At 70.2% G+C, this 56080-nt stretch carries 55 protein-coding genes (2 of these 55 running past the window's edge); 35 read left to right on the top strand and 20 right to left on the bottom strand.

The window, feature by feature from the left end; genetic code table 11:
• Window positions 1–212, bottom strand: partial view of a TetR/AcrR family transcriptional regulator gene (locus tag AB0I66_RS05985; RefSeq protein WP_363206450.1) — the beginning only. 400 nt of this gene lie to the left of the window's left edge; only the first 212 of its 612 coding nucleotides appear in the window; it begins with the start codon at window positions 210–212; its stop codon lies beyond the left edge, outside the window.
• Window positions 213–405: 193 nt separating this feature from the next.
• Here AB0I66_RS05985 and AB0I66_RS05980 point away from each other — a divergent pair, with 193 nt between their 5' ends.
• Window positions 406–1389, top strand: a complete 984-nt coding sequence (locus tag AB0I66_RS05980; protein ID WP_363206449.1) for a chlorophyllase — start codon at window positions 406–408, stop codon at window positions 1387–1389.
• Between the two features lie 49 nt (window positions 1390–1438).
• On the opposite strand, the gene AB0I66_RS05975 is transcribed toward AB0I66_RS05980, so the two are convergent.
• Entirely contained in the window at window positions 1439–2011 is a 573-nt protein-coding gene (locus tag AB0I66_RS05975; protein WP_363206448.1) for a dihydrofolate reductase family protein, read from the bottom strand.
• A gap of 633 nt (window positions 2012–2644) precedes the next feature.
• On the opposite strand from AB0I66_RS05975, the gene AB0I66_RS05970 reads away from it, so the two are divergent.
• Window positions 2645–3847 carry a hypothetical protein gene (locus tag AB0I66_RS05970; RefSeq protein WP_363206703.1) on the top strand — a complete coding sequence of 401 codons (1203 nt, stop codon included), beginning with the start codon at window positions 2645–2647 and terminating at the stop codon, window positions 3845–3847.
• A 33-nt stretch (window positions 3848–3880) separates the two neighbouring features.
• Here AB0I66_RS05970 and rox read toward each other — a convergent pair whose 3' ends face one another.
• On the bottom strand, window positions 3881–5311 hold the full coding sequence (gene rox, locus AB0I66_RS05965; protein WP_363206447.1) for a rifampin monooxygenase: 1431 nt from the start codon (window positions 5309–5311) through the stop codon (window positions 3881–3883).
• A gap of 205 nt (window positions 5312–5516) precedes the next feature.
• Between rox and AB0I66_RS05960 the strand changes: the two genes are divergently transcribed.
• Both AB0I66_RS05960 and AB0I66_RS05955 read left to right on the top strand, forming a co-directional pair.
• Window positions 5517–6701, top strand: a complete 1185-nt coding sequence (locus AB0I66_RS05960; RefSeq protein WP_363206446.1) for an acyl-CoA dehydrogenase family protein — start codon at window positions 5517–5519, stop codon at window positions 6699–6701.
• Window positions 6702–6785: 84 nt separating this feature from the next.
• The gene (locus AB0I66_RS05955; protein WP_363206445.1) at window positions 6786–7523 is read left to right on the top strand and encodes a thioredoxin domain-containing protein; all 738 of its coding nucleotides are present in this window, start codon (window positions 6786–6788) and stop codon (window positions 7521–7523) included.
• 55 nt (window positions 7524–7578) lie between these two features.
• Here the strand turns inward: AB0I66_RS05955 and AB0I66_RS05950 are convergent, their stop codons facing one another.
• The gene (locus tag AB0I66_RS05950) at window positions 7579–8214 is read right to left on the bottom strand and encodes a glyoxalase (protein ID WP_363206444.1); all 636 of its coding nucleotides are present in this window, start codon (window positions 8212–8214) and stop codon (window positions 7579–7581) included.
• A 105-nt stretch (window positions 8215–8319) separates the two neighbouring features.
• Here AB0I66_RS05950 and AB0I66_RS05945 point away from each other — a divergent pair, with 105 nt between their 5' ends.
• Window positions 8320–8667: a hypothetical protein gene (locus tag AB0I66_RS05945; RefSeq protein WP_363206443.1), complete on the top strand. Its 348-nt coding sequence runs from the start codon at window positions 8320–8322 to the stop codon at window positions 8665–8667.
• 85 nt (window positions 8668–8752) lie between these two features.
• The gene (locus tag AB0I66_RS05940) at window positions 8753–9310 is read left to right on the top strand and encodes a TerB family tellurite resistance protein (RefSeq protein ID WP_363206442.1); all 558 of its coding nucleotides are present in this window, start codon (window positions 8753–8755) and stop codon (window positions 9308–9310) included.
• A gap of 74 nt (window positions 9311–9384) precedes the next feature.
• On the opposite strand, the gene AB0I66_RS05935 is transcribed toward AB0I66_RS05940, so the two are convergent.
• On the bottom strand, window positions 9385–10356 hold the full coding sequence (locus AB0I66_RS05935) for an XRE family transcriptional regulator (protein ID WP_363206441.1): 972 nt from the start codon (window positions 10354–10356) through the stop codon (window positions 9385–9387).
• 538 nt (window positions 10357–10894) lie between these two features.
• Here AB0I66_RS05935 and AB0I66_RS05930 point away from each other — a divergent pair.
• The 8 genes from AB0I66_RS05930 (at window position 10895) to AB0I66_RS05895 (ending at window position 19168) form a co-directional block, all read left to right on the top strand.
• Entirely contained in the window at window positions 10895–12091 is a 1197-nt protein-coding gene (locus AB0I66_RS05930) for a S1 family peptidase (RefSeq protein WP_363206440.1), read from the top strand.
• A gap of 183 nt (window positions 12092–12274) precedes the next feature.
• Window positions 12275–13405, top strand: a complete 1131-nt coding sequence (locus AB0I66_RS05925; RefSeq protein ID WP_363206439.1) for an LLM class flavin-dependent oxidoreductase — start codon at window positions 12275–12277, stop codon at window positions 13403–13405.
• Window positions 13405–14409 (top strand): alpha/beta hydrolase, encoded by a 1005-nt coding sequence (locus AB0I66_RS05920; RefSeq protein WP_363206438.1) that lies wholly within the window; start codon window positions 13405–13407, stop codon window positions 14407–14409. Before AB0I66_RS05925 ends, AB0I66_RS05920 begins: the two co-directional genes overlap by 1 nt.
• 81 nt (window positions 14410–14490) lie before the next feature.
• Window positions 14491–15906, top strand: coding sequence for a DUF6421 family protein (locus tag AB0I66_RS05915; RefSeq protein ID WP_363206437.1), 1416 nt, complete (start codon window positions 14491–14493; stop codon window positions 15904–15906).
• Between the two features lie 26 nt (window positions 15907–15932).
• Window positions 15933–16673, top strand: a complete 741-nt coding sequence (locus tag AB0I66_RS05910) for an SDR family oxidoreductase (RefSeq protein WP_363206436.1) — start codon at window positions 15933–15935, stop codon at window positions 16671–16673.
• Window positions 16670–17740, top strand: a complete 1071-nt coding sequence (locus tag AB0I66_RS05905; RefSeq protein WP_363206435.1) for a low specificity L-threonine aldolase — start codon at window positions 16670–16672, stop codon at window positions 17738–17740. Before AB0I66_RS05910 ends, AB0I66_RS05905 begins: the two co-directional genes overlap by 4 nt.
• Before the next feature lie 96 nt (window positions 17741–17836).
• Window positions 17837–18433 carry a transglutaminase family protein gene (locus AB0I66_RS05900; RefSeq protein ID WP_363206434.1) on the top strand — a complete coding sequence of 199 codons (597 nt, stop codon included), beginning with the start codon at window positions 17837–17839 and terminating at the stop codon, window positions 18431–18433.
• Between the two features lie 27 nt (window positions 18434–18460).
• A complete protein-coding gene (locus AB0I66_RS05895) occupies window positions 18461–19168 on the top strand; it encodes a phenylalanine--tRNA ligase beta subunit-related protein (protein ID WP_363206433.1) in 708 nt (235 codons plus the stop codon).
• A 5-nt stretch (window positions 19169–19173) separates the two neighbouring features.
• Here AB0I66_RS05895 and AB0I66_RS05890 read toward each other — a convergent pair whose 3' ends face one another.
• Window positions 19174–19902: a lysophospholipid acyltransferase family protein gene (locus AB0I66_RS05890; protein ID WP_363206432.1), complete on the bottom strand. Its 729-nt coding sequence runs from the start codon at window positions 19900–19902 to the stop codon at window positions 19174–19176.
• 200 nt (window positions 19903–20102) lie between these two features.
• Here AB0I66_RS05890 and AB0I66_RS05885 point away from each other — a divergent pair, with 200 nt between their 5' ends.
• From AB0I66_RS05885 to AB0I66_RS05870, 4 genes are all read left to right on the top strand, one after another.
• Window positions 20103–20465 (top strand): thioredoxin family protein, encoded by a 363-nt coding sequence (locus AB0I66_RS05885; protein WP_363206431.1) that lies wholly within the window; start codon window positions 20103–20105, stop codon window positions 20463–20465.
• A 226-nt stretch (window positions 20466–20691) separates the two neighbouring features.
• Window positions 20692–21201 carry a flavin reductase family protein gene (locus AB0I66_RS05880; protein WP_363206430.1) on the top strand — a complete coding sequence of 170 codons (510 nt, stop codon included), beginning with the start codon at window positions 20692–20694 and terminating at the stop codon, window positions 21199–21201.
• Window positions 21202–21431: 230 nt separating this feature from the next.
• The gene (locus tag AB0I66_RS05875; RefSeq protein WP_363206429.1) at window positions 21432–22217 is read left to right on the top strand and encodes an electron transfer flavoprotein subunit beta/FixA family protein; all 786 of its coding nucleotides are present in this window, start codon (window positions 21432–21434) and stop codon (window positions 22215–22217) included.
• A 79-nt stretch (window positions 22218–22296) separates the two neighbouring features.
• Window positions 22297–23259 carry an electron transfer flavoprotein subunit alpha/FixB family protein gene (locus tag AB0I66_RS05870; protein WP_363206428.1) on the top strand — a complete coding sequence of 321 codons (963 nt, stop codon included), beginning with the start codon at window positions 22297–22299 and terminating at the stop codon, window positions 23257–23259.
• A gap of 58 nt (window positions 23260–23317) precedes the next feature.
• Here the strand turns inward: AB0I66_RS05870 and AB0I66_RS05865 are convergent, their stop codons facing one another.
• A complete protein-coding gene (locus AB0I66_RS05865; protein WP_363206427.1) occupies window positions 23318–24214 on the bottom strand; it encodes an endonuclease/exonuclease/phosphatase family protein in 897 nt (298 codons plus the stop codon).
• 220 nt (window positions 24215–24434) lie between these two features.
• On the opposite strand from AB0I66_RS05865, the gene AB0I66_RS05860 reads away from it, so the two are divergent.
• Entirely contained in the window at window positions 24435–25727 is a 1293-nt protein-coding gene (locus tag AB0I66_RS05860; RefSeq protein WP_363206426.1) for an aldolase/citrate lyase family protein, read from the top strand.
• A gap of 75 nt (window positions 25728–25802) precedes the next feature.
• Window positions 25803–27497: a serine/threonine-protein kinase gene (locus AB0I66_RS05855; protein WP_363206425.1), complete on the top strand. Its 1695-nt coding sequence runs from the start codon at window positions 25803–25805 to the stop codon at window positions 27495–27497.
• 28 nt (window positions 27498–27525) lie between these two features.
• Here AB0I66_RS05855 and AB0I66_RS05850 read toward each other — a convergent pair whose 3' ends face one another.
• Entirely contained in the window at window positions 27526–28512 is a 987-nt protein-coding gene (locus AB0I66_RS05850; protein ID WP_363206702.1) for a LacI family DNA-binding transcriptional regulator, read from the bottom strand.
• Between the two features lie 235 nt (window positions 28513–28747).
• Here AB0I66_RS05850 and AB0I66_RS05845 point away from each other — a divergent pair, with 235 nt between their 5' ends.
• Window positions 28748–29713 carry an ROK family protein gene (locus tag AB0I66_RS05845; protein WP_363206424.1) on the top strand — a complete coding sequence of 322 codons (966 nt, stop codon included), beginning with the start codon at window positions 28748–28750 and terminating at the stop codon, window positions 29711–29713.
• A gap of 99 nt (window positions 29714–29812) precedes the next feature.
• Here AB0I66_RS05845 and AB0I66_RS05840 read toward each other — a convergent pair whose 3' ends face one another.
• A complete protein-coding gene (locus AB0I66_RS05840) occupies window positions 29813–31861 on the bottom strand; it encodes an NPCBM/NEW2 domain-containing protein (protein ID WP_363206423.1) in 2049 nt (682 codons plus the stop codon).
• A gap of 266 nt (window positions 31862–32127) precedes the next feature.
• On the opposite strand from AB0I66_RS05840, the gene AB0I66_RS05835 reads away from it, so the two are divergent.
• The 4 genes from AB0I66_RS05835 to AB0I66_RS05820 all read left to right on the top strand — a co-directional run bounded on the left by AB0I66_RS05835 (window position 32128) and on the right by AB0I66_RS05820 (window position 35561).
• Window positions 32128–33396, top strand: a complete 1269-nt coding sequence (locus AB0I66_RS05835) for an ABC transporter substrate-binding protein (RefSeq protein WP_363206422.1) — start codon at window positions 32128–32130, stop codon at window positions 33394–33396.
• A gap of 34 nt (window positions 33397–33430) precedes the next feature.
• Window positions 33431–34345, top strand: a complete 915-nt coding sequence (locus AB0I66_RS05830; RefSeq protein WP_363206701.1) for a sugar ABC transporter permease — start codon at window positions 33431–33433, stop codon at window positions 34343–34345.
• Window positions 34342–35271 (top strand): carbohydrate ABC transporter permease, encoded by a 930-nt coding sequence (locus AB0I66_RS05825; protein WP_363206421.1) that lies wholly within the window; start codon window positions 34342–34344, stop codon window positions 35269–35271. Before AB0I66_RS05830 ends, AB0I66_RS05825 begins: the two co-directional genes overlap by 4 nt.
• A 113-nt stretch (window positions 35272–35384) precedes the next feature.
• Window positions 35385–35561, top strand: a complete 177-nt coding sequence (locus AB0I66_RS05820) for a hypothetical protein (protein WP_363206420.1) — start codon at window positions 35385–35387, stop codon at window positions 35559–35561.
• Between the two features lie 116 nt (window positions 35562–35677).
• On the opposite strand, the gene AB0I66_RS05815 is transcribed toward AB0I66_RS05820, so the two are convergent.
• Window positions 35678–36076: an STAS domain-containing protein gene (locus AB0I66_RS05815; protein ID WP_363206419.1), complete on the bottom strand. Its 399-nt coding sequence runs from the start codon at window positions 36074–36076 to the stop codon at window positions 35678–35680.
• Between the two features lie 282 nt (window positions 36077–36358).
• Between AB0I66_RS05815 and AB0I66_RS05810 the strand changes: the two genes are divergently transcribed.
• Entirely contained in the window at window positions 36359–37402 is a 1044-nt protein-coding gene (locus AB0I66_RS05810) for an NUDIX domain-containing protein (protein ID WP_363206418.1), read from the top strand.
• Window positions 37403–37427: 25 nt separating this feature from the next.
• On the opposite strand, the gene AB0I66_RS05805 is transcribed toward AB0I66_RS05810, so the two are convergent.
• Window positions 37428–38789 carry a dipeptidase gene (locus AB0I66_RS05805; RefSeq protein WP_363206417.1) on the bottom strand — a complete coding sequence of 454 codons (1362 nt, stop codon included), beginning with the start codon at window positions 38787–38789 and terminating at the stop codon, window positions 37428–37430.
• Window positions 38790–38924: 135 nt separating this feature from the next.
• On the opposite strand from AB0I66_RS05805, the gene AB0I66_RS05800 reads away from it, so the two are divergent.
• Window positions 38925–40127, top strand: a complete 1203-nt coding sequence (locus AB0I66_RS05800; RefSeq protein WP_363206416.1) for a geranylgeranyl reductase family protein — start codon at window positions 38925–38927, stop codon at window positions 40125–40127.
• 31 nt (window positions 40128–40158) lie between these two features.
• Here AB0I66_RS05800 and AB0I66_RS05795 read toward each other — a convergent pair whose 3' ends face one another.
• A complete protein-coding gene (locus AB0I66_RS05795; protein WP_363206415.1) occupies window positions 40159–40650 on the bottom strand; it encodes a nitroreductase family deazaflavin-dependent oxidoreductase in 492 nt (163 codons plus the stop codon).
• 174 nt (window positions 40651–40824) lie between these two features.
• Between AB0I66_RS05795 and AB0I66_RS05790 the strand changes: the two genes are divergently transcribed.
• The 3 genes from AB0I66_RS05790 to AB0I66_RS05780 all read left to right on the top strand — a co-directional run bounded on the left by AB0I66_RS05790 (window position 40825) and on the right by AB0I66_RS05780 (window position 43622).
• Window positions 40825–41523 (top strand): TetR/AcrR family transcriptional regulator, encoded by a 699-nt coding sequence (locus AB0I66_RS05790; RefSeq protein WP_363206414.1) that lies wholly within the window; start codon window positions 40825–40827, stop codon window positions 41521–41523.
• Window positions 41524–41694: 171 nt separating this feature from the next.
• The gene (locus tag AB0I66_RS05785) at window positions 41695–42960 is read left to right on the top strand and encodes a sensor histidine kinase (protein WP_363206413.1); all 1266 of its coding nucleotides are present in this window, start codon (window positions 41695–41697) and stop codon (window positions 42958–42960) included.
• Window positions 42957–43622, top strand: coding sequence for a response regulator transcription factor (locus AB0I66_RS05780; RefSeq protein WP_363206412.1), 666 nt, complete (start codon window positions 42957–42959; stop codon window positions 43620–43622). The genes AB0I66_RS05785 and AB0I66_RS05780 overlap by 4 nt, the downstream gene beginning before the upstream one ends.
• On the opposite strand, the gene AB0I66_RS05775 is transcribed toward AB0I66_RS05780, so the two are convergent.
• A complete protein-coding gene (locus AB0I66_RS05775; RefSeq protein WP_363206411.1) occupies window positions 43583–43858 on the bottom strand; it encodes a DUF6332 family protein in 276 nt (91 codons plus the stop codon). The two genes, AB0I66_RS05780 and AB0I66_RS05775, sit on opposite strands and share 40 nt — an antisense overlap.
• A 76-nt stretch (window positions 43859–43934) precedes the next feature.
• On the bottom strand, window positions 43935–45449 hold the full coding sequence (locus tag AB0I66_RS05770) for an MFS transporter (protein WP_363206410.1): 1515 nt from the start codon (window positions 45447–45449) through the stop codon (window positions 43935–43937).
• Window positions 45450–45538: 89 nt separating this feature from the next.
• Here AB0I66_RS05770 and AB0I66_RS05765 point away from each other — a divergent pair, with 89 nt between their 5' ends.
• On the top strand, window positions 45539–45985 hold the full coding sequence (locus AB0I66_RS05765) for a MarR family transcriptional regulator (protein ID WP_363206409.1): 447 nt from the start codon (window positions 45539–45541) through the stop codon (window positions 45983–45985).
• A gap of 49 nt (window positions 45986–46034) precedes the next feature.
• Here AB0I66_RS05765 and AB0I66_RS05760 read toward each other — a convergent pair whose 3' ends face one another.
• Window positions 46035–46769 carry a maleylpyruvate isomerase family mycothiol-dependent enzyme gene (locus AB0I66_RS05760; protein ID WP_363206408.1) on the bottom strand — a complete coding sequence of 245 codons (735 nt, stop codon included), beginning with the start codon at window positions 46767–46769 and terminating at the stop codon, window positions 46035–46037.
• A 167-nt stretch (window positions 46770–46936) separates the two neighbouring features.
• Window positions 46937–48130, bottom strand: coding sequence for an MFS transporter (locus AB0I66_RS05755; RefSeq protein ID WP_363206407.1), 1194 nt, complete (start codon window positions 48128–48130; stop codon window positions 46937–46939).
• Between the two features lie 430 nt (window positions 48131–48560).
• Between AB0I66_RS05755 and AB0I66_RS05750 the strand changes: the two genes are divergently transcribed.
• Entirely contained in the window at window positions 48561–49793 is a 1233-nt protein-coding gene (locus AB0I66_RS05750; RefSeq protein ID WP_160503373.1) for an ROK family protein, read from the top strand.
• A gap of 16 nt (window positions 49794–49809) precedes the next feature.
• Here AB0I66_RS05750 and AB0I66_RS05745 read toward each other — a convergent pair whose 3' ends face one another.
• From AB0I66_RS05745 to AB0I66_RS05730, 4 genes are all read right to left on the bottom strand, one after another.
• The gene (locus AB0I66_RS05745) at window positions 49810–51072 is read right to left on the bottom strand and encodes an MFS transporter (protein ID WP_363206406.1); all 1263 of its coding nucleotides are present in this window, start codon (window positions 51070–51072) and stop codon (window positions 49810–49812) included.
• 247 nt (window positions 51073–51319) lie between these two features.
• Window positions 51320–51916 (bottom strand): TetR/AcrR family transcriptional regulator, encoded by a 597-nt coding sequence (locus AB0I66_RS05740; RefSeq protein WP_363206405.1) that lies wholly within the window; start codon window positions 51914–51916, stop codon window positions 51320–51322.
• A gap of 92 nt (window positions 51917–52008) precedes the next feature.
• On the bottom strand, window positions 52009–52602 hold the full coding sequence (locus AB0I66_RS05735; protein WP_363206404.1) for a DUF4865 family protein: 594 nt from the start codon (window positions 52600–52602) through the stop codon (window positions 52009–52011).
• Between the two features lie 78 nt (window positions 52603–52680).
• Window positions 52681–53253 (bottom strand): TetR/AcrR family transcriptional regulator, encoded by a 573-nt coding sequence (locus AB0I66_RS05730; RefSeq protein ID WP_363206403.1) that lies wholly within the window; start codon window positions 53251–53253, stop codon window positions 52681–52683.
• 257 nt (window positions 53254–53510) lie between these two features.
• Here AB0I66_RS05730 and AB0I66_RS05725 point away from each other — a divergent pair, with 257 nt between their 5' ends.
• The 3 genes in view from AB0I66_RS05725 to AB0I66_RS05715 are tightly spaced (at most 17 nt apart) and all read left to right on the top strand, a layout consistent with a single transcriptional unit that may run on beyond the window.
• Window positions 53511–53810 (top strand): SHOCT domain-containing protein, encoded by a 300-nt coding sequence (locus AB0I66_RS05725; RefSeq protein ID WP_363206402.1) that lies wholly within the window; start codon window positions 53511–53513, stop codon window positions 53808–53810.
• A complete protein-coding gene (locus AB0I66_RS05720; RefSeq protein ID WP_363206401.1) occupies window positions 53807–54637 on the top strand; it encodes an ABC transporter ATP-binding protein in 831 nt (276 codons plus the stop codon). The genes AB0I66_RS05725 and AB0I66_RS05720 overlap by 4 nt, the downstream gene beginning before the upstream one ends.
• Window positions 54638–54654: 17 nt before the next feature.
• Window positions 54655–56080, top strand: the 5' portion of a protein-coding gene (locus AB0I66_RS05715) for an FtsX-like permease family protein (protein WP_363206700.1). Its footprint extends 1145 nt past the window's final position; only the first 1426 of its 2571 coding nucleotides appear in the window; its start codon is at window positions 54655–54657; its stop codon lies beyond the right edge, outside the window.

The raw sequence follows: 56080 nt of genomic DNA, 5'->3' as shown, positions 1-56080 counted from the left end.
AGATCCGACCGGGCCGGGAAGTGGCGGTAGATCGTCCCCACCCCGACGCCCGCCCTGGCCGCGATCTCGCGGATCGGCGCGTCGACACCGGAGGTCACGAACACCGCGGCGGCGGCGGCGAGGAGCGTCTGTTCGTTGCGCTGCGCGTCGGCCCGCTTGCTTCGGGGTGCGCTCCGGGCCGGTACCTCACCGGAGTTGCTTGCGGCGGGCATCGCGCTCTCCTTCCCGTGATCCGGGGATCGTTGACAAAGCGGAACGCTGTTCCGTATCGTCGAACTGTAAGCGGAACGGCGTTCCGATTGCAGCATATCCGACGCCGGACGCTTCTGGCCGTCTGCCTCCCCGCCTCCCTGACCGCCGACCCGCACGGGCCGGCACGGAGGCCACCGAAGGGAACCCCGCACCATGAGCGCATCGCATTCCACAGCCGCTACAGCTGGGAGCGACGCAGCCGACATCCTCGGCTCGCCCAGCCCCGTGCTCTCCGTCAGCCCCGTGGTCCTTCCGGCCCCCGACCGGGCCGTAGACCTGGAGGTCCGGGTCTCCGCCCCCGTGACCGGGAGCGACCTGCCGGTCATCCTCGTCTCGCACGGCCAGGGCTTCTCGAACCACCTCTCCTCGCTGAACGGCTACGCCCCGCTCGCCAACTTCTGGGCGGCGCACGGCTTTGTCGTCATCCAGCCCACCCACCTGAGCTCACGGACGCTGAGCCTGGACCCCGACACCCCGGGCGCGCCCCTGTTCTGGCGCTCGCGCGCCGAGGACATGAAGCGCGTCCTCGACCAGCTCGACGTCATCGAGTCCGCCGTCCCGCAGCTCCAGGGGCGCGTCAATCGCGACAAGGTCGCGGTGGCCGGGCACTCGATGGGAGGGCACACCGCGAGCCTCCTCCTCGGCGCCCGGCTCACCGACCCGGAGGACGGGACGGACGTGGACCTGTCCGACCCGCGCGTCAAGGCGGGCGTCCTGCTCGGCGCCCCCGGCAGGGGCGGTGACGCCCTCACCGACGAGGTGGCCAATAGCTACCCCTTCTTCTCGACCACGGACTTCTCCGGGATGGCGACACCGACGCTCGTGGTCGCGGGCGACAAGGACGACTCCGCCCATCTGACGGTGGCGGGCCCGGACTGGCACGCCGATCCGTACACCCTCGCGCCGGGTCCCAAGGCCCTGCTCACCCTGTTCGGGGCGGAGCACGGGTTCGGCGGGATCTCCGGATACGACGTCGCCGAGACCACGGACGAGAACCCCGCGCGCGTGTCCGCGGTCCAGCGCCTCACCTGCGCCTATCTCCGCAGCGAGCTCCGCCCCGGGGACTCCGCCTGGCAGACGGAGCGCGAAGCGCCGGCGGCCGGCCCCGACCCGATCGGACACATCGTGTCCAAGTGAGGCCGAGGCGGGCGGCGGTCGGGGAGGGCGGCGGTCGGGGTGCGCGGCCTCAGCGGACGACGTCGAAGACGTTCTTCTGCAGGCCGTTGGCGTAGACCTCGTGCTCCACGAGCCGCAGCTTCTGGGCGTCCTTGTCCGTGGCGCTGAACAGGCGCTTGCCCGCGCCGAGCAGCAGCGGAAAGACGAGCAGGTGGTAGCGGTCGATCAGACCGGCGTCGGAGAGGTTCCGGTTCAGGGTGGCGCTGCCGTGCATGATGATCGGGCCACCCTCGGTCTTCTTCAGGGCGGCCACATCGTCCAGCGAGCGCAGGATCGTGGTCTCGCCCCAGCCCGACACCAGGTCACCCTCGGCGAGGCTGGTGGAGACGACGTACTTCGGCATCGCCTTGTAGTCCGCGAACTCCTCCATGCCCGGCCACACGGGGCTGAACGCCTCATAGCTGACCCGGCCGAACAGCATCGCCGTGGCCTCCTGCTGCTCCCGGCCCTTGATCTCGTACGCCTCGGGCAGGAACTCCACGTCCTTGAAGGTCCACCCGGAGTTCCGGTACCCGGGCTCGCCGCCCGGCGCCTCCACGACACCGTCGAGAGAGACGAAAGCGGTGCTGATCAACGTACGCATCTGAGGCACTCCTGAAGTTCCGGTCATGGTCGCCGCTTCATCATCGCGGTCACGGGGATTACGGGGGTACTGACCGCGGCTCCCGCAAAAAGTAATCGGCAGCAAGGTCAGGCCAAGGTCAGGCCAAGGCCGGGGCAAGGTCATTTCGGAGGGTGGAAAGGCGTTGTCCGCTTCTGCCTGCTCGTTCTACCCTGTCGCCGAGGCCGGCCCCAAGCCCCCGGACCGGCCCGACCGCTCGGCAACTCAGGCTGCCGGGTCCGTACTTCCTTGCAGCGGACGCATGGACACCGGCTCGTCCCGCCGGCCGTCGCGTCAGGGGGCCACTCCCGCGGTCCCCGGACGCCGGCCGGTGCGGACACCCGCTCCTGGGGTACCAGGGGGAGCCTGCCCCCAGGAGCGCCGCGGCCGCCGCCGCCGAAACCGGCGGCGGCCGCAGGCTCCGGCAACACCACTCGCTGCCCGGAGCACACGCTCTTTACCCGCCTCGCATGGCCCGACACCCTCACGGTCACAGATCCCGGGACCAAGTGCGCGCCCGTTTTGGGGGATTCGGCGTGGTAAAGGGTGAACACCGCTGCCGCCCCCGAGGTGAGCAGCGGATACGGTGCTCTGGTGACTGATGGGGAGGGGACGGTGCCCGGGACCGCGCTGCTGATTGCGGCGGCGCCGGTCGGCAAGGCCCGTATGGTGGATGCGGCTTCCGTGCTGCCCGTGCTCGCCGCGGTGTCTCCGGCGGTGCTCGCCGGTACCGCGACCGCGAGTGTCGTGGAGCTCGCGGACCCGCTTGATCCGCAGACCGTGCTGACCCGGCTGCGCGCGGCCGCGATGGCGCCGGGGCCTTTGACGGTGTACCTGGTCGGGCAACTGCACCTCGATCGCCGTCAGCGACAGCAGCATGTCGCCCTGGCGCGGACCACGGCGGCGACGGTGCGCTACACCGGCTTCCCCTGGCACTGGATCGCCCAGGAGCTGCGGCTGCGCCCGCCCGGCAGCACGACCGTCGTCGCCGATCTGCATGCCGACGCCGACAGTTGGCAGCAGCTGGCGCAGCGCCCGCTGGAGGTGGGTGCGGGCGTGGCGCTGTACGGGCGCGTCGCACCGCCGCCCGGCCGACGCGCCGTCGCGGTGCCCTCGTACATGAAGGCGCTGGCGACGGTCCTGCGCAGTGGGCACCGGCCGCCGCTGGCGGACCTGCATCAGCATGTCGCGGCCCAGACGGCGGAGGAGGGCGCGGCCGGCGTCATGCTGCTCAGTGCCGATCCCGCCCTCGTGGCCTTCCCCGCCGGCGCCCCCGGAGCCATGCGCGACCGTGCGCCGGTGCCCGCCCACCACGTGACGGTGCCCGCCCAACAGCAGGCGCCCGTTTCCGTACCCGCTTCCGTACCCTCCGGCGCGCCGGAGGGACCCGGTGCGGACCCGCACGCGGCGATCACCAGGGCCGTGGAGGCGGGACGGCACGGCGAGGCGGCCTCCATGGCCGCCGCCTGGGAGCGGGAGGCACTGCGTACGCACGGGCCCTCATCGCCCGAGGTGGTGCACTGGATGGAGGTCCGCGGACATCTGGCGATCTTCGCCAAGGACCCGGGTCGCAGCTGCGAGATCTGGCTCGCCGTGGTCTCCACCCGGCTCACCGCGGGCCAGGCCCCCGACGCCCCTGACGTCGAGGCCGCCGCGGACCTGGCCCACCATCAGTGGGAACAGGTCCGCGACCCCGACACCGTCCGCGAACTCGGCCCGGCCCTGGTCGCGTTGCGGCGCCGCGTGCCGGGCCGGCAGCGCGGCACGGTGAACCTCGTCCAGCAACGCCTCGTGCAGTTCCACACGCAGGTCGGCTGAGAACCGGACACCGGACCGGTTCCTCGCGTACGTCTACGCCGTTGTCGGGGCGCCGAACCACTTGGGCAGCAGGTCGAGCAGTTCCTGCTGGTCCTCACCGACCCACGCCACATGACCGTCTGGCCGCAACAGCACGGCGGGCGCGTCCAGTTCCTCGGTGACGTCGACGACGTGATCGACCCGGTCGGCCCACCCTGCGACCGAGAGCCGGCCGGTCTGGTCGAGCAGCAGCCCCCGGCCCTCGTGCATCAGCCCGTACAGATGCCCCTGCTTCAACTCCACGTCCCGCAGGCGCCGCCCGAGGAGCTCATGGCCCTCGCCGAAGTCGTAGCTGACGTCGACCGCGGTGATCATCCCGGTCACGTACCGGTTCACCTCCTCGAAGTCCATCAGCTTGGCGAACAGCTCCCGCAGCGCCGTCGCACCCGGATCGGACCCGAGCATCGCGATCTGCGCGCGGGTGTTGTCGAGGACGCGGGCGCCCACCGGATGCCGTTCCGTGTGGTAGGTGTCGAGAAGTCCCTCCGGCGCCCAGCCGTCGACCGCGGCGGCCAGCTTCCAGCCGAGGTTGAACGCGTCCTGCACGCCGAGGTTGAGCCCCTGCCCGCCGGTCGGCGGGTGGATGTGCGCCGCGTCGCCCGCCAGCAGCACCCGGCCGACCCGGTAGCGCTCGGCCTGCCGGGTGGCGTCGCCGAACCGGGAGAGCCAACGCGGCGAGTGCACCCCGAAGTCGGTCCCCGCGTGGGCCCGCAGCTGCTGCTTGAAGTCGTCCAGGGTCGGCTCGGCCGAGCGGTCCTCGGTCACCCCGTCGGCCGGGACGACGACGCGGTACACCCCGTTCTCGCCGCGGCTGAGGCCGAATCGCAGCTGGGTCTTGTGTACTTCGGCGGTGGCGGCGTCGATGGTCGCTTGATCCGCGGTCACCTCCATCTCGCCGAGGAGGGTCTCGACCGAGGCGGGCACGCCGGGGAAGTCGACGCCGAGCAGCTTGCGCACGGCACTTCGGCCGCCGTCGCATCCGACGAGGTAGCGCGAGCGCAGGTGGGTGCCGTCCGCGAGTTCGGCACGCACCCCGTCCTCGTCCTGGCTGAGCCCGACCACCTCGCAGCCGCGCCGGATGTCGGTGCCGAGTTCGACCGCGCGCTCGTGGAGCAGCCGCTCGGTGACGGGCTGCGGAGTGGCCACCCCGAACGGGTGCGCCGTGTCCAGCTTCTCCGGCCACGGCTTGATGATGCCGCCGAACAAACCACCGACCTGGAACTTCTCATTGACCGCGAGGAACCGGTCAAGCAGGCCACGCTGGTCCATCACCTCGACGCTGCGCGCGTGCAGGCCCTGCCCGCGGGACTGCTGGGTGGGCTCCGCCGTCTTCTCCAGGACGACCGTGTGCACACCGTGCAGCCGGAGCTCGCTCGCCAGCATCAAACCGGTCGGTCCGCCGCCGACCACGATCACGTCAATCATTGTTCTCATTTCGCTGGGATTCCGGCTGAGATCGATGATTCTGCGCCACGACCTGGGTCTTGCCGCAAGGCCCCCCATGCGCTATATCTTGAGCATGGCAAGGAGTTCGCACACTCCTTGCCTTTGTCGTGCGACCGCCGTGCAACCGTCGTGCGACGCGCGCGCTCCGGTACGGGCTCGGCTTGTCGATGAGGAGCGTCCCGGCATGAGCACTCTCGACATCCTTTCCGAGGACGAGCAATTCGTCGTCAGAACGGTTCGGGACTTCGTGGACCGCGAAGTACGGCCGGTCGTGCGGGAGTTGGAGCACGCCGACACCTACCCCGAAGTTCTGATCGAGCAAATGAAGAGCCTCGGCATCTTCGGCCTCGCCATTCCCGAGGAATTCGGCGGCACGCCGGTCTCCATGCCCTGCTACGTCCTCGTCACCGAGGAACTCGCCCGCGGCTGGATGAGCCTGGCCGGCGCGACGGGCGGCCACACCGTGGTCGCGAAGCTGCTGCTCCACTTCGGTACGGAGGAACAGCGGCGCCGCCACCTGCCGAAGATGGCCACCGGGGAGACCCGGGCCACCATGGCGCTCACCGAGCCGGGAGGCGGCTCGGACCTCCAGGCCATGCGCACCTCCGCCCGCAAGGACGCGGGCACCGGTCCCGATGCGGGTGGATACGTCATCAACGGGTCGAAGACCTGGATCACCAACTCCCGCCGGTCCGGGCTCATCGCCCTGCTGTGCAAGACCGATCCGACCGCCGAACCCGCCCACAAGGGGATCTCCATCCTGCTCGTCGAGCACGGCCCCGGCCTGACGGTCGCGCGCGACCTGCCCAAGCTCGGCTACAAGGGCGTGGAGAGCTGCGAGTTGTCGTTCGACGACTACCGGGCGCCGTCCGACGCCGTGCTCGGCGGGGTCGAGGGCAAGGGCTTCGCACAGATGATGAAGGGCCTGGAGACCGGGCGGCTCCAGGTGGCGGCGCGCGCACTGGGGGTGGGCCGGGCCGCGTTCGAGGACTCCCTCGCCTACGCCCAGGAGCGCGAGACCTTCGGCGAGCCGATCTGGAGACACCAGTCGATCGGCAACTACCTCGCCGACATGGCCACGTTCCTCACCGCCGCCCGCCAGCTCACCCTGTACGCCGCCCGGGAGGCGGAGGCGGGCCGCCGCGTGGACATGGAGGCAGGCATGGCCAAGCTCTTCGCCTCCGAGACGGCCATGCAGATCGCGCTCAACGCCGTACGCATCCACGGCGGATACGGCTACTCCACCGAGTTCGACGTGGAGCGCTACTTCCGCGACGCCCCGCTGATGATCGTCGGCGAGGGCACGAACGAGATCCAACGCAACGTGATCGCACGCCAGTTGACAAAGCGGGGCGGCCTCGAAGCGTGAGCGGACGCGCGCCCCCTTCTCCCCGGTGCCATTCGTGACCTTGAGCGCATAGTGTCTGCGCGATCAAGGGGAGGGAATTCGCAGGTGAGAAACGCAAGAAGGCCGGCCGTCACGACCGCGTTGGCGATCGCCGTCGTGGTGGTCACGGGCTGCGCACCGCAGACGCAGTCAAAGGGTGCGGACGCCCACGCTGCCGGAGGCACCGGAAGACCGGGCCCGGCGCCCTACGCGGGTGTCGGGGAACTACCGGAGAAGCTGGCCGCGGACGGCACGACGATCGTGGTGGGGGATCCGGCCGCGGCGACCAAGGTTCAGCTGTACGAGGACCCGCGCTGCCCGGTCGTGGAGGAGTTCGAGGCGACGGGTGCCCCGGCGCTGCGAGAGATGACACTGCGCCGCGAGGCCAGGACCGAGTACACCCTCGCGTCCTTCAGGGACGACCGCGTGGGCGGCGACGGTTCGAAGAAGGCGGTCAACGCCCTGCGTGCGGCGCTGGCGGAGGGCAAGTTCACCGAGTACCACGCCGTGCTGTTCGAGAACATGACCGAGAACGAACTCGCCGGGGGCTACACCACGGCGTCCTTGCTGGAACTCGCCGGGCAAGTCGAGGGGCTGAGGGGCAAGCCCTTCGACTCGGCGGTGCGAACGATGAAGTACGGGGACTTCGTCGCCGCGTCGGAGAAGGCGTACGAGAAGGCGGGTGGCGACGATCCGCGGGGGCCCGGCACACCCACGGTCGCCATCAACGGCTCCCAGGTCACGGGCGACCTGTACGGCTCGCTGTTCGACAAGGAGCTCTTCGACCTGCTCCTGACGCTGTGACCCCGTGACGCTGTGACCCCGTGATCCTGTGATCCTGTGACCGGTGACGAGCGCGTCACGCGGAGGGGGTGCGCTGTACCGGCGCCGCGGTCTCCCAGGCGTATCCGTCCAGGTCGACGAACGGGCCGTCGCCGCCGTTGATCATGAGGCGGTGCGATCCGGTGCCGTCGGGGGACACGCCGAGGTCCTTGGCCAGGGCGCGGCGCCGGTACAGCGCCAGCTTGAAGGCGCCGGACGCGGCCTCGAACTCGCAGTACATGCGGCCGAAGCTCTTGGCCATGGTGAGGCCCTGCTCGACGTAGAACTGCTTGCTCGCGGCCATGTCCGCGACGCCCAGCAGAAGCACCATCTCGTCGATCCGCCGGGTGACGGGTCCGGTGTCCTTCTTGGCCGAGGTCGCGACCTTCCAGATCGTGCCGTCCGGGGCCTGTACGACGCCGCCGTAACCCCAGAGCGACTTCGAGACAGGCTTCAGGGAGGTGGCGCCCGCGGCGAGGGCGGCGTCGACGAGGCTCTTGACGTCGCCCGGCTGGGACACCGTGAGGGCGAGAGTGAACCCCCGGAACCCGGTGCTGGCCTCTTCGGAGGCCCGCAGGCGCAGCTGCGAGTCCAGGCCGAAGGCCGTGGTGTAGAAGCGGTGCGCGGCGGTGGTGTCGGCCACGTCGAGGGTGACGGATGCGATGTTTGCCATGTCCATCACGCTAGAGAGTCCAGGGCAACCAACGCTTCTCCATTCCTGACCGGTCCGGCGCGCTGCGATGATGGCGGCCCCGACGATCCCGAGAGGGCATGCCCCGTGCCGACGCCTGCCGACTTCCTGGCACTGGCCCGTACCGAGAGCGACAGCTCCGTCCTGCACCGGCTCGTGAGATGCCCCTACCCCTTCGTCTGGCAGGCGGTGGCCGCCAACCCCCACACCCCGCCCGCGGCGCTTCTGGAGCTGACCACGGCCCGCGACAGCACCTGGAACGACAACAGGCTCCTCCGCCTCCTGGCGGAGCATCCGCGCTCGGACCGCGAGGAAATCGGGGCGGACGAGGTGCAGTCGCTCGGCGCCCTGCGCGGGGCTTCCGCGCGCTTGCGCGGTCTGTTGGCCCGGCGGTTGGGCTCTCGTGTTCGAATGGCTTTCCCCAGGTGTCCGTGACGGAACTTCGGGGGCCGGGGAGGCGTTGGCAGGGTGACGCGTGGAACGCGCGCGGACGAGCTAACAGGTAGCCGAGGTGGCACGGATGGCGATGTGGGACCGGATCAAGGACCAGGCCAAGGGTCTGCAGCAGCAGTCGCAGGGGGGACGCAGCAGCACCGGCGGTCACGGACGGCCGGGTTCGGGATCGGGGTCGGGCGGCTCCAAGGCGCAGCTCGTGGGCGTGCTCAAGTCCCAGCTCGCCTCCCTCAAGACGGAGCTCAAGAGCGGTTCCTACCGCGACGCGAGCATGGCCATGTGCGCCCTGGTCGCCGCCGCTGACGGCTCGGTCGACCCGGCCGAGCGCCGACACGTGGAGTCGCTGATCCTGCAGAACGACGTGTTGAAGAACTTCCCGCCAGAGCAGTTGCAGCAGCGGTTCAACAAGCACGTCGACCAGCTGTCGTTCAACTTCCAGCAGGGCAAGACGGAGGTCATGCAGGAGATCGCCAAGGCGGCGAAGAAGCCGACGGAGGCCAAGGCGGTCGTGCAGACCGGCTTCGTCGTCGCGGGCGCGGACGGGTACATCGCCCCGGCCGAGGAGCAGGTCCTGCGCGAGGCGTGCGCGGCGCTCGGCCTCTCCCCGCAGGAGTTCGGGCTCTGATCCACAGCACGCACTCCGGTGCGTGACGTGATCCGGGGGCCCGCACCCACCACGGTGCGGGCCCACGAGAGGCCTCAGGTGACCTCGTCCGGCCACTGCCAGCTCATGCCGTAGATGCCCTGCCGGCACTGCGCCGCGTACAGATGAGCCGCGCCGGAGGAGTCCACGGTCAGGGGGCGTACCTTGCGCTGCTGGGCGGAGGCGTTCTCCCGGTAGTAGGAGTGGCAGATCGCCGGCGGCCGCTCGTGCGGGAAGTGCACCTGCAGGAGATAGGCGTCCTGGTTGCCGCGTATGCCCCGCTCGTGGAGCGTCGTCGGGTGCCCCTGCGGCGCGGTGCGGATCTCGTAGTCGACGGTCGTTGTCTCGCCGAACGACAGTGGACGGCCGAAGCCGATCTGGAGCATCACTCCGCCCGACACCGCGTCCTGCCGCATCGATTCCAACTGGCCGCAGTGGACGATCGCTTCGGGCGGTCCGGCGTCCGGGTCGTCCAGGAAGTGCAGATTGATCAGCCGGTCCGGACCGTCGCAGACGGCGCGCACCAGGTGGTTGATGGTCAGTCGGCTGACGCAGCCCTGCCGGTCCAGGTGCAGGACCTCGCGGGTGAGGAGTATGGCGACCCCTTGGTTGAAGCGGGGGAAGGCGTCCCCGAGTGCCTGCTCCTGCCGGGACGCGCGACCGTAGAGGCGGCGCGTCGCGTGCTCGTCGACGCGTACGGCCGGACGGCGCCCGCGCGGACGCTGGGATCGCAGCAGGCCGGAGAGTTCTCCGGGCGCCAGGTCGAGGATGCTCTCCAGCGCGACCACGGCACGCAGGGAGTCCGAGCGCTCGGGGCGGGTGCGGTCGCGCTGCCAGTAGCTGAGGGTCGCGGGCGTGAGCCGGATGCCGCGTGCGGTGAGCCGCTCGCAGATCCGGTCGAGGGGGAGCCCGCGCCGGCGCACCGCCTCGCGCAGGGCCACGGCGAACGGAGCGGGGGGATCGGTCGAAAAGGCCGCCCTCGTACCGGATTCGGAGTCGTCCGACGTCAGCCCGGATGAGACCGTCACGAATTTCGCCTCCCGGCACGACAGATGACGAGCCGCACTCCCGGAGCAGATGCATCTGCCCGATGAATGCCGTTGTGCGTCACGCCTGGGCATGGCCGGACACGGGCGGCGACGGACAAAAAGAATTCCCGGCCTGACGCCTCGCCTACCAAACCCCGCCGGACCGCGTACGTCAATATCCGTCACGCCGATTCCGCATCACATATCGGCGTCGTCACGGATCGGCCTCGGGGTGACCGGCAGCTCAGACGCGGTCAACTCCCGCCTCCGGACGCCCCCCTGTGCACGCGGAGGGGGTTCCGCTTCCCACGCTCCACACCCGCGGACGCGCATTAAGTGTTTACCCCTTTCGCCTTAAGGGCCGGTGCCTCGCCATGCCTTGTGCGGCCACCCGAAGTGACGGGATGGTTTCGCCCAACGGCGCGGTCCGGGAAATCCCGTGTACGGCGTCGATGGATGTTCGGTGCACCAATTGACCCCACCCCGGTGCACCGAACGTCCATATGCCACCCCCCACTTACCCTTGGAAGGCATTCCCATGGCGCATGTTCGGCATTACCTCCTCGCTGCCGCGGCAGCCGGGGCCCTGGTGGTCACGACGGGGGCCACCGGCGCACACGCCGAAGCGACCCCCACGCCGCGCTACGAGCCGCAGATGATCGAGGCCCTGGCGGACACCCTCGGCGTCAGCGAGACCGCCGCCGTACGACGCCTCGACGAACAGGCGGACCAGCAGCGGAGACTGGACCGGCTGCACCGGGACGGCGTCCGGACGGACGGGGCGTTCTTCGACGCGAAGGGCGAACTGACCGTGAACGTCGGCGCGTCCCGCGCGGCGGCGCAGGTGAAGGCCACCGGCCTGACCGCCCGCATACCGAGCCGCGGGGAGGCGGAGCTGACGCGCGTCACCGCCGCCCTCGACGAGGCGGCGGCCGAGCGCGTCCCGAGCGGCATAGCCTCCTGGGAGGCGGACCTGGCCTCCGACACGGTCAAGGTGACCGTGGCCGACTCCACCGCCCCGGCGGCGCGCGCCTTCCTCAAGGAAGCCCGCGAGTTCGGGGACGCCGTCCGGGTGGTCAAGGGCGGGCAGGACCTCGAGGCGAAGGCGGCCGTCTCCCCGGGCAGCCGGATGAACATCAACAACCAGCCTGGTTCGTGGTGTTCGGTCGGCTTCGGCGCCCGCAACAGCGCAGGCCGGCAGTACCTCGTCACGGCGGGCCACTGCGTGGTCGGCAACCCCGGTCTCTACTTCAACGGCTCGAAGTTCGCGACCGGTTCCACGACGCGCTTCGCGCTCGGCCAGAACAGCGTGGACATGGGCCTGGCGACGATCCAGTCGGGGTCCTCGATCACCACGGCAGTCGGCACCTGGGGCAACGGCGCCTCGGTCGCGGTGCGCGGCAGCCAGCGCGCGGCGGTCGGCGCGAACCTGTGCAAGTCGGGCTCGACGACAGGCTGGACGTGCGGACGGGTCGGTGCGTACAACGTGAGCGTCACCTACACCGATCGCAACGGCGGTCCGGACACCGTGGTCAGCGGCCTCGGCCGGTCCACGGTGTGCGTGGAGGGCGGGGACAGCGGCGGCGCGTACATCTCGGGCAACCAGGCCCAGGGCATGACCTCGGGCGGCCCGACGAACCAGTCGTGCGGCGGGGTGAACGACCAGGGCTCCTCGTACTTCCAGCCCCTGGACGACACGCTGCGGTACTACGGCCTGACGCTCAACACGAACTGACCCTCTGCGCCTGAGGAACACGCATCCCCGGGAGAGCCGTCACGGCTCTCCCGGGGATTTCTGCGCGTTGCCGTTCTCTTGCAAGTTCTGGACCTGACGACTAGTCATATGACTGCTTGAAACAGCAGCGCCGCCCGCAGTGGCCCATAACGGCTCACAGCGGCTCAACTCCCTGGAGGGCACGTGAAGTTCTCCGTCATCTTCGAAGCGCAGCTCGCCGACCCCACTGTCGAGCGCGAGCATCAACTCATCCATGACAGCGTCGAACAGGCCGTCCTGGCCGAGGAGATGGGGTTCGACCGCGTCTGGGCCGTCGAGCACCACTCCCTCAAGTGGTACGCGCACATGAGCGCCCCGGAGATCTTCCTGACCTGGGTCGCCGCGCGCACCAGCACCATCCGCATCGGCCACGGCGTTGTCTGCATGCCGTTCGCCTTCAACCACCCGGCGCGGGTCGCCGAGCGCGTCGCCATGCTCGACCTGCTGTCCGGCGGGCGGCTCGACCTCGGGGCGGGGCGCGGCGGGACGCTCCAGGAGACCTCGCTCTGCGGAGTCGACAAGGAACGCACGACCCAGGAGGTCGAGGAGGCGCTGCAGATCATCGGCAAGGCATGGGAGAGCGAGGAACTGGAGCACCACGGCGCGCTGCTCGACATCGATCCGCACCCCATCCTGCCCCGGCCCCGACAGACCCCGCACCCTCCGCTCTTCCTCGCCTGCAGCAGGACCGAGACCCTGACTCAGGCCGCCGAACTCGGCATCGGCGCCCTGGTGATGGGCTTCGCCGGGCCCGATGCGATCGCCGAGATGCGAGCCGCGTACGACACGGCGATCGCGGCCCGCAGCGACGCGCGCCTCGTGTCCCGAGTCGTCAACGACCACTTCTCCGTGCTCTGCCCGACCATCGTGCTCGACGACCGCGAGACCGCCCGGAGCGTCGGCATCCGCGGACAGCGGTTCTTCGCGCAGTCCATCGGACACTGGTACGGCGGCGCCGGCATCCCCGACGAAGCCGTGGTCGAGGGGGCCGACGAGGCGGCCGCGATGCGCGAGGCCGCCGAGCAGGTCGTCGCGCGGCTGCACGAGCACGACATCCCGGTACGGCCCACCTCCACGGCCACCTTCAACGCGGATCACGCCTATGGGACCGCCGACGACGCCATCGCGTACGTGGAACGGCTCCGCGACGCGGGCGCCGACGAGATCATGTGTCTCATCCAGATGGGCACCGTCCCGCAGGAGGCCTGCATGGAGACCCTGCGGCAGTGGGGCGAGAAGGTCATCCCCTACTTCCGGGCCCAGGAGAGCGGGTGATGGCGACACGCCCCGACGGCGACCGCCTCGCCCTGGCCGCACGGCCCCTCGTCGACGCGCTGAGCGCGGCCTTCCCCGACCTCGGCGGCACCGTCACCGACGCGACAGAGGCCCGCCGCATCCTCGCCGCGACGCCTCCCACCGGAAAGGACGCGCCGACGGTGGGTGCAGTCGAGAACCGGAGCATCCCCGGCCCCGCCGGAGCCCCTGACCTGCCCGTACGCGTCTACCGTCCACCGGGGCGTACCCACCCACGGCCCACTGTCGTCTTCTTCCACGGCGGCGGCTACACCCTCTGCGGCCTGGACACCCACGACGCCACGGCCCGCACCCTCTGCGCGCGATCCGGAGCCTTCGTGGTCTCCGTCGCCTACCGCCTCGCCCCCGAGCATCGCTTCCCCGCGGCCACGGAGGACGCGTACGCGGCCCTCTGCTGGGCCGCGGCCCGGACCGCGGCGGGCGGGCTCGGCGGCGATCCGGCAGCCGTGGTGACGGCCGGGGACAGCGGCGGGGGCGGCCTCGCCGCCGTCGCGGCCCTGATGGCGCGGGACCGGGGCGGGCCCGCCGTGGCGCTCCAGGTGCTGATCTATCCCATGCTCGACGCGGGGCAGGGCAGCGGTTCGTATACGACGAACGCGACCGGCTACTTCCTCACCGCCGCGCACCTGCGCTGGTTCTGGGAGCAGTACCTCGGCCCGGACGGCGACGGCACCCACCCCTACGCCTCACCCCTGGGCGCGGACATCGCCGCGCTGCCGCCCGCGCACATCGTCACCGCGGGCTGCGATCCGCTGTGCGACGAGGGTGCCGCGTACGCGGTCAGGCTGCGACGGGCGGGGGTCCCGGTGACACGGGGGCACCGTCCGGCGATGTTCCACGGGTTCCTGGGTTTCCCGCGGCTCCTGGACGATACGCGGACCGCGGTGGCGGAAGTGGCAGAAGCAGTCGCCTCCACGGTGTCCGGCAGGAAAATCAGCGGTGATGTTGGGGGTGTCACAGGATAATTTCCCGAGCCTCCTCTTGTGGTGGGGAACCTCGCACACATACGGTGTTCTGACGCGAGGTTCTCCCGTGGAGGTTGACAAGTGACGGAAATTCTTGTGCAGAGGGTTACGGAAGGTGCGGTTCCTCCCGTGAGTGGGGGTGCCCCCATGGGAAGGGTCGTGGAGCACCCGGCTTGGCCGATGCTCAAGGAAGCCGTGGAAGAGATCCGCCCGTGGCAGTCCGCGGACGGCTCGATCGACTTCGACGCGGAGGGCGCCCCGGCGCGGGCCGTGGCCGAACTCGCCGTCGACCGCGTGATATCCGGGATCGAACAGCTCGCCCCGCTCCTGCCGCACGACGCCGCGTACCACCAGGCGCTCGGCGCGGACCTGCGGCGCTGGGCCGACGGCGGTTTCCAGGTGCCGGACTTCCTCGACTCGCTGCTCGCCTTCCAGCCCGCGGCGCACCGCGAGGACGGTCTGCAGCACCTCGTGGTCTTCCCCATGTACACGCAGAACGGCAACCCGGACCGCAACCTCGAGGCGGTCGTGCTGCGCATGGTCTGGCCGGAGTGGCTGGCCGAGCTGGAGCGCACGCGCTACGACAACCCGCTGTTCTGCGGCATCACCTTCGAGGACTTCACCGCCGGGTACGACACGAACTCGGCCGTGCTCTTCCCGGAGACCATCGCCGTGCGCGAGGCCCCCGAGCGCTTCAGCTGGGGCGGCATCTTCTGCGACCGCGAGGCGGCCCGCTTCCGCCGCGTCACCGAGGCCTCCGTGGACATCCTCGGGCTCGACCTGCCCGACGACATCCGCGAGATGATCGGCGACCAGGACCGCTGCCAGCAGGCGTTCGTCCTGTGGGACATGGTCCACGACCGCACCCACAGCCACGGCGACCTGCCCTTCGACCCCTTCATGATCAAGCAGCGCCAGCCGTTCTGGATGTACGGCCTCGAGGAGCTGCGCTGCGACCTCACCGCCTTCAAGGAGGCCGTGAAGCTGGAGGCCGAAGGCATCCCGCAGGCCCGTGACGTGCAGTACGCCGTGCTCTTCGACCGGATGTTCCGCTTCCCGGTCACCGGCGACCGCGTCAAGAACTACGACGGCCTCGGCGGCCAGCTGCTCTTCGCGTACCTCCACAAGCACGACGTCGTCCGCTGGACCGACAACAAGCTCAAGATCGACTGGGAGCGCGCGCCGCAGGTCACCAACCAGCTGTGCGCCGAGATCGAGGAGCTCTACCGCGCGGGCATCGACCGCCCCAAGCTGGTGCACTGGTTCGCCGCGTACGACCTGGTGTCCCAGTACCTCGCCCCGCACCCCGGATCGCGCTGGGCCAAGGGCCCGGACGCCCTGGATGTGCAGCTTCCGCCCCGAAAACTGGTCGACGACGTGCTTCCGGACGAGTTTCCGCTCAGCATGTTCTATGAGGCGCTCTCCAAGAAGCTCAAGCATGTGATCGCCGAAACCAAGGGGATCACCGCCGCGAGCGTCGAGCAGGTCGCCGCGTGAGCAACCGCACCAAGGAGGCGAGGACGATGTCCGCACTCGATGGAGCCGTGGTCGCGGTCGCGGGAGCAGCCGGCCCGGCAGGCCGTGCCACGCTGCTGAGGCTCGCCGAGGCCGGTGCCACGGTCGTGGCGTCCGACGCCGACGCGGCCCGCCTCGCGGAAGCCGTGGACGCAGCGCGGTACGCGCACGGTGGAGCCACCGTCATAGGCGACACCGTCGACCTGCTGGATCTCGGCGCGACCCGGGAGTGGGCCGCCCGCACGGAGAAGGAGTTCGGGCGGATCGACGGCCTGGTCCACCTCGTCGGCGGCTGGCGCGGCAGCAAGACGTTCACCGACGTGGACCTCGCCGACTGGGACTTCCTCCAGAAGCTTCTGATCCGCACCGTCCAGCACACCTCGCTGGCCTTCCACGACGGGCTGCTGCGCAGCGCGCAGGGCCGCTATGTACTGATCAGCCAGTCGGGCGCGCACAAGCCGGTGGCCAACAACGCCGCGTACAACGCCGGCAAGGCGGCGGCCGAGGCGTGGACCCTGGCCATGGCCGACGCCTTCCGCAAGGCGGGGGGCGAGCAGGGCCCGTCGTCGGCGGCTGCCATCCTGGTGGTCAAGGCGCTGGTGCACGACGCGATGCGCGAAGATCGGCCCAACGCGAAGTTCGCGGGCTTCACGGACGTCACGGAGCTGGCCGAGGCCATCGCCGGAGTCTGGGAGCGACCCGCCGGAGAAGTGAACGGAACCCGCCTGTGGCTGACCGAGAAGCCGTGAACCCTCCGAAGACCGACGCACGCCGCCACCACGACCCGGACGTACGGGGATTCGCGAGCGACAACTACGCGGGCGCCCACCCGGAGGTGCTCGCCGCCATCGGCCTCGCCAACGGCGGTCACCAGATCGCGTACGGCGAGGACGACTACACGGCCAACCTCCAGCAGGTCATCCGCGGCCACTTCGGCCCCACCGCCGAGGCGTTCCCGGTCTTCAACGGCACCGGGGCCAACGTCGTCGCGCTCCAGGCGATCACCGACCGCTGGGGCGCGGTGATCTGCGCCGAGTCCGCACACATCCACGTCGACGAGGGCGGTGCCCCCGAGCGCATGGGCGGCCTCAAGCTGCTCACGGTTCCCACGCCCGACGGCAAGCTCACCCCCGAGCTGATCGACAAGCAGGCGTTCGGCTGGGACGACGAGCACCGGGCGATGCCGCAGGTCGTCTCGATCGCGCAGAACACCGAACTGGGCACGCTCTACACGCCCGACGAGATCCGCGCGATCTGCGACCACGCACACGGGCTCGGCATGAAGGTGCACCTCGACGGCTCGCGCATATCCAACGCCGCCGCCTCCTTGGACGTCCCCATGCGGACGTTCACGAACGCGGTCGGCGTGGACATCCTGTCCCTGGGCGGCACGAAGAACGGCGCGCTCTTCGGGGAAGCCGTCGTCGTCCTCAACCAGGACGCCGTCAGCCACATGAAGCACCTGCGCAAGCTGTCCATGCAGCTCGCCTCGAAGATGCGGTTCGTCTCTGTGCAGTTGGAGGCGCTGCTCGCCAAGGACCTTTGGCTGCGCAACGCCCGGCACGCCAACGAGATGGCGCAGCGCCTGGCCGAAGGGGTCCGCGCCGTCCACGGCGTGGAGATCCTCTACCCGGTGCAGGCCAACGCGGTCTTCGCGCGCCTTCCGCACGACGTGAGCGAGCGGCTGCAGAAGCAGTACCGCTTCTACTTCTGGGACGAGGCGGCGGGTGACGTCCGCTGGATGTGCGCGTTCGACACGCGCGAGGAGGACGTGGACGGCTTCGTCGCGGCCCTCAAGGAGGAGATGGCGCGCTGATCAGCGCCACTCGCCGACTGCAAGAGGCTGCATAGATATACGACCGACCGCAATTGCATTGACGTGCGGTCGGTCGTATTCCTATGCTCCCGTGCCATGCAGCTGATCCAGGAAAACCCTGACCTGTCGGCGTACTTGGCCGCCGACGACGTGGTCGACCACCACCACCCGCTGGTCCGCGAGACGGCGGCCCTCCTTGCAAAGTCATCCGCCGATACGTACGAGTACGCCCGCGCCGCCTTCGAGTTCGTGCGCGACGCCGTCCCGCACTCGCAGGACTCCGGCCGCATGGAGGTCACCTGGCGTGCCTCCGACGTCCTGCGGGAGCGCACCGGCATCTGCACGGCGAAGTCCCACGCCCTGGCCGCCCTGCTGCGTGCCGAGGACATCCCCACGGCGTTCTGCTACCAGCGGCTGCGGGACGACAACACCAGCGGCTACTCCCTGCACGGTCTCGTCGCCGTACGCCTCGACGGTGCCTGGCACCGACAGGACCCGCGCGGGAACATGCCGGCCGGAGTCGACGCGCAGTTCTGTCTCGGCGAGGAACGGCTGGCCTGGCCCGTGAATCCGCAGTCCAATGAAGTGGACTATCCGGTCCTGTACGCTGAACCGAGTCCAGTGGCGCTCGGCGCGCTCAAACAAGCCCGCGACCGGCTGCACCTCTGGCAGATCTACCCCTCAGAACTGTGACGCACGAACTGTGAGGCACGACGGACCATGACCATCGACCTGACCGTCTCCGACGAGGTCCGCGCCCTCGCGCCCGGCTTCACCCACGTCGCCATCGAGGCCCACGGGCTCGTCAACGGGCCCAGCACCGACGGAACCTCGGCCCTCCTCGACGACGCCGCGCGGCGTCTGGCCGAGCGGCTCGGCGACCGCGCCCCGCACGAGGACCCGCACATGGTGGCCTGGCGCGCGACGTACACCGCCTTCGGCGCGAAGCCGTCCCGTACGCGCAACTCCGCCGAGGCGCTCGCCAAGCGCGCGCTCGCCGACGGTGGCCTGCCGCGCATCAACGCCCTCGTCGACGTCTACAACGCGATCAGCGTCGCGCACCTGATCCCGGTGGGCGGCGAGGACCTGGATCAGATCAAGGGCGGAATGCGCCTGCTGCGGGCCGACGGCACCGAGGACTTCGTCACCATGGCCGCGGGGGAGCAGGCGGTCGAGCACCCGGACGCGGGCGAGGTCGTCTGGTGCGACGACGAGGGCGTCACCTGCCGCCGCTGGAACTGGCGCCAGGGGCCGCGCACCCGCCTCACGGAGGAGTCGGTCAACGCCATCTTCCTGCTCGAGGGGATGGGGCCGGACTCCGGCGTCGAGGAGGCGGGCGCCGAACTCGCCGAGCTGCTCGCCAAGTTCAGCCCCGGCGCGCGGCTCACCGTCCATGCGCCGGAGCGGGCGTCACAGCACCCGGAGTAATCGATTCAGCTCGCCTCGGCGGCCTTCACCTCGGCCGGAGTCGGCGCGGTGCCGCCGAGGTGAGCCGGCATCCACCACGTGTCGTCCGGGCCCTTGGGGCGTACGGGATAGGCGCGCTGCGCGGCTTCGAGGAGCTCCTGGCAGCGGTCGCGCAGGCGCCGGGTGATCGCGCCCGCGAACTGGTCCTTCGGAGCCTCCACCGGCTCACCGACGCGGATCGTGATCGGGATGTGGCTGCGCTTGAAGTTGCGCGGCTGGCCCTTGGTCCACAGCCGCTGCGTGCCCCACAGCGCCATCGGGATCAGCGGGACGCCGGCCTCCTGGGCCAGGCGTGCGGCGCCGGACTTGAAGGTCTTCAGCGTGAACGAGGGCGAGATCGTCGCCTCCGGGAAAACGCCGATGATCTCCCCGGCACGCAGCGAGTCGAGCGCGTGCTGGTAGGCCGTCTCACCCTGCTTGCGGTCGACGGGGATGTGCTTCATCCCGCGCATCAGCGGACCGGACACCTTGTGCCGGAACACCGACTCCTTGGCCATGAACCGCACGAGACGCTTCTGCGGCAGGGCCGCCAGGCCGTCGAAGATGAAGTCGAGATAGCTGATGTGATTGCTGACCAGCACCGCGCCGCCGGTGCGAGGGATGTTCTCCGACCCCTTGCAGTCGATCTTCAGGTCCCACGCCTTGAACAGCGTTTTGGCGGCACCGATGACCGGACGGTAGACAAGCTCTGCCATGGGAGGGGATGACCCTTCGTTTCTGCCTGGGGAGGGGGTTCCCGGCGGGAAGTTACGCAGCCGTAGGTTTTTCGGCGTTGCGCAGATCGTGCCCCAAGAACGGACGGCTGACCACCCATCGTGCCCGGCAGGCGCGAGATTCTCGTCACGTCGGGAATGTTTCCGTGCGCCGGGGCGCTGAAGTCGGGGACGGTTGGATCATGACGCAGGGGCGGGAGGCTGACGTGCGGATACGCGACGCGGGAGACCGGATCGCCCCGTCGGGACCGGGCACGTGGGAGGGGCACGAACTGGGGGAGCGCGCCACGCTCGTGCAGTTCTCCAGCGCCTTCTGCCAGCCCTGCCGGGCGACCCGCCGTGTCCTCTCCGAAGTGGCCAAAATGGTTCCCGGCGTCGCCCACGTGGAGATCGACGCCGAAGCCGAACTCGATCTCGTACGGGAACTGCGCATCAGCAAGACGCCGACGGTGCTGGTGCTCGACGCGGACGGAAAGGTCGTGCTGCGCGCAACTGGGCAGCCGCGCAGGGCCGATGTGATCGCCGCCATCGGCAAGGCCGTGTGAGACCGCGGGCACGGGGGAGGAGGGGCAGCCATGACCCACGGACGTCTTTCACATCGCGGAACGGACTTGACTGCACCCCGCACCTATCGCCAGCCTGCTCCCATGCCTCCGGAGCTCCTTCTCTACGAGCGCGTCCACGTGGACCTCGCCCGTCATGCAAGTGCGCGCTGTCCGGGCTGCTGAGCAGCCACGGAACCGCTCGTACCTCCGGCAGAAGGACAAGTCCATGACGGCCACGCCCGATCTCCGCACCCCCCAGCTCGCCTCCCCCGACCTCCTGCGCTCCGTCTTCCGGCAGCACGCGGCCGGGGTCGCGGTGATCACCGCCCAGGGCCCCTCCGGACCCGTCGGCTTCACCGCCACCTCGCTCGTCTCGGTCTCGGCCGAGCCCCCGATGCTCTCGTTCGGCATCGGTACGGGGGCCTCCAGCTGGCCCGCGGTCTCCGAGGCCGAACACGTCGGCGTCCACATACTCGGCGAGCACCAGCTCGACCTCGCCACGACCTTCGCGCGCAGCGGCGCCGACCGCTTCGGCGCGGACACGCGCTGGTACGAGGGGCCCGAGGGGGTTCCCGTGCTCGACGGCACGCTGGCCTGGCTGGTCTGCAGGGTGGCGGCCCGGGTGCCCGCCGGCGACCACCGGATCGTCCTCGCGGAGGCGGTGGTCGGCGACCCCGCGGGGGTCGGTCGGCCCTTGCTCTACCACCAGGGTCGCTTCAACGCTCTGCGCGACTGAAAGTTCCCGGCGGGCCTTCCCGACGCCCGATTACAGAGCGTTGGGAAGGTCACAGTTCAAAGCGCTTGCTTAGTGGGAATGTAATGGGTGTACTGGCGAGTAATATTCTGGTGGGAGCGCGGGCCGCCCCGACCGGGATCCGCCCCTTCAGGCGCCTATGCTGCCTGCAAGAAGGCAGTGGCCAGAGCAAGGCAGCAGCCCAGTAAAGACGATGCAGTAGGAGAGCCGGCGTGAGCTTGAGGATCGTTGTCACCGTGAAGTACGTGCCTGACGCCACCGGCGACCGGCACTTCGCCGATGACCTGACCGTCGACCGGGATGACGTGGACGGCCTGCTGTCGGAGCTGGACGAGTATGCGGTCGAGCAGGCGTTGCAGATCGCGGACGAGGCGGACGACGCGGAGATCACCGTGCTGACGGTGGGTCCGGAGGACGCGAAGGACGCGCTGCGCAAGGCGTTGTCGATGGGTGCGGACAAGGCCATCCATGTCGAGGACGATGATCTGCACGGCACGGATGCGCTGGGGACGTCGTTGGTGCTGGCCAAGGCGATCGAGAAGGCCGGCTATGACCTGGTGATCTCGGGCATGGCGTCCACCGACGGCACCATGGGTGTGGTGCCGGCGCTGCTGGCGGAGCGTCTGGGTGTTCCGCAGGTGACGCTGTTGTCGGAGGTGTCGGTGGCGGATGGTGTGGTCACGGGTCGTCGTGATGGGGATGCGGCTTCCGAGCAGTTGGAGGCTTCGCTGCCGGCGGTGGTGTCGGTGACCGACCAGTCGGGTGAGGCGCGCTACCCGTCGTTCAAGGGCATCATGGCCGCGAAGAAGAAGCCGGTGGAGGCCTGGGACCTCTCCGATCTGGACCTGGAGGCCGACCAGGTGGGCCTGGAGGGTGCCTGGACGAAGGTCGAGTCGGCCACCGCGCGTCCGGCCCGGACCGCGGGCACGATCGTCAAGGACGAGGGCGAGGGCGGCAAGCAGCTCGCTGAGTTCCTCGCGGGCCAGAAGTTCATCTAGCCCCGCAGGGCTCTGGGTGAAGCCGAGCCCCTGAAATCCGCCCCCCCCTTTCTCGTATGTGCAGGAGAGAAGAAGTCTCATGGCTGAAGTTCTCGTCTATGTCGACCACGTGGACGGTGCCGTCCGCAAGCCCACCCTGGAGTTGCTGACGCTGGCCCGCCGCATCGGTGAGCCCGTCGCGGTCGCGCTTGGCAATGGCGCTGCGGAGACCGCGGCTGCGCTGGCCGAGCACGGCGCCGTCAAGGTGCTGACCCATGATGCCGCCGAGCTCGCCGATTACCTGGTGGTGCCGAAGGTGGATGCGCTGCAGGCCGCCTACGACGCGGTGTCCCCGGCCGCCGTGCTGGTGCCTTCCTCGGCGGAGGGCAAGGAGATCGCGGCGCGTCTGGCGCTGCGCATCAAGGGCGGCATCATCACCGACGCCGTTGACCTGGAGGCCTCCGCGGAGGGTCCGGTGGCCACGCAGTCGGCGTTCGCTGCGTCCTACAGCACCAAGTCGCGGGTCTCGACCGGCACGCCGGTCATCACGGTCAAGCCCAACAGTGCCGCGGTGGAGGCCGCCCCGGCCGCCGGTACCGTGGAGGCCCTTGAGGTGTCGTTCTCGGCGCAGGCCACCGGCACCAAGGTGACCGCGCGTACGCCGCGGGAGTCGACGGGGCGTCCGGAGCTGACCGAGGCCGCCATCGTGGTCTCCGGTGGCCGGGGTGTGAACGGCGCGGACAACTTCCACCTCATCGAGTCCCTGGCGGACTCGCTGGGTGCGGCGGTGGGTGCCTCGCGTGCGGCGGTGGACGCGGGCTGGTATCCGCACTCCAACCAGGTGGGCCAGACCGGCAAGAGTGTCTCGCCGCAGCTGTACATCGCCTCGGGCATCTCGGGTGCGATCCAGCACCGGGCGGGCATGCAGACCTCCAAGACGATCGTGGCGATCAACAAGGACGCCGAGGCCCCGATCTTCGACCTGGTCGACTACGGCGTGGTCGGCGACCTCTTCGACGTCGTCCCCGCCCTCACCGTAGAGGTCAACACCCGCAAGGGCTGACCTCATCGATCGTACGAGGCCCTCACCCCGCGCAGAGCGGGGCGAGGGCCTCGCCGCGTCACAGCGTCAGTGAGGCCTGCACCGGCAGATGGTCGCTCGGGAACTGACCGCCCTGCGAGAACGTGTTGATCACCGCCGAGTGGACCCGCACATCGGGCGTCGCCAGGATCCAGTCGATCCGGTCGCCGTCCGGCACCAGCGGCCGGTACCCGTGGAAGGTGGCGTACGCCTTGCTGCGCTCGTCCGCCGCGTCCCATGTGTCGACGAGACCGGAGCCCAGCATCGTGTCGTAGACCGGGTTCTTGTGTGCCGCGACATTGAAGTCACCCGTGACCAGGAGCGGCAGGGACGGGTCGAGACGGGTGATCCGCTCGGTGATCAGACTCGCGGCACGCGCGCGTGCGTACTGGCTCGCGTTGTCCAGGTGGGTGTTGAGGACGTACAGCTCGGTGTCCGTGCGCAGGTCGTGGAAGCGGACCCAGGTGACCATGCGGATGGAGCCGCCGCCCCAGGTGTTCGAGCCGATGACGTCCGGGGTGTCGGAGAGCCAGTAGTGGTCGTACTCGACCGGCGCGAGTCTGCGGGTGTCGTAGAAGACGCTCATGAACTCGTCCCGGCTGCCGCCCGCGCGGCCGGTGCCGATCCAGTCGTAGTGCCGGCCCAGATCCTCGGCGATGTCTTGTACCTGCTGGTAGAGGCCTTCCTGGGTGCCGATGACATGAGGGCGCGCGCGGCGAAGGAGTTCCCGCGTCACCGGGCGGCGGTCGGCCCAGGTGTTGGGCGGCGTGGTGCTCGCGTAGCGGAGGTTGAACGACATGACCTCCAGTCGGCGCCCCGAGCGCTCCACCCCCTGGGCGGGCGATGCGGCCAGCGCGGTGGTGAACAAGGGCACGGCCACCGCGGCGAGCGCGGTCTGCAGGCCGAGGCGGCGCGTTACTCGGGTGTCGTTCGGCACGCGGTCTCCTTCAGTGGGTGGCGGTCAGCATGAGGTGCGGGCACGCGAGTGCGGAAGCAGGATCTGAGACAGGGATGAACGGGCGGGGTCCGGCAGACGAGAGGGTGTTGACCAGCGGGAAGGTCGCCGGATAACTTCGCCATACGGATTGTTGATTCCGTGGAGCGGAAACATCGAGTGGTCCTGAGTGTGAGGACCCGATCGTGTGGAGGGTGCAGGAATGGGTCAGCAAGAGAAGGTGGCAACGAGCCTCGCGGGCGCGGTCAGCGAGGGCATCAGCGCTTCCCTCGCCCCGGTGGACGCGGAGCTCGAGCGCCGCTACCCCGGCGACCCGGGCACCCGCCAGCCGGTCCACACCGTGTACGTCCCCGGTGAGCTCTTCGGCGCCGACACCATCCGTACGTGGGGTGACCAGGCCCTGAAGGCCCTCGACGAGCACGCTCCGGACGCCGCGTCCTTCGCGTCCGTCCTCGGTCTCTCGGACGACCTCGCCGTGCCGGTGTACGACCGCGTACGCGCCAAGCTGGAGCGCGAGCCGATCGAGGACCTGCGCATCGACTTCGAGGACGGCTACAAGGGCGCGGACGAGGACCAGGACGCCGCCCGCGCGGCCCGCCTGATCTCCGAGGCGTACAAGAACGGCACCGCGGCCCCGTACATGGGCATCCGCATGAAGTGCTTCGAGGAGAACGTGCGCGACCGCGCCATCCGCACCCTCGACATCTTCCTGTCCGGCCTCATGGAGGCCGGCGGCCTGCCCGACGGCCTCGTCCTGACCCTGCCCAAGGTCACGTACCCCGAGCAGGTCACCGCGATGGTGCGCCTCCTGGAGGAGTTCGAGAAGGTGCGCGGCCTGGAGCCGGGCCGGATCGGCTTCGAGATCCAGATCGAGACCAGCCAGTCCATCCTGGCCACCGACGGCACCGCCACCGTGGCCCGCATGATCGGCGCCGCCGAAGGCCGCGCCACCGGCTTGCACTACGGCACCTTCGACTACAGCGCCTGCCTCCACGTGAGCGCCGCCTACCAGACCAGCGACCACCCGGCAGCCGACCACGCCAAGGCGATCATGCAGGTCGCGGCTGCGGGCACCGGCGTACGCGTGTCGGACGGCTCCACCAACGTGCTGCCCGTCGGCTCCACCGAGAAGGTCCACGACGCCTGGCGGCTGCACTACGGCCTCACCCGCCGCGCCCTGGCCCGCGCCTATTACCAGGGCTGGGACATGCACCCCGGCCACATCCCCACGCGCTACGCCGCCGTGTTCGCCTTCTACCGCGAGGGCTTCGAGCAGGCCGCCGCGCGCCTGTCCGCGTACGCCGCACACCGCGAGGGCGGCGACGTGGCGGACGAGCCGGCATCGGCCAAGGCGCTCGCCGGATACCTGCTGCGCGGTCTGGACTGCGGCGCCCTCGACGTCGGCGAGGTCACCCGGCTCACCGGCCTGACGCTGGCCCGCCTGCAGCACTTCTCGGGTCCGCGCCGCGGGGACCTCACGCCCCACGGCAAGTAACTCCCGGCACGCGCTGTCACCCCTGCCCCGTAGTCTGTGAGCCACGCACAGTGGTGTCACAGGAACGGGGCAGCGGTGACTTCGGGGGATCAGGAACAGACCGGCGGTGTGGGGCGTCTGCTCGCCGGGCGCTATCGCGTGACCGCGCAGCTCGGACGCGGCGGCATGGGCGTCGTCTGGCGCGCCGTCGACGAGGTGCTCGGCCGCGAGGTCGCCGTCAAGGAACTGCGCACGTACACGGACGCGGCCGGGCCCGAACTGGCCGACCTGCGCGTACGGATGCAGCGCGAGGCCCGCGCGGCCGCCCGGGTGCGCCACCCCGGAGTCGTCGCCGTGCACGACGTGGCGGAGGTCGACGGGCGGCCCCTCATCGTCATGGAGCTGGTCGAAGGACCCTCCCTGGACGACGTCCTGCGGGAGCGTGGCACCCTCGACCCCCGCGAAGCTGCGGCCGTCGGCGCCAAGGTCATGGAGGCGCTCGCCGCCGCCCACCGCGCCGGAGTACTGCACCGCGACGTGAAGCCCGGAAACATTCTCCTGGAGACCGGTGGCCGCGTCGTCCTGACCGACTTCGGCATCGCCACGATGGACGACCCGGGCGACGGCTCCGCCACCCACCTGACCCGCAGCGGCGAACTCGTCGGCTCCCTGGACTACTTGGCGCCCGAGCGCGCCCAGGGCCAGGACCCGGGCCCCGCGTCCGACGTGTGGGCCCTGGGCGCCACCCTCTACGCGGCGGTCGAAGGCGCGTCCCCGTTCCGTCGTACGTCGACCTGGTCCACGCTCACCGCGATCGTCACCGACCCGCTTCCCGAGCCGCAGCGGGCCGGGCCGTTGATCCCGGTGCTGCGACAGCTGATGCACAAGGACCCGCAGGCACGCCCGGACGCGGAGCAGGCGGCCCTGATCCTCGCCGACGCGGCCGACGGCGCCCTCACCGCCCCGCCGCGCGAGCCCGCGCCGCGGCTGAGGGAGGCCACCGAGCGCAGCATCCCCAGCGGCCCGCCCCCGGGCTTCGGACCACCGCTCGCCGCCGCCGCGGTGCCTTCCGGTGCCGTGCCGCCGCCCACCGCCACACCCCCGGAGCGTCGACCGCGCCGCGGCCGGGCGCTGCTCGCCGCGGTGGCCGTGGTCGTCGTCCTCGCGGCGACCGGCGTGACCGTCGCCCTCCTCGACGGCCAGGAGGACAGCAAGAGCCAGGCCGGGCGAGCCGCCGCCTCCGGGGGAGCCGCCGAACCGGAAGCCGACAGCAGCCGGGGCGGGCTGGAGGGCACGGACGGCCCCAAGCCCTCGAAGCAGGGCGACGAGAAGTCCCGCAAGCCGGAGGCAAAGCCCTCCGCGGGCAAGGACGACGACCCCAAGTCCACGGACAGACCGGCGACCCGCCCCAAGCCCTCCACCGGACCCACCGGGGACAGCGGCAAGACGGGCGGCGGCTCCGACGGCTCCGGCGGCACGACGGGCGGCGGCGACGATCCGGCCCCCGAAGCCGCCTGCCACGCCGCGGGCGGCGGCAAGTACGACTGCTCGGTCTGGCGTACGGCGACGTCGTACACCGCGTCCGGCGCCGAGGCCGGCGTCCTGAACGCGGGGACGAATTACTTCTACTGCCAGCAGAACCTGGGCCGCCGCGAGACGCAGGGCGAGTGGACGAACGTCTGGTGGGCCAAGACGGACGACGACAGCGGCAACACCGGCGTCTTCATCAGCGACGTCTACATCAAGGGCGGCGACAACGACAAGCCGCTGCCGGGCCTCCCCGTCTGCTGACCGCGCCCGCACCCCGGCCGCCCGGCCGTCAGCCCGCGGGCGGCAGTTCGCCCGATCCGCGCTTGATGAGCCGCGTCGGGAGTTCGATGCGCTCCGGGGCGTCGGACGCGCCGTCCAGCTGACGGAACAGGCGCTCCGCGGCGGTCCTGCCCAGCTGCGCGGCGTCCTGGGCGACGACGGTCACGCCCGGCTGCAGCAGGTCCGCGAGCTCGATGTCGTCGAAGCCGACGAGGGCGACGGGGCGGGCGTGCCCGGCGAGAACGCGGACGACGGTCACCGTCACGCGGTTGTTGCCCGCGAAGATCGCCGTGACGGGGTCGGCACCGCCCAGCATCGTCCTGGTGGCCTGCTCGACGCGGTCCGGGGCGGTGGGGCCGAGCGACATCCACTCGTCCTCGACGGGGATGCCCGCGTCCTCCATGGCGGCCCGGTAGCCGCGCAGGCGTTCTATGGCGGTGTGGATGCGCGGCTGGTCGCCGATGAAGCCGATGCGGCGGTGGCCGTGGGCGATGAGGTGGGCGACGCCGTCGCGCGCGCCGCCGAAGCTGTCGGAGAGCACGACATCGGCGTCGATCTTCCCGGCGGGCCGGTCGACGAAGACGGTCGCGACACCCGCGGCGATCTCCGGCTCCAGATAGCGGTGGTCGTCACCGGCCGGAATGACGACGAGACCGTCGACCCGGCGCGCGCACAGCGCGAGCACCAACTCCTGCTCGCGGTCCGGGTCTTCGGCGCTCGAACCGTTGATGAGGAGCGCGCCGTGGGCGCGGGCCACTTCCTCCACGGCGCGGCTGAGCGGGCCGTAGAAGGGGTCGGCGAGGTCTTCGAGCACGAGGCCGATGCTGGCCGTGCGGCCCTTGCGCAGGACGCGCGCGCTGTCGTTGCGCCTGAAGCCGAGGGCGTCGATGGCCTCCTGCACGCGGCGCTCGGTGTCCGGGGTGACGCCCGGCTCGCCGTTCACGACACGGGAGACCGTCTTGAGGCCGACTCCGGCGCGGGCGGCGACGTCCTTCATGGTCGGACGGTTGCCGTAGCGGGGTTCGGGTCGCTCGGGTCGGCTGGCGGTCTCGGCCACGGTGCGCTGTCCTGTCGTCGACGAAGGTGAGCTGAAAGTGGTGCTTAAGTGATGTGGCGTCGAGCATAGAACCTGGACAACGTTGTCAGATGCAAGAGAGACTGTCCATCACATTCTCCGGCCTGCCCTTTCACCAGATGAGCGGCCTGCCCTTTCACCAGGAGATCAGACACTGATGCACACGGACCTCGTCGCCGCACTCGACATCGGCGGCACCAAGATCGCCGGCGCCCTGGTGGACGGGCGCGGCCGGATCCTGCTGCGCGCCCAGCGGCCCACGCCCGCGCGCGAGGACGGCGACACCGTGATGCGGGCGGTCGAAGAGGTCATCGGCGAGCTCACGCGTTCCCCGATGTGGGGCAGGGCGCGCGCGGTGGGCATCGGCAGCGCGGGCCCCGTGGACGCGTCCGCGGGGACGGTCAGCCCCGTGAACGTCCCCGGCTGGCGCGGCTACCCGCTGGTCGAGCGGGTGCGCGCGGCCACCGGCGGCCTTCCGGTCGAGCTGGTCGGGGACGGCGTCGCGATGACGGCCGCCGAGCACTGGCAGGGCGCGGCCCGCGGCCATGACAACGCCCTGTGCCTGGTGGTGTCCACGGGCGTCGGGGGCGGACTGATCCTCGGGGGCAAGCTGCACCCCGGCCCCACCGGGAACGCGGGGCACATCGGGCACATCAGCGTCGACCTGGACGGTGACGCCTGCCCGTGCGGGGCGCGCGGGTGCGTGGAGCGCATCGCCAGTGGGCCCAACATCGCCCGGCGTGCGCTGGAGGGCGGCTGGCGGCCGGGTCCCGACGGCGACACGTCCGCCGCCGCGGTGGCCCTCGCCGCGCGCGCCGGGGACCCGGTCGCCGTCGCCTCCTTCGAACGGGCGGCGCAGGCGCTCGCCGCGGGGATCGCCGCGACGGCGACGCTCGTCGAGATCGACATCGCGGTCATCGGCGGCGGGGTGGGCAAGGCGGGGGACGTGCTCTTCGATCCGCTGCGGCGCTCCCTGAAGGACTACGCCACGCTGTCCTTCGTGAGCCAACTGACCGTGGCCCCGGCCCTGATGGGCACGGACGCCGGTCTTGTGGGGGCCGCGGCCGCCGCGCTCAGCCAGGAGGAGAGGGCGGCGGATCTGCGGCCCGCGGTGGGGAGCTGACGGCTCGGGGTCGAGGGGGGGGTGCCTTCTCGTGGACGCGGGCCGGGCTGAAATGCCTCAGCCCGGCCCGCGGTTGCCCTCCACGGGCCGTTGGCCCGCTCAGCAGCTGAGAACCGGGTCAGCCCAGTCGGCATGATCGGAGTCCCTGCCGTCGCCGCCGTCCGTGACGACGAGGCGTACGACCTTGGCACCGGTCACATCGGCCGAAATCCCTTGTGCGGCATCGGCGTTGGTGAGGACGCCGGTGGACGCGGCCTTCTTTCCGTCCGCCCAGATCTCGAAGCTCACCGTCCCCTTCGGGTCCTTCTCGTCGTCCACGCCGACCTGCGCGGTGAACTTCTCGCAGGACGCGCCGGTGTAGTACTCGACGGCGCTCGCGGCGTGCACCCCGAGCCCCTTGGCGTAAACGATCCCGCCGATGGTGAGCGGATGGCCGTCGCCCGCCGCGCTCTCGCCGTTGCTGGTGTCCTTCTCGACGGGGCCCCAGCCGTTGACCGTCGACATCCAGGGCAGGTCACTGACCGCCGAGTTGCCCGCGGGCGGCGCCACCGCGACATGTGCCGTCAGCGGCAGAACGCTTTCGGCACGGGTGCCCGTGGGGGAGCGGTAGGTGGTCCTGAGCGTGAGGTCGTACGCTCCCGGGGCCGCGCCCTGCGGTGCGGTCACCGACCACGACGTGCTCAGCGTCTGGTCCGTACGCAGGGAACTCGCGGTCGAGGGCGATGCGGCCTCGATCCGCCAGCCGGAGGGGCCGGTGAAGGCGGTGGACACCTTCCGCGCGGGGGTGCGGCCGAGGTTGGTGACCTTCGACGTCAGCTTCGCGGACTTGCCGGCCTCCACCAACGGGTCACCGCTCAGGCCGAGTTCGACGGCGGGCGGGTTCTTGGCCCACTTGCCGTCCGCCGCGACGCGCAGCAGCACGGTGCCGTGCGCGGGGACGGTCGCCGCGATCTTCCCCGCGGTGTTGTAGCTCTTGTGCTTCCACAGGTCCCGCAGCGTGTACCCGTCGGCGTCGGGGAGCCCTACGGCCTGCGCCGACGTGGCGATCGACTGGGCGGAGCCCGTCTCGTTGAAGAGCGCCACCGCGCGGCTGCCGTCCTCCATCTCCTTGGCGACGACCCAGCGGCCGTCCTCCGAGGACAGGACCTCGCCCTGCCGGCCCAGGGGGTCCTGGTCGACGGCGATGACTTCCTTGTTGCCGATGATCTCGAAGGTCTCGGGCGTGGCCTTGCGCAGGTCGGAGCCGATGAGCAGCGGCGAGGCCATGATGGACCACATCGAGAAGTGCGTGCGGTACTCGGTGTCCGTCATGCCGCCGTTGCCGACCTCGAGCATGTCCGGGTCGTTCCAGTGGCCCGGGCCCGCGTGGTCGGCGAGCGGCAGGTTCTGCTTCATGATCGACAGCATCGAGGACCAGTTGTCGCTGATGTCGCCGGTGGTGCGCCACAGGTGGCCGACGTCGGCGGCCCACTCCCAGGGCTTGTTCTCGCCCCACTCGCAGATGCTGTAGACGATGGGACGGCCGGTCGCCTTCAGCGCGTCGCGCATGGCGATGTACCGCTTCTTGGCGTCGACGCCTTGGTTGTTGCAGTTGTCGTACTTGAGGTAGTCGACGCCCCAGTCGGCGAACTGCCGCGCGTCGCTCACCTCATGGCCGAGCGCGCCGGGGAAGCCGATGTCGCTGCAGGTCTTGGTGCCCGCGCTGGTGTAGATGCCGAGCTTCAGCCCTTTGGCGTGCACGTAGTCGGCAACTGCCTTGATGCCATGGGGGAACCGCTTGGGGTCGGGCACCAGTTTGCCGTTCGCGTCCCGCTCGGGAAGCGCCCAGCAGTCGTCGAGGTTGACGTACTGGTAGCCGGCGTCCTTGAGGCCCTTCTCGACGAAGATGTCCGCGATCCCCTTGACCATCGACTCGTCGAACTCGGCCCTGCAGTGCGTGGAGTTCCAGTTGTTGAAGCCCATGGGCGGGGTGAGGGCGAGATCGCCGGGGAGCTTCACACCGGTGGTGCCGGGAGGCTTCGCTCCGGCGGTCTCGGCTCCCGCTGCCGGTGCCGCGAGGCCCGCGGCGCACAGCAGTGCGGCGGCCAGCGATCCGACGACTCTTCGACGCGTGGTGCGGGACGAGATGCGGGGTGGGAATTGACGCATCGTTACATTCCTCCGTACTCGCAGAAGTTGGGGCTGCATGTACGTGTCAGAGGTGCGCGCTTACGGTAGGGCGTGTTGGACTCTGTTGGAAGAGGTGCCGTAACGGTTCGAGCACCCGGACGCCGAAACCCTTGACTGCGGTGGCGCTTGGGAGTGGGATCGCAACCCTTGCGTTCGGTTGTGTTCGTTTGAACCCCGAGGAGGGGGACATGGCACAGTCATCGTTCATGGGTCCTGCCACGCCTCGCAGCATGTCAGGACATCGGATGTCCCGACGGAATGTCTTGCGTGGTGCCGCTGCCGGAGCCGGCGCGGTCACCCTTCCGGCCCTGCTCACGGCCTGTGGTGACGGCCCGGGCGGCAACAAGGACGAAGTCTCGATGGGGTCCAACTCCTCGGACGCGGTGCCCAAGAAGGCGTTCGCCGCCGCCTTCGACGCCTACGAGAAGAAGTCGGGGAAGACCGTCGAGGTCAACACGACAGAGCACAACGAGTTCCAGCAGAACATCACGCGCTATCTCCAGGGGACACCGGACGACGTCTTCATGTGGTTCGCCGGCTACCGCATGCAGTACTTCGCCGAGAAGGGCCTGCTGACCGAGATCAGCGATGTCTGGAAGGGATTCAAGGGCTTCTCGGACGCGCTGCGGGAGCAGTCCACACACGAGGGCAAGCAGTACTTCGTGCCGTATTACTACTACCCATGGGCCGTCTTCCACCGCAAGAGCCTCTTCGAGAAGCACGGCTACGAACAGGCCAAGACGTGGGACGAGTTCATCGCGCTGGCGAAGAAGACGAGCAAGGACGGCATACCGGTCGCCTTCTGCGACAAGGACGGCTGGCCCGCCATGGGCACCTTCGACTACATCAACATGCGCCTCAACGGATACGAGTTCCACAAGAGCCTGATGGCCGGCGAGGAAGCCTGGACCGACCCGAAGGTGAAGAAGGTCTTCGACCTGTGGCGTGAGCTCATGCCGTACTACCAGAAGGGCGCGCTCGGCCGTACCTGGGAAGAGGCGGGCCAGGGACTCCAGCAGCGCAAGACCTCCATGGCCGTCTTCGGGATGCCGCACCCCGGCCAGCAGTTCCCGGCGGACGAGCGCGACGACATCGACTTCTTCGCCTTCCCCGAGATCGACCCGGCGCACGGTCAGGACGCCGTGGAGGCGCCCATCGACGGATTCCTGGTGGCGAAGAAGTCGAAGAACGTCGACGGCGCCAAGGAACTCCTGAAGTGGCTCGGGACACCGAAGGCCGAGGACGTCTACCTGGCCGGTGACCCCAACAACGTCGCGGTCAATGACGGCGCCGACACCAGCAAGTACAGCCCGCTGCAGAAGAAGTCGGCCGAACTCGTCTCCGGCGCCAAACAGATCTCGCAGTTCCTCGACCGGGACACCCGCCCCGACTTCGCGCAGACCGTCATGATCAAGGCGCTGCAGGACTTCATCGACAATCCCAAGGATGTCGACGGCCTGGTCAACAGCATCGAGCGCCAGAAGAAGGACATCTTCTCCTCGGACGTCAGCTGAGTAGCGAGGGACCGCGCTCGTGCCGCAGAAAACCGTGCCGCGGAAAACCCCGCGGCGCGCCGGACGGCGGGGACCACGGCGCTTCACGCGCCGTGACATCGCCGTGCTCGGCGTGCTTCTGGGAATTCCCGTCCTCCTCGACATCTTCATCATCTGGGGTCCGACGCTGGCCTCCGTCGGCCTGTCCTTCACCTCCTGGGACGGCATAGGCGACGTCCGGTGGGTGGGCGGAAAGAACTACGAGAACCTGGTCGACAACTACCCGGCGTTCTGGCCCGCCGTCCGCCACAACCTGCTGTGGATCGCCTTCCTCGGCCTGGTCGCCACACCCTTCGGGCTGCTCCTCGCGGTCATCATCGACCGCGGGGTCCGCTTCAGCCGCTTCTACCAGTCCGTGCTCTACATGCCGGTGGTGCTCTCCCTTGCCGTCGTCGGATTCATGGCCCAGCTGATCCTCGGCACCGACCAGGGCGTGGTCAACACCATCCTGAACAATCCGAACGACCCGATCGACTGGCTCGGAAACTCCGACATCAACATCTGGATGATGATGCTGGCCGCGAGCTGGCGGCACACGGGCTACGTCATGATCCTGTATCTGGCCGGGCTGAAATCCGTCGACCCCGCCCTGAAAGAGGCCGCGCAGATAGACGGCGCGAACGCCCGCCAGACATTCTTCCGCGTCGTCTTTCCGACCCTCCGCCCGGTGAACGTCATCGTCGGCGTCATCACCGTCATCGAGGCACTGCGCGCCTTCGACATCGTCTACGCGGTCAACAAGGGCCGCAACGGCCTGGAACTGCTCTCCGTCCTGATCACCGACAACATCATCGGCGAGGCGAGCCGCATCGGATTCGGCTCCGCCATCGCGGTCGTACTCCTGACCGTCTCGGTCGGATTCATCGTGACGTTCCTGGTCCAAGAGCTGCGAGGTGCGCGCGACCGATGACAGCCGACATCCACACCACCACGCCGCTCGGCGAAGACCCCGCGCCCCTCGCCGAAAAGCCCGCACGCCGTGTCCGTCGACCCGGCCGCTTCGGGGTGCACATCTTCCTGATGGCGGTGACCCTCGGCTTTCTCGCGCCCCTTCTCCTCGCCGTCTACGCCTCCTTGCGCCCGTACGGGGAGACGGCGGAGCACGGCTATTTCTCGTTCCCCAAGAGCCTGTCGTTCGACTACTACCGGCAGGCCTACAGCGATTCCGGCATGGGCAAGTACTTCACCAACACGCTGCTCATAGCCGTGCCAGCGGTCCTGGTCACGCTCTTCCTCGCGTCGTTCGTGGCATTCGCCGTGAGCCGGCTGAGAATCCGCGGCGGAATGCTTCTCCTGATGCTCTTCACGGCGGGAAACCTGCTGCCGCCCCAGGTCCTGGTCACTCCCCTGTACGTCCTCTTCCTCAAGATCCCCCTCCCTTGGTGGATGTCCGACTCGCTCACCCTGTACGACTCGTACTGGGCGATCATCATCGTCAATGTGGGCTTCCAGGTCGGTTTCTGCGTCTTTGTGCTGTCGAATTTCATGCGGACGCTGCCGCAGGAAATCCTGGAGGCGGCGATCGTGGACGGCGCGGGCGTGTGGACGCAGTTCTGGCGCATCACGCTGCCCCTGTGTCGCCCAGCGCTGGCAGCGCTGGGCACCCTGGAATTCACCTGGATCTACAACGACTTCCTCTGGGCCCTCATCTTCATCTCCAACCCCGACAAACTCCCGATCACGTCGTCCCTGAACAACCTGAGGGGCCAGTTCTTCACCGATTACAACCTCCTGGCGGCGGGCTCGGTCCTGGTGGCGCTCCCCACCGTCCTGGTCTTCCTGCTCCTGCAGCGGCACTTCATCGCGGGGCTGACGCTGGGGTCGAGCAAGGGGTGAGCCGTCCGCATGATCCGGTCCGTGTCATGGGCGGTCATGTCCCGCGCTGACCAGCGGGATTGAGAGTGTCGGTGCGTGGCCACCGACAACACTCGGCAGACGGAGCGCTCCGCATGAAAGCCCCGAAGCACGCCCGCGACATTCCCGGCCTGTGCTGGGACGAGAGGCCCGGTGATGTCCTGCACTGCACCCTCGGTCAGGACCACGCCGGCGACCACTTCCACGCCTACACCCGGACCAGGTGGCCCAACCGTGCCGACGCGTCCCGGCCCGCCGCGAAGCCACGGTGAGTGCCCCGTTCACACGGGGTGTGAACAGAATGCATATATGCACCGTGCGCGCCTACTCCCGGCAACGGCGTTCAAGAGGCAGGCTTTTGGTGCTGCCCGGACCCCGCAGCACCCCCTCACTCCTGCCGCAGCGCCTCTTCCAGCGTGGAGACCGGCTGCAGCATGGGAGTGAGGCCCGTCAGACGCAGGACGCGGAGCGTCAGGGGGTCGGTGCAGACCACGGCGAGGCGGGCGTCTCTCGCCGTCGTGCGGCGGCGCGCACGGACGAGCAGACCGAGGCCGGAGCAGTCGAAGAACGTGGTGTGGGTGAGGTCGATGACCACGGTGGTCGCCGTGCCGCCGGTGATGGGGTCGAGGAGCGGGGCGATCTGCTGGTAGGCCAACAGGTCGACCTCGCCGTGCAGTTCGACGACGACCGCGCCGTTGTGGCCGTACACGCGGGGCTGGTGATCGGCGTCCTCGTAGGCGAATTCGTTCAGTGCATCGAGTTGCACGTGTCCCCCAGTGTCGAGCATCGGCCGGATCCTCGCGTGAGCGGGGCGCATCGGAAGAGCCGGATTCAGGAGGTCACCAGGGGCTGGGGCGCCTGGCGGATCACGCTAGCGGGGGTCGGCCCGCCCCGCAGTGAGGGAACGATCCATGCAGGGTGACTGCCACCCGATGGGGTGAAGTGCGTGCGAATCGCTTGACAGTTTAGGGCGCCTTTCGGCCCAGGGAATGGCGGCCTCATCAGGGCCTGGTTTCCGTGGCAGGGTGTTGCGGGCAAGCCACAGGGGGCCAACAGAAGAGGGGGAACCGTGATCGTCTGGGTCAACGGCGCGTTCGGTGCGGGAAAGACCAGCGCCGCACGGGAACTGATCGAGCTGATCCCGAACAGCACACTCTTCGACCCCGAGGTCATCGGCGGCGGACTGCACGAACTGCTGCCCGCCAAGCGCCTCGCCGAGGTGAGCGACTACCAGGACCTGCCGCTCTGGCGGCGGCTCGTCGTGGACACGGCGGCAGCCCTGCTCGCCGAGGTCGGCGGCGTCCTCGTGGTGCCGATGACCCTGCTCCGGCAGGACTACCGCGACGAGATCTTCGGCGGCCTCGCCTCCCGCAGGATCGCCGTACGCCATGTCGTCCTGACCCCGGATGAAACGATCCTGCGCGAGCGAATATCAGGACGCCCCCTGCCGGACCTGCCGGAGGGCGACACGCGTGTACGGCAGTGGTCGTTCGACCACATCGAGCCGTACCGCGCCGCGCTCGCGGGCTGGCTCGGCGCCGACGCCCACCGCATCGACACCGGCGCGCTCAGCCCCTGCGAGACCGCCGCGCGCATCGCCGACGCCGTACGCACCGGGGCGGCGTCCGTCTGCGACATCGTGCAGACCCCCGAGCCCACCGCGGAGACCCTCGCGGCCGGCGTGCTGCTCTTCGACGAGCGGGACCGGGTGCTGCTGGTCGACCCGACGTACAAGGCCGGCTGGGAGTTCCCCGGCGGTGTCGTCGAACCGGGCGAGGCGCCCGCGCGCGCGGGCATGCGCGAGGTGGCCGAGGAGACCGGCATCGAACTCGCCGACGCCCCCCGGCTCCTCGTCGCCGACTGGGAGCCGCCGCGGCCGCCCGGCTACGGAGGCATGCGGTTCCTCTTCGACGGCGGGCGCCTCGACAGTGCCGAGGCGCGTCAGATGCTGCTGCCGGGACCCGAACTGCGCGACTGTCGCTTCGTCACCGAGGAGGAGGCGGCCCGGCTCCTGCCCTCCGTGCGCTACCAACGGCTGCGCTGGGCCCTGCGCGCGCGGGAGCGCGGGGTCACCCTGTACCTGGAGGCGGGGGTTCCGGTCGGCCGCGAATGACCTACGGGCATCGGCCCTCGGTGGCTCAGCGGGTCGTCGCCGCGTACTTCTGGAGGAAAAGCGCCTCCGCGACCGAGAGCCGCTCCAACTCCTCGGGCGACACGCTCTCGTTGACCGCGTGGATCTGCGCCTCCGGCTCGCTCAGGCCGATCAGCAGGATCTCCGCACGGGGGTACAGCGCGGCGAGGGTGTTGCACAGCGGGATCGAGCCGCCCTGCCCCGCGTACTGCATCTCCTCGCCCGGGTACGCCTCGCCCATCGCCTCCGCCATCGCCGCGTACGCCGGGCTCGTGGTGTCCGCGCGGAACGGCTGGCCCTGCCCGATCTGCTCGGTGGTCACCTGCGCGCCCCAGGGGGTGTGCGTCTCCAGGTGTGCCTGGAGCAGCTTGGTGGCCTCCGCCGCGTCCACGCCCGGCGGCACCCGCAGGCTGATCAACGCCCGGGCGGCAGCCTGCACGGACGGGGTCGCGCCGACCACCGGCGGGCAGTCGATGCCGAGCACCGTGACCGCGGGGCGCGCCCAGATGCGGTCGGCGACCGTGCCCTTGCCGACCAGACGTACGCCGTCGAGGACCTTGGCGTCCTTGCGGAAGTCGTCCTCTTCGTACTGAAGCCCGTCCCACACCTCGTCGCCGGTGAGCCCGTCGACCGTCGTCGAGCCGTCCTCGGCACGCAGCGAGTCGAGCACCCGCACCAGCGCCGCGAGCGCGTCGGGCGCCGCGCCGCCGAACTGTCCCGAGTGCAGATTGCCCGCCAGGGTGTCGATGCGGACGCGCACCAGGGTCATGCCGCGCAGCGTGGCGGTCACCGTCGGCAGTCCGACGCGGAAGTTGCCCGCGTCGCCGATGACGATGGTGTCGGCGGCGAGGAGGTCGGGGTGCTGCTCGGCGTACCGCTCGAGGCCGCCCGTGCCCTGCTCCTCGGAACCCTCGGCGATCACCTTGACGGTCACCGGGACACCGCCGTTCGCCTTCAGGGCGCGCAGCGCGAGCAGGTGCATCAGGACGCCGCCCTTGCAGTCGGCGCTGCCGCGTCCGTACCAGCGGCCGTCGCGCTCCGTCAGCTCGAACGGCGGGCTGGTCCACGCCGCCTCGTCGAGCGGCGGCTGCACGTCGTAGTGCGCGTAGAGCAGCACGGTGGGAGCGCCCTCGGGGCCCGGCAGCAGGCCGTACACCGACTGGGTGCCGTCCGGGGTGTCGAGCAGGGCCACGTCCTGGAAGCCCTCGGCGCGCAGCGCGTCGGCCACCCAGTTCGCGGCGGCCTCGCTCTCGCTCCTGGGGAACTGTTCGAAGTCCGCCACCGACTTGAAGGCCACCAGTTCGGCGAGCTCCGCCTTCGCCCTCGGCATGAGTGAGGCGATGGTTCCGGTGATCGGATCCGGCGACATGGGCACGCTCCTCGTGGGTGCGACGTTGTATGTACGTGGGTGTGGTGATCCTCCCACAGCAGGGTGCCCGAGGTGCCCGCCGTAGGATGCCCTGGAAAGCGCGGCCAACAGCTGGATCGGGAGCGGTAGACCAACGTGAGCAGCGAGAACTCAGCGGACGACGCGCAGTACGTATGGGACGTCGTCGTGGTGGGAGCAGGGCCCGCGGGGGCGTCGGCGGCCTATGCGGCAGCCGTCGCGGGACGCAGCGTCCTCGTCCTGGAGAAAGCCGAACTGCCCCGGTACAAGACGTGTGGCGGTGGCATCATCGGCCCCTCGCGTGACGCGCTCCCGCCAGGGTTCGAGCTGCCCTTCAGGGACCGGGTGTACGCGGTGACGTTCTCCCTGGACGGCAAGTTCGCCCGTACGCGCCGCTCGAAGCAGATGCTCTTCGGGCTGATCAACCGCCCCGAGTTCGACCAGCAACTGGTCGAGCACGCGCAGAAGGCGGGCGCCGAGGTGCGCACCGGCGTCACCGTCGCGCGCGTGGAGCAGCACGGCTCCGTGGTGCCCGACCGGCGGACGGTCGCGGTGGTCCTGCAGGGCGGCGAGACGGTGCTGGCGCGCGCGGTCGTCGGGGCCGACGGCAGCGCGAGCCGCATAGGAGCCCATGTCGGTGTGAAGCTCGACCAGGTGGACCTGGGCCTCGAGGCCGAGATCCCGGTGCCGCAGAGCGTCGCCGAGGACTGGGCGGGCCGCGTCCTCATCGACTGGGGTCCCATGCCGGGGAGTTACGGCTGGGTGTTCCCCAAGGGCGACACCCTCACCGTGGGTGTCATCTCCGCACGCGGCGAAGGCTCGGCCACCAAGCGGTACTTGGAGGATTTCATCGCCCGCCTCGGGCTCGCGGGCTTCGAGCCGAGCATCTCCTCCGGCCATCTGACGCGCTGCCGTAGCGACGACTCGCCGCTCTCGCGCGGCCGGGTCCTGGTGTGCGGTGACGCGGCGGGGCTGCTCGAACCGTGGACCCGTGAGGGCATCTCGTTCGCGCTGCGCTCGGGGCGGCTCGCGGGGGAGTGGGCGGTGCGCATCGGTGAGGCGCACGACGCGGTCGACGCCCGCCGCCAGGCCCTGAACTACGCCTTCGCCGTCAAGGCCGGCCTCGGTGTCGAGATGAGCGTGGGCAAGCGCATGCTCGCCGTCTTCGAGCGCCGTCCGGGTGCGCTGCACGCGGCGATCACCGGGTTCCGGCCCGCGTGGAACGCGTTCGCGCGGATCACCCGCGGTTCGACGACGCTCGGCGAACTGGTGCGCAACCATCCGCTGGCGGGGCGGGCACTGAACGCCTTCGACCGGTAGCCGCGGCGCGCCCGCCCGTGGGCGCTCGGCCTCACTTCGTGAGGGTGACGCGGAAGACGGGGTGGTCGCCCGCGGCCGCCTCGATCTCCGCGTCCGTGGACTTCGCGGTGACGCCCTTGAAGTACTGGTTGACCTCCCAGCCCCACTTCTCCAGGTAGCCGCGCAGCAGCGGCAGCTTCTGCGCGTCCGGGACCTCCTCGACCGTGAACGCGCGCACCTTGCGGCCCACGCGCAGCTCGCCCCCGCCCGCCGCGCGCATGTTGCGCACCCACTGCGAGTGGCCGCGCGCCGAGACGAGGTACTGGGTGCCTTCGTACGTGAACGGGTTGACCGGGATGCGCTGCATCTGGCCGCTCTTGCGTCCCCGCACGGAGAGCTCGGCCGACCCCATCAGGCTGATGCCGCGCCGCGCCAGCCAGCCGATCACGCTGTTCAGCCGCACGGCGAGCGGGCTGCCCTTGAGGTAGTAGGGGGTGGGGGAGCCCGAAGAAGAGGAAGCGGAGGAGGAGCCGGAGGGAGACATGGTGACCGCCAGAGTCGGGAGAGTTTCCGAGAGCACTGCTCTCGCTTAAGAGCAGTGTGCACGAGACAGGTGCTCCATTTCAAGAGCAGTGCTCTCTAATTTGTGCGGGGCTCGCTTTGGCGTGCACTGCTCTCGTTTTGGTGCACTGCTCCGAACTCGTGGCACACTGCCTGTATGAGCAGCGCCACCAGCGGGGCCAGGGCCCGCGCCCGAGTCGAAGTCACCGCCGCCATCAAGGACGAGGCCCGCAGACAGCTGGCGGCCGACGGGGCGGCCAAGCTCTCGCTGCGCGCCGTCGCCCGCGAGCTCGGCATGGTGTCCTCCGCCCTCTACCGCTACTTCCCCAGCCGCGACGAACTCCTGACCGCACTCATCATCGACGCGTACGACTCACTCGGCGCCGCCGCCGAGGCCGCGCACGCCGAGGTCGCGTCGGCCGAGCCCGTGCGGCGCTGGACGGTCGTGTGCGAAGCCGTGCGGACCTGGGCGCTCGCGCATCCCCACGAGTACGCCCTCATCTATGGCTCGCCCGTCCCCGGGTACAGCGCGCCCGCCTCCACGATCGAAGCCGCCGCCCGTGTCGGGCTGCTGCTCATCGGGATCGTGCGCGACGCCCACCAGGGGCGCGGCATCGCCGTGCAGCCGCTGCCGAAGGGGCTGCGCACAGAGGCCGAGCGCATCGCCGCCGACCTCGCGCCCGACCTGCCGCCTGCGGTGATCACGGCCATGGTCGCGGCGTGGGCCCAGCTCTTCGGACTCGTCGGCTTCGAGGTGTTCGGCCAGTTCAACCGCGTAGTCGAGGACCGTACGGAGTTCTTCTCGTACGCGGCTACGCAACTCGCCCACGGAGTAGGGCTGTTGGAACAGAAGTAGGCGCAGGGCGTGTGACGAGGGCGGTCCGCTGCGCCGACTGCACCGGCGTTTTGGCCGCGCGCGAGGCGGCGCGGAGAGCAGCAAGGACCCTGAGGTACTCCCGCGGGAGTACGCGTGATCGCCACGCTCGGGTGACGCCCGCCGGCCCCCTCCCGGTCTAGCGTTGCCGCCATGGATGAGCAGCGCGAACGCGGGCGCGGCGGTCCGCCCCTGCCCTGGGGCGGACCGGCGATGTGGCGGCAGGGGCCGCCCTGGTGGAACCGGCGGGAGGACGCCGGAGACGCCGAGGGCGCCGGCAGGCTGCCGTGGCTGACGACGCTGGCGATCACCGTGTTCGTACAGATCGGCTCGAAGTACGGGGCGGAGGGCCAGCTCGACCGGCAGCCGCTCGATGTCTACGCGCGGCTGATCCTGCTCGTGGGCACGGCCTCGCTCCTGCTGCGTCACCGCCACCCGGTCCCGGTCGCGTACGTCACGGCCGGGACCGCACTGCTCTACCTGGGCGCCGGGTACGCGTACGGCCCCGTCCTGATCACCGTCGCCGTCGGCTGCTTCGCCGCCGTCGTCTCGGGGCACCGGCGCGCCGCATGGGGCGCCGTAGGCATGCTGTGGGCGGGGCACTTGCTGGTCGCCCACTGGCTCTACGAGTGGCTGCCGCCGGACGGTGACAACGAACGGACCTGGGGCGAGGAAACCGTCGTCGCCGTCTGGGTCGTCGCCATCATCGCCGTGTCCGAACTGGCCCGCGTACGGCGTGAGCAGTGGATGAAGGAGCGTGCGGAGCGCGCGCAGGCCGCCAAGCGGCGGGCCGACGAGGAGCGGCTGCGCATGGCCCGCGAGCTGCACGACGTCCTCGCGCACAGCATCTCCGTGATCAACGTCCAGGCGGGAGTCGGCCTCGCGCTGCTCGACTCCGATCCCGAGCAGGCCCGCACCGCCCTGACCACCATCAAGGCCGCGAGCAAGGAGGCACTGGGGGAGGTCCGCCAAGTCCTCGACACCCTCCGTACGCCCGGTGACGCGCCACGCGCCCCGGCCCCCGGGCTCGACAGGCTGCCCGAGCTCGTGCAGCAGGCCGCGAGCACAGGGCTCACCGTCGAGGTCGACACGCAGGGGTCCGGCAGGAGACTGGCGCCCGGCGTCGATCTCGCCGCCTTCCGCATCGTCCAGGAGGCCCTCACGAACGTCGTGCGCCACTCCGGCTCACGCCACGCGCGCGTGCTGGTGAGGTACGAGACCGGGGCGCTCACCCTGCGGATCGACGACGACGGCCCGGCCACCGGTGCCGACGCGGGCGGCAGCGGCAATGGACTCGCGGGAATGCGGGAGCGCGCCGCCGCCCTCAATGGCACGATCGACGCGGGCTCGCGCCCGGACGGGGGCTTCCGGGTCACCGCCGTACTGCCCACTCGCCCGGCACCTCAGGAGGACCAGTGATCCGCGTACTGCTCGCCGACGACCAGTCGCTGGTCCGGGCCGGTTTCAAGGCGCTGCTCGACGCCCAGCGGGACATCGAGGTCGCGGGGGAGGCGGCGGACGGCGAGGAAGCCGTGCGCAAGGTGCGTGAACTGCGCCCCGACGTCGTCCTGATGGACATCCGCATGCCGCTGCTCGACGGTCTCGCCGCGACCCGGAAGATCACCGACGAGCCGGACCTGAACGACGTCAAGGTGGTCATGCTGACCACCTTCGAGCTGGACGAGTACGTGTTCGAGGCGATCCGCTCGGGCGCCTCGGGCTTCCTGGTCAAGGACACCGAGCCGGAGGAACTGCTGCGTGCGGTCCGTGCGGTGGTCGACGGCGACGCGCTGCTCTCGCCCGGTGTCACGCGCCGCCTCATCGCCGAGTTCGCGGCCCGCTCCAAGGAGCCGGCGAGCGCAGAGCCGCTGGGTGAACTCACCGAACGGGAAAGGGAGGTGATGGCGCTGGTCGGCATCGGCCTGTCGAACGAGGAGATCGCCCGCCGCCTAGTGGTCAGCCCGCTCACCGCGAAGACACACGTCAGCCGAACGATGGTGAAGCTCGGCGCCCGCGACCGGGCCCAACTGGTCGTCCTGGCCTATGAGTCGGGTCTGGTGCGCCCCGGCTGGCTCGGCTGACGCGGCGCGCGCCGGTGGCGTACGAGAATCGTCACCAGGACCGCGACGAAGACGACGATCCCCACGATCTTGCCGGCCAGGACCAGCGTGCCCTGACTGGGGGACGTCACGCCGAAGAAGAACGCGGGTGACGCCACGGCCAGCATCGTGGCGCCCGCCAAGGACGTCGCGGCGAAGAGCGCGAAACCGATCTCCACGGTGTTCGCGTCGCGCTCGGCCTGCGTCCTTCGCCCCATCTTCGAAGTGTGCGGGGCGGGCTCCCGGCGGGCAAGCAACTGCGCGCCGGGAGCCCCCTGTTGAAGGCGTGTGCGGTCACTCGCTGACGGCGACCGGCTCCTTCTCGGCTGCCTTCTCCGTCGTCTCCTGGGGAGCCGACTTGATGACGACGACGGTCTCCTGCGTGGTCCGTCGCGTCCGCCGGGTCCGCACCCCGGTGAGAGTGATGAGCAGGCCCGCGACCGCGATGAGCGTCACCACGATCAGGCCGGGCCGGTAGCTGTCGAGCACGGCCTGCGGTGAGGCGTCGGAGCCGTGCGAGGACGCGGTGATCACTGCCGTGACGACGGCGAGGAAGATCGCGCCGCCCACCTGGATCGAGGTGTTCAGGAGGCCCGACACCATGCCCTGCTCGTCGTCGTCCACGCCGTTGGTGGCCTGGATGTTGAGCGAGGGGAAGACCAGGGCGCATGCGAAGCCGAGCAGGATCATCGACGGCAGCACCATGGACGCGTACGACGGGGTGAGGCTGACGCGCAGGAACAGCACGTACGAGGCGACGAGCAGCACGAAGCCCGCCACGATGACCCGCGGTGTGCCGAACCGGTCGATGACCGAGCCGACCTTCGTGGACGACAGGGCGACCAGGGCGCCCGCCGGCAGGAAGGCGAGCGCGGTCTCCAGGGCGGACCAGCCGAGCAGCGTCTGGAAGTACTGCGTGGCCAGGAACTGGAAGGAGACATAGCCGCCGAAGAACGTCATCGCACCGATCTGCGCCCGGAGTTGAGGCCCCGAGCGAAGGACGCCGAGGCGGATCAACGGGCTCGCGGAGCGAAGTTCGATGCGTACGAAGACGGTGAGCAGCACGGCCGCGGCGAGGAACGACAGGAGGGTGCGGGCGGATGCCCAGCCGGCCTCCGGTGCCTCGACGACGGTGAAGACGAGCAGCAGCATCGCCGCCGTGCCGGTGACGGCGCCCGGCACGTCGTAGCCGCCGACGTTCTTCTCGCGGGCGCTGCGGGGGATCAGCTTGAGTCCGGCGACCAGCGCGATGACGGCGATCGGCGCGGGCAGCAGCATCGTCAGACGCCAACTGGCCTCGGTGAGCAGTCCGGAGAGGACCAGGCCCATGGAGAAGCCGGTGGCGGCACAGGTGGTGTAGATGGTGAGCGCGCGGTTGCGGACCGGGCCCTCGGCGAACGTCGTGGTGATGATGGAAAGGCCGGCGGGCGCGGTGAACGCGGCGCTCAACCCCTTGATGAAACGGCTGGCGATCAGCAGCGGCCCCGAGTCGACGAACCCGCCGAGCAGCGAGGCGAGGGCGAACACGGCGAGTGCGATCAGGAAGACGCGGCGCCGTCCGAGCAGGTCGGCCGCTCGGCCGCCCAGGAGCAACAGGCCGCCGTAGCCGAGGATGTAGCCGCTGACGACCCACTGGAGGGTCGAGGTGGAGAGGTTCAGTTCCGAGCCGATGGAGGGCAGCGCGACACCGACCATCGAGACGTCGAGCGCGTCGAGGAACATCGCGGCGCAGAGCACGAGAAGAGTGCCCCACAGACGTGGGGACCAGCGCTCCGGGGACGCGGAGGCAGCTGTGAGCGGAGAGGTCATGCGGAGCACAGTACATGCACATGCATTGACTGCAAGTGCATTTAATTCCGATGCAACAAAGAGCGGATTCTCTGCTACCGTGCGATGTCATGGCGGCGAAAAAGGCCGAGCAGGAGCTCAGGACGGCCAGGCAAGAGCTCGGGACGGCCGAGCGAGAGCTCGTGGACCAATGGCGCGACATCCTCGCGGTGCACGCGCGCACCCTGTGCGAAGTCGACGGCGCCCTGCGCGAGCACGGCCTCGGGGCGAGCGACTTCGAGGTCCTCGACGTGCTCTCCGAGGGCGCCGCGGTGGACGGCGACTGCGCCTACCGCGTGCAGGACATCGCGGGCCGGGTGCACCTCAGCCAGAGCGCGCTGTCCCGCCTCATCGGCCGACTGGAGAAGGACGGCCTGGTGGAGCGCGCGATGTGCAGCGAGGACCGGCGCGGGGTGCGGGTCGTGCTCACCGACAAGGGGCGCGAGCTGCACGCGGAGGTACGGCCGTTGCAGCGCGCGGTGCTGGAGCGGATGCTGGCGCGGCCCGAAGTGCGTTAGTCCGCTCCTGCTGCCCGCTCCTGCCCCTACACGCCCGATCGATTTCTCGCTACACGCCTGACTTCTCGCTCCACAGAGCGCTCAGGGTGGTGTCACCGGTGACGTGCGGGAACGCCGCGCGATTCCACAGCGCGAGATAGAGGCGCTCCGCGGGCCCCGAGACCTCGCAGTCGGCCCGGCCGTCCTCGCCCCGCTCCGTGACGGGCGGCTCCTGCGAGAGGCGTACGGTCCACACCGCGTCCGCGTCCGCGTCCGTGGCGCGCACCCGCAGGACCCGAGGTTCCTCCGTGCGCACCCTGCTGCGTGCACGCGCGTGGAACCCGCGGAGCAACTCATCGATCCCATCCGCGGCGAACTCGGTGCCGATCGGCGACGGCGCACCCCCGCGCGCGGATTCGGCGTCCACGCGATGGATCGTGGTCTCGTTCGCCTGTCGCCGCGCCCAGAAGGCGAGCGGCGAGGGCGCGGGCAGGAAGGCCCAGCACCGCAGGTCGGGTGCGGCGGCACGAAGCGTCGTGACCAGGTCGGCGTGCGCCTGCCGGTACCAGTCGAGCATGGCGGCGCCGTCGAGCTCCGGCGGTTCGCCCATGGGGCGCGGCGAGGTGTGGCCCTCGGCGACGAACGCCGCGGCCCAACGGTGCACTGTGCCCGTGTGCGACAGCAGATCACGCACCGCCCAGCCGGGACAGGTCGCCACCTTGGCGTCCGTCCCGGCCGCCTCGGCGGTGCGGGCCAGCAACTTGCCTTCCGCATCAAGAACTTCAAGGTGCTCGGAGATCTCCATGGGCGGGATTCTGCCGGATGGAGGGGATCGAGGGGAGGCTCGGTGCCTTGGGGGGACTGGGCATGCCCGGCGACCGAGGCGGAGGGCGGTGCTCGCCCAACGCGGCACCCCCGGGCGCCCCGGGCGCCCCGGGCAGGCCCGGGCACGCCCGGGGGTGCCCGGGAGGATCAGCGGCGGCGAGTCGTGTACCCGATGGCGGCGGCGAGGCCCGCGAGTACGGCGACGCTGGTGAGGGCGATCGGCAGGGTGAACCAGTCGGCCATGAAGCCGATGGCGGGCGGGCCGAGGAGCATGCCGCCGTAGCCGAGGGTGGAGGCGGTGGCGACGCCGTTGGGGCCTGCCAGGGCGCCCGCGCGTTCGACGGCCACGGGAAAGATGTTGGCGAGGCCGAGGCCGGTGACGGCGAAGCCGACGAGGGCGAGCCAGACGGTGGGGGCGAGTGCGCCAAGGAGCATGCCTGCGGCGGCCGTGGTGCCACCGGCGACGAGTATCGGGGTCTGGCCGAGGCGTTCGAGCAGGGTGGTTCCGCTGAGGCGGCCGATGGTCATGGCGAGGGCGAAGCAGGAGTATCCGGCGGCTGCGATGCCGGGGTGGGCGGCGAGGTCCTGTTCGAGGTGGAGGGCGCCCCAGTCGGCGAGCGCTCCTTCGCCGAAGGCGGTGCAGAGGGCGATGAACCCGAAGACGATCACCAGGCGCCGGGTGCGCGTGTCGAGGTGGCGCGGGGCGCTTTCTTGCGTCTGTTGGTCCGCCGGTGGGGCGGGCGGTTCGAGGCGCAGCAGGGTCCGCCCCGCGACGGCGGTGACCACCAGACCGATCACAGTGAGACCGAGCAGGTGGCGCGTGGGGGAGAGGGAGCCGGCGATCAGCCCGCCGAGCCCCGCGCCGACCATGCCGCCCAGGCTGAACGCGGCGTGGAAGCTGGGCATGATCGGGCGCCGCATGGCGGCCACCAGGTCGACGGCGGCGCTGTTCATGGCGACGTTGATGCCGCCGTACGCGGCGCCGAACACCAGGAGCACGAGCCCGAGCGAGAGCGCCGAATGCGTCAGCGGCGGCAGCGCGATGCTCAGCGGCAGCAGGACTCCGCAGGCCACGGTGACCGGATGGCTGCCGAAGCGGCGGCAGAGCCGTCCGGTGAGCGTCATCGTGATCACGGCGCCGGCGGACACCCCGAGCAGTGCGAGCCCGAGGTCGCTGGCCGACGCACCGGTCTGTTCCTTGATGGCGGGGATGCGGACGACCCATCCGGCGAAGATGAAGCCGTCGAGCGCGAAGAAGACGGTGAGCGCGACACGGAGCCGGACAAGGCCCGGGGGAGTGGCCCGCGACGCTGCGGACGTGGTTTTGTTTACTAGCGGCACAAAGTCAGAGTAGAGGTGTGCCCCCGTGGCGTACAAGACGGTTCGCGTGAGGTGGCGGTCACCTGTGGGTGGAGGGACGTGGTGGGTGGAGGGGTCTGGTGGGACGGCAGTGGCGGGAGGCTCGCGGACGAGCGGATGCTGGCCGGAGCGAATTCTGTTCGGGCGTCGACATGCAGAAGATTCCCGGTTGGCAGGTCGGTGGGCCGGTGGTGGGTGGGATTTTGTTGCGATCGTCCGTGAGTGAGTGGCTCGCGTGGGGCGGCGGGCACCCCGAGTGGAAGATCCATGCGACTCGGCATGCGACTCGGCATGCGGCTCGGCAGGGGAATCGGCAAGGGAATCGGCAGGGGAAGGGAAGTGGGCGGGCGGTGTACGGGCAGATGACGGCTGAACGGCGAGGCGGCGTACGGATCATGGGAGACTCGCCCTCATGAACGGCAAGGCTGCCCCCCGCGTCGAGGGGGATCTGTCCACGCGTACGCGCCTGGAGCGAGGGCGCGGAGCGCTCGGGCCCGCTCTCGAGCTCGTCCACACCGGGCGCGCCCCGACCCGTGCCGTGCTCACCGCCGAACTCGGCGTCACCCGCGCCACGGCGGGCGCCGTCGCCGCCGAGCTGGAGGCGCTCGGCCTGATCAGGATCGACGCGAGGCCGAGTGCGCCCGCGGGATCCCAGGGCCGCCCCTCGCACGGCCTCTCCATCGCGGAGGACGGCCCTGTCGCGCTCGCCGCGCAGGTGCACTCGGACGGTTTCCGGGCGGCGCTCGTGGGGCTCGGCGGCCGGATCGTCGCCACGGCCCCCGGCTGCGAGACGATCGACGCCGACCCGGCGCAGGTGCTCGGCTCGGTCATCGACGCGGGTGCGCAACTGCTGCGGGAGACCGGCAGGCGGTGCGTGGGCGCGGGCCTCGCGGTGCCGTCGGCCGTAGCCGAACCGGAGGGCACCGCGCTCAATCCGCTGCATCTGGCGTGGCCCGCGGGCTCGCAGGTGCGCCAGATCTTCGCCGACTGCGTACGGGAGGCGGGGATCGCCGGACCCGCGTTCGCCGCCAACGACGTCAACCTCGCCGCGCTCGCGGAGCACCGGCACGGCGCAGGGCGTGGCGCGCGCGATCTGCTGTGCGTGGCGACCGGACACCGCGGGGTCGGTGGCGCGCTCGTGCTCGACGGGCGCCTGCACACCGGCAGTTCGGGCCTCGCGCTCGAAGTCGGCCACCTCACCGTCAATCCGGAGGGCCGTCCCTGCCACTGCGGCAGCCGGGGCTGCCTGGACGTCGAGACGGACCCGCTGGCCTTCCTCACGGCGGCGGGCCGCGAGCCGGGCCCCGAGGGACTGTTGCTGCAGGCCCGCGAGCTGCTGCGGGACGGGGGCGGGGATCCCGCGGTCCGTGCGGCGGCCGAGGAACTCATCGACCGCCTCGGCCTCGGACTCGCGGGCCTGGTGAACATCCTCAACCCGGATCGCATCATCCTGGGCGGCCTGCACCGCGCACTCCTCGAGGCCGACCCCGAGCGGCTGCGCGCCGTCGTCGCCGACCGGAGCCTGTGGGGACGCAGCGGCGGCGTACCGATCCTCGCCTGCACGCTGGACCACAACAGCCTGGTGGGGGCCGCCGAACTGGCCTGGCAGCCGGTGCTCGACGACCCCCTCGCGGCGTTGGGATAGGGGCTCTTGGAAGGCCTCAGGCGCGGGCGGCGGTCTCCTTCGCGTTCGCGGGAGCCGCGCCCTGAGGCCCGCCGGCCGGCTCCTGGGGCTCAACTCCCCTCGTGGTGGCCGCGGTTCGCTCCTCACGCAGCCGCTTGAGGTCGGGCAGCAGCGTGAGGAGGCCGAGCGCCGCGAGGGCGGCGCCGATCCAGAGCGGCGCGCGCAGGCCGAACGTATCGATGGCGGGCCCGCCCACGGACGTCGCGATGATGATGCCGAGGGTGATGAACGAGGTGTGGACGGTGTTCACCAGCGGCCGGGCGTTGCCCGTGCGCTGTACGCGGGTCACCAGGGCCGGGTTCATGGTGACCCCGACCAGGCCGATGCCCATCATCAACACCACCGCTGCGACGCTCAGTTGGGCGAATAGGGCGAAGCCGGCGAGGAATGCGAGGTTGAGCAGCAGGCCGGTGAGCAGGACCGGCACGGTGCGCTTGTCGGCGAACCGGCCGACGACGGTGTTGCCGATGAGCGTGGCCGCTCCGTACGCGATGAGCAGGAGCGGGACGGTGCCCGTGGAGAAGCCGGTGACCTCGGTGAGGATCGGGTTGAAGTAGCTGAAGGCGGAGAACGTGGCGCCGATGACGAAGGTGCTGGTGGTGAGCGTGAGCCAGAGCCGGGGGCTGCGGAGGGCGCCCAGTTCCATACGCAGGCTGGGACTTGTCCCGCTGCCGGCGCCTTCGGTGCCGACGCGTTCCATGTGGGGCACCCCGGCGAGGGTGGCGAGCGCGGCGATGACGGTCAGGCCGGTGATGGCCCAGAACGCGGCGCGCCAGCCCAGGTGTTCACCGATGACGGTGGCGAGCGGCAGCCCGAGGAGGGTGCCGAGCATCAGGCCGTTGAGGGCCACCGAGATGGCCCTGCCCCGCACTTCGGGACGGGTGAGTTCTGAGCACATCGAGATCGAGACGCCGAAGAAGGCCTGCGACGCGATGCCGGTGATGATGCGGGCCACGAGCATGGTGCGATAGTCCGGGGCCAGAGCGGCGAGAACGTTGCCTGCCAGGAAGATGCCGAACAGGACCATCAGGGCCGACTTGTGACGCACTTTCAGCAAAGCGATCGTCAGGAAGGGCCCGCCGAGAGCCATCGCCGTGGCGAAGGCGGTGATCAAGTACCCGATCTCCGGAATCGTGGCATCGAGTCCGTCGGCCATCTGCGGCATCAGACCGGCGACCACGAACTCACTGGTCACCATGGCGAAGATGCCGAGGGCCAGTAGATAGACGGCGCGGGGCATGGGGGCTCCTGTCGGGGATGGGATGGGATGGGACGGAATGGAGTGGGCTGGCGAGATAATTTTGAACTGATCCGTACAAAACGTTTGGACTATTCAGTACAAAACGACGGCATGCGGCATGCAGGTGCAGCCCGGTGAGCGAAGGGGGTGGTCGACGGTTGAGGCAGTCAGGCAGTCAGGCAGTCAGGCAGTCAGGCCGCCAAGCCGCAACGCGTCAAACCGTCAAAACCGTCAGGGCGTCAAATCGTCAAGGCGTCAACGCGTCCAAGGTGGTCTCAGCGATGGCCGTCAGGGCCGCGCGGTCGATGCCGCCCTGTGCGGAGACCCGCATTCCGCCGATGACGGCGTTCAGGAAGTGGGCCAGGTCGCCCGCGTCCCGGGTGGAGGTGATGTCGCCGCCGACCTGTCCTGTACGGATGACGGCGCTCATGGCGGCCAGCCGTACGGCGAGATCGTCGGCGAGCATCTCGGCGGCCTCGGGGTCGCGCCCGGCCAGCTCCACCGTCGTGTTCACGGTCAGGCAGCCGATGCTGTGCCCCTGCTCGCGGCACTCGAACTCGGAGTCGATGACGCGCTCGAACAGTGCGCGCAGGCGCTCCATCGGGGGGCGTTCCGCGTCCTCCAGGATCTCGACGTGGACCGACGTCATGGAGTCCATGTAGCGGGCCAGGGCTCGCCGGAACAGTTCGTGCTTGCTGCTGAACGTGTTGTAGATGCTGCTGCGGCCCAGGCCGGTGGCTTCACACAGATCCTGGGTCGAGGTGGCCTCGTAACCATTCACCCAGAAGGCATGCATCGCCGCGTCCAGGGCCCGCTCCTCGTCGAAGGTTCTCGGTCGGGCCATGCCGGTACAGTACGCGTTTTGGAACGCTCAGTGCAATACGGTGCGGCGAGAGCGGATCGCTTCCCCTCAGCCCACCGCCAGGCCCGGCGCGTTCACCAGTGCTTGCCCTGGGTGAGGAGGTCCCGTTCCGGCGCCGACACATGCAGCACCTGGAACACGTCGCCCTCTCCCTTGGGCGACTCGTGGTCCCAGACGGAGAAGTGCAGTGCTTCCCATGTACGTGGGTCGATGGCCGTCGCCGCGAAGAGTGCGCCCTCCTGCCGCGCCAACCGGGCTGCCTCAGCTGCCAGTTCGTCTGCGAGGCCGCCCAGGTGGGTGCGGGCCGGGATGCGCTGGCGGCGTCGTATCGCCGCCTTGGCGGACATCGGTCCCTTCTTCGGAGTCGCCCCCTCCGCGAACGCCAGCCCCGTCCAGTGCTGCACCTCCGGCCGCCCGAAGTCATCGACGATGCCCTGGAAGCCGGGACCCCAGAGGAAGGAGTTCATGCCCACGGGTGTGTTCCAGAGATAGAGCGGTGCGTACTGGTTGACGGGGGAGCCGTCGATGCCCCGTTCGCGTATCAGGTACGCCTTGGCCCCGAGGCCCGGGTAGGCGTCCAGCAAGTGACCTTTGGTGGCGACCCTTTGGCGAATGATGCCCATGTCGTAGTCGGCCGGAAGTGTGATCTCGTACTGCATCGCGTGCACGGTGTTTCGCTCCTCGTTCTTCGGGTCTCGCTCGGTGTTCTCAGGCCGCCGGGTGCTCGGTCCGGCCTTTCGCGTCGATCACGGCGAAGGGCTGGTGGCCGCGAACAAAAGCGCCAGCAGACCCCGCACCCCAGCGTCGAATGCCGTGGGTGACCCCGAGGCGCGGGCCAGTACGTAGCCGCCCTGGACCGTTGCGACGACCGTCGCCGCGATTGACTGCGCGTCGAGCGTTGCCGCGAACTCGCCCCGGTCCTTGCCTTCCTCGACGATTCCCGCGATGCGGTCCCGCAGCCAGTCGAGCGTCTCGGTGACGGGGGCGCGCAGCTCGTCGCTCGTGATGACGTCCGGGTCCATCGTCAGCCGCCCGATCGGGCAGCCGCGCAGTACGTCGCGCTCGCGCAGCAGATACGCCTCGATGCGTTCGTACGCCGATCCCGTGCCGCCGAGTACCCGCTCGGCCGTGGCCCTCATCTCGTCCGCCGTACGCCTGATCGCGGCTCGCGCCAGGTCCTGCTTCGTGGCGAAGTGGTGGTACATGCTGCCTTGCCCGGCGTCCGCGTGCTGCTGGATCGCCTTGGGGCTCGTGCCCACGTAGCCCCGCTCCCACAACAGTTCACGGGTGGACTCGATCAGACGTTCCGAGGTGCTCATGAACCCACTGTACATACTAGTAGGTACAGAGTGGTAGTAGGTACAGGAGTCTTGTAGGTGGCCGTCGAGCGTGGCCGCCCCCCCCCGCCCCACGTCGGGAGCAGCCCCGCAGCCCCCACGTACTCCCGCAGTGGTACGCGCACAGCCGCTGGCCGTACGACGACTCCGACCCCCTCGACGCGCGAGCCTCAAGACACCGGAAAGCACCGGTCGAAACAGCCCACACCGCAGGCATCGCTCCCGAGGAGATGGACACCATGAACACCCTGGCTCACTTCGACGGCGGGCCCGGCCCGTGGATCCTGTTCTTCCCGCTCATCTGGGCGGCCGTCGTGGTCGGCGGCGTCACCCTGCTTCGCCGCACGGTCTGGCGGGGCCGCCGCGCACCGTGGCAGCGGGACGGCGCCGAGCGGGGCGTACGCATCGACGAGCACTCGCCCATCGCCGTGCTCGGCCGTCGTTTCGCCTCCGGCGAGATCGACGAGGACGAGTACTGGCGTCGTCTTTCCGTCCTGAACGAGGAGTTCGGGAGCGCCGCCAAGGGTGGTGCGGCATGACCACCGCGACCGGACACCGAAGCGGTACCGACACCGTCTACGCCGCCCGCGTCACCGACGCCGTCAAGGTCTACGGCTGCGGCGACACCGCCGTACGGGCCCTGGACGGGGTGAGCGTCGGCTTTCCCGCCGGGCGCTTCACCGCGATCATGGGGCCGTCGGGCTCGGGCAAGTCCACCCTGATGCACTGTGCCGCGGGCCTCGACACCCTCACCTCGGGAGCCGCCCACATCGGCGACACCGAGCTCGGCTCGCTCGACGACCGGCGGCTCACCCTCCTGCGCCGCGACCGCATCGGTTTCGTCTTCCAGGCCTTCAACCTGGTGCCGACGCTGACCGTGGCCGAGAACATCACGCTCCCGATGGACCTCGCGGGCAAGGGGCATGACGGCGCGTCAGCCGAGTGGACCGACGCTCTCATCGACGTGGTGGGGCTGCGTGACCGGCTCCATCACCGGCCCGCCGAACTCTCCGGCGGGCAGCAGCAACGCGTCGCCGTGGCACGGGCGTTCGCGGGTCGGCCCGACGTGGTCTTCGCCGACGAGCCGACCGGCAACCTCGACTCGCGTTCCGGTGAGGAGGTGCTGCGGCTCCTCGGCCGCGCCGTGCGGCAGATGGACCGCACCGTCGTCATGGTCACCCATGACCCGGTGGCCGCGGCCCACGCCGACGAGGTCGTCTTCCTGGCCGACGGCCGCCTCGTGGACCGGATGGCGGACCCGACCGCCGACAAGGTCCTCGACCGGCTCAAGGCCTTCGACGCGAAGGCGGCCGCCGGGCCCGGCACCCCCCGTACCGCATCTCATGCCGAGGGAGCATCATCATGAGTTCCCGCCGTGCCCCCATGCGCAGCAGCACCGCCTCCCTGCGTATCAGCCTGTCCTCGCTGCGCGGCCACAAGCGTCGCTTCGCGGGTACGTTCCTCGCGGTCATGCTCGGTGTCGCCTTCCTGGCGGGCACGCTCGTCATGGGCGACACCCTGCGCGGCAGCTTCGACACGATGTTCGGCAACGCGACGCGCGGCACCGATGCCGTCGTGCGCAGCGCCGACACCATCACCACCCCCGACGACAGCCAGGGCACCCGGCAGCCCGTCAAGACCTCGCTCGCCGAGAAGATCGAGCGGACCGACGGCGTCGCCGCCGCCGCGCCCGCCATCCAGGGCGCGGGCCAACTCCTGGGCAAGGACCGCGAGCCCATCGGCGGCGAGGGCCCGCCCACGCTCGCCGGCAACTGGATCGACGACGAGGAGCTGAACGCCTACCAGCTGGCCGAGGGCCGCGCCCCCGCCAAGTCCGGCGAGGTCGTCGTCAACCGCGGTGCCGCCGAATCCGGCGACCTGAAGATCGGCGACACGACCACGCTGCGTACCCCCGACCCCGTCCAGGTGACCATCGTGGGCCTCGCCACCTTCGGCGGCGAGGACGGCATGGCGCAGACCACCTTCACCGGCATGACGCAGGCCGACGCCGAGAAGTACCTGACGCCGAAGCCCGGCGAGGCCGCGACCATCCAGGTGCGGGCCGGGCCCGGCGTGAGCGAGCGGGAACTCGTCGACGCGCTGAGTCCCGTACTGCCCAGGGGAGTTGAGGCGATCACCGGTGAGGCGTCGGCCGCGGAGAACACGGACAACATCTCCGGCCAGTTCCTGACGCTCTTCACCAGCTTCCTGCTGGTCTTCTCCGGGGTCGCCCTGCTCGTCGCCACCTTCAGCATCCACAACACCTTCGCGATCGTCGTCGCCCAGCGCACCCGTGAGAACGCCCTCCTGCGCGCGCTCGGCGCCTCGCGCCGGCAGGTCACGGCGGCCACCCTGATCGAGGCGAGCGTGGTCGCCGTGATCGCGTCCGCCGCGGGCCTCGCGGGTGGCATAGGGATCGCGGCCGGGCTCCAGGCGCTCTTCCCGGCCATCGGATTCCCCTTCCCCGAGGGCGACTTGGTGATCAGCGGCCTGTCGATGGTGCTGCCGCTCGCCGTCGGCATCGTGGTGTGTCTCGGCTCCGCGCTGCTGCCCGCCGTACGCGCCGGGCGCACCGCGCCCCTGGCCGCGCTGCGCGAGACCGCGGTCGACCACTCCGGGGCCTCGCGTAAACGCGCGCTCGCGGGTGCGGTCCTCGCGCTCGCCGCCGTGGGCCTCTCGCTCGTCGGCGTTCTCGTCAGCCCGTCCGTGTGGCTGGCCGGGACAGGGGCCGTCCTCGCGCTCGTCGCGTTCGTGGTGCTGGGGCCGGTGGCGTCCTCGCGGGCGGTACGAGTCCTCGGCGGGCCCCTCG

Source organism: Streptomyces sp. NPDC050439 (assembly GCF_040655335.1).
Lineage (GTDB): Bacteria > Actinomycetota > Actinomycetes > Streptomycetales > Streptomycetaceae > Streptomyces.
Note: the sequence above shows the minus strand (reverse complement) of the source record. Positions and strands in the feature narration are given on the sequence as shown.

Coding starts and splice junctions, on each gene's coding strand:
- AB0I66_RS05980 (WP_363206449.1), top strand. CDS start 406: ATGAGCGCATCGCATTCCACAGCCGCTACAGCTGGGAGCGACGCAGCC.
- AB0I66_RS05975 (WP_363206448.1), bottom strand. CDS start 2,011: ATGCGTACGTTGATCAGCACCGCTTTCGTCTCTCTCGACGGTGTCGTG.
- rox (WP_363206447.1), bottom strand. CDS start 5,311: ATGATTGACGTGATCGTGGTCGGCGGCGGACCGACCGGTTTGATGCTG.
- AB0I66_RS05960 (WP_363206446.1), top strand. CDS start 5,517: ATGAGCACTCTCGACATCCTTTCCGAGGACGAGCAATTCGTCGTCAGA.
- AB0I66_RS05950 (WP_363206444.1), bottom strand. CDS start 8,214: ATGGCAAACATCGCATCCGTCACCCTCGACGTGGCCGACACCACCGCC.
- AB0I66_RS05940 (WP_363206442.1), top strand. CDS start 8,753: ATGGCGATGTGGGACCGGATCAAGGACCAGGCCAAGGGTCTGCAGCAG.
- AB0I66_RS05930 (WP_363206440.1), top strand. CDS start 10,895: ATGGCGCATGTTCGGCATTACCTCCTCGCTGCCGCGGCAGCCGGGGCC.
- AB0I66_RS05920 (WP_363206438.1), top strand. CDS start 13,405: ATGGCGACACGCCCCGACGGCGACCGCCTCGCCCTGGCCGCACGGCCC.
- AB0I66_RS05910 (WP_363206436.1), top strand. CDS start 15,933: ATGTCCGCACTCGATGGAGCCGTGGTCGCGGTCGCGGGAGCAGCCGGC.
- AB0I66_RS05900 (WP_363206434.1), top strand. CDS start 17,837: ATGCAGCTGATCCAGGAAAACCCTGACCTGTCGGCGTACTTGGCCGCC.
- AB0I66_RS05895 (WP_363206433.1), top strand. CDS start 18,461: ATGACCATCGACCTGACCGTCTCCGACGAGGTCCGCGCCCTCGCGCCC.
- AB0I66_RS05890 (WP_363206432.1), bottom strand. CDS start 19,902: ATGGCAGAGCTTGTCTACCGTCCGGTCATCGGTGCCGCCAAAACGCTG.
- AB0I66_RS05885 (WP_363206431.1), top strand. CDS start 20,103: ATGACGCAGGGGCGGGAGGCTGACGTGCGGATACGCGACGCGGGAGAC.
- AB0I66_RS05880 (WP_363206430.1), top strand. CDS start 20,692: ATGACGGCCACGCCCGATCTCCGCACCCCCCAGCTCGCCTCCCCCGAC.
- AB0I66_RS05870 (WP_363206428.1), top strand. CDS start 22,297: ATGGCTGAAGTTCTCGTCTATGTCGACCACGTGGACGGTGCCGTCCGC.
- AB0I66_RS05860 (WP_363206426.1), top strand. CDS start 24,435: ATGGGTCAGCAAGAGAAGGTGGCAACGAGCCTCGCGGGCGCGGTCAGC.
- AB0I66_RS05850 (WP_363206702.1), bottom strand. CDS start 28,512: ATGAAGGACGTCGCCGCCCGCGCCGGAGTCGGCCTCAAGACGGTCTCC.
- AB0I66_RS05845 (WP_363206424.1), top strand. CDS start 28,748: ATGCACACGGACCTCGTCGCCGCACTCGACATCGGCGGCACCAAGATC.
- AB0I66_RS05840 (WP_363206423.1), bottom strand. CDS start 31,861: ATGCGTCAATTCCCACCCCGCATCTCGTCCCGCACCACGCGTCGAAGA.
- AB0I66_RS05835 (WP_363206422.1), top strand. CDS start 32,128: ATGTCCCGACGGAATGTCTTGCGTGGTGCCGCTGCCGGAGCCGGCGCG.
- AB0I66_RS05825 (WP_363206421.1), top strand. CDS start 34,342: ATGACAGCCGACATCCACACCACCACGCCGCTCGGCGAAGACCCCGCG.
- AB0I66_RS05820 (WP_363206420.1), top strand. CDS start 35,385: ATGAAAGCCCCGAAGCACGCCCGCGACATTCCCGGCCTGTGCTGGGAC.
- AB0I66_RS05815 (WP_363206419.1), bottom strand. CDS start 36,076: ATGCTCGACACTGGGGGACACGTGCAACTCGATGCACTGAACGAATTC.
- AB0I66_RS05805 (WP_363206417.1), bottom strand. CDS start 38,789: ATGTCGCCGGATCCGATCACCGGAACCATCGCCTCACTCATGCCGAGG.
- AB0I66_RS05795 (WP_363206415.1), bottom strand. CDS start 40,650: ATGTCTCCCTCCGGCTCCTCCTCCGCTTCCTCTTCTTCGGGCTCCCCC.
- AB0I66_RS05790 (WP_363206414.1), top strand. CDS start 40,825: ATGAGCAGCGCCACCAGCGGGGCCAGGGCCCGCGCCCGAGTCGAAGTC.
- AB0I66_RS05785 (WP_363206413.1), top strand. CDS start 41,695: ATGGATGAGCAGCGCGAACGCGGGCGCGGCGGTCCGCCCCTGCCCTGG.
- AB0I66_RS05775 (WP_363206411.1), bottom strand. CDS start 43,858: ATGGGGCGAAGGACGCAGGCCGAGCGCGACGCGAACACCGTGGAGATC.
- AB0I66_RS05770 (WP_363206410.1), bottom strand. CDS start 45,449: ATGACCTCTCCGCTCACAGCTGCCTCCGCGTCCCCGGAGCGCTGGTCC.
- AB0I66_RS05765 (WP_363206409.1), top strand. CDS start 45,539: ATGGCGGCGAAAAAGGCCGAGCAGGAGCTCAGGACGGCCAGGCAAGAG.
- AB0I66_RS05760 (WP_363206408.1), bottom strand. CDS start 46,769: ATGGAGATCTCCGAGCACCTTGAAGTTCTTGATGCGGAAGGCAAGTTG.
- AB0I66_RS05750 (WP_160503373.1), top strand. CDS start 48,561: ATGAACGGCAAGGCTGCCCCCCGCGTCGAGGGGGATCTGTCCACGCGT.
- AB0I66_RS05745 (WP_363206406.1), bottom strand. CDS start 51,072: ATGCCCCGCGCCGTCTATCTACTGGCCCTCGGCATCTTCGCCATGGTG.
- AB0I66_RS05740 (WP_363206405.1), bottom strand. CDS start 51,916: ATGGCCCGACCGAGAACCTTCGACGAGGAGCGGGCCCTGGACGCGGCG.
- AB0I66_RS05730 (WP_363206403.1), bottom strand. CDS start 53,253: ATGAGCACCTCGGAACGTCTGATCGAGTCCACCCGTGAACTGTTGTGG.
- AB0I66_RS05725 (WP_363206402.1), top strand. CDS start 53,511: ATGAACACCCTGGCTCACTTCGACGGCGGGCCCGGCCCGTGGATCCTG.
- AB0I66_RS05720 (WP_363206401.1), top strand. CDS start 53,807: ATGACCACCGCGACCGGACACCGAAGCGGTACCGACACCGTCTACGCC.